Annotated in this window: 52 protein-coding genes (2 of these 52 cut by a window edge); 29 read left to right on the top strand and 23 right to left on the bottom strand. The window is 40.6% G+C overall.

Translation table 11 applies throughout. The features are described from left to right. Together LVD17_RS06280 and LVD17_RS06275 are read left to right on the top strand one after the other, a co-directional pair. Positions 1 to 901 carry the 3' portion of a calcium/sodium antiporter gene (locus LVD17_RS06280; protein ID WP_233765487.1) on the top strand. It extends 53 nt beyond the left edge of the window, so only the last 901 of its 954 coding nucleotides appear in the window; its start codon lies beyond the left edge, outside the window; the stop codon is at positions 899 to 901. A gap of 71 nt (positions 902 to 972) precedes the next feature. Continuing rightward, entirely contained in the window at positions 973 to 1,383 is a 411-nt protein-coding gene (locus LVD17_RS06275) for a hypothetical protein (protein ID WP_233765486.1), read from the top strand. Here LVD17_RS06275 and sdaAA read toward each other — a convergent pair. From sdaAA to rho, 3 genes are all read right to left on the bottom strand, one after another. Beyond that, positions 1,380 to 2,294 (bottom strand): L-serine ammonia-lyase, iron-sulfur-dependent, subunit alpha, encoded by a 915-nt coding sequence (gene sdaAA, locus LVD17_RS06270; protein ID WP_233765485.1) that lies wholly within the window; start codon positions 2,292 to 2,294, stop codon positions 1,380 to 1,382. The two genes, LVD17_RS06275 and sdaAA, sit on opposite strands and share 4 nt — an antisense overlap. A gap of 66 nt (positions 2,295 to 2,360) precedes the next feature. Then, positions 2,361 to 3,167, bottom strand: coding sequence for a sulfite exporter TauE/SafE family protein (locus LVD17_RS06265; protein WP_233765484.1), 807 nt, complete (start codon positions 3,165 to 3,167; stop codon positions 2,361 to 2,363). Positions 3,168 to 3,277: 110 nt separating this feature from the next. Next, positions 3,278 to 4,936, bottom strand: coding sequence for a transcription termination factor Rho (gene rho, locus LVD17_RS06260; RefSeq protein WP_233765483.1), 1,659 nt, complete (start codon positions 4,934 to 4,936; stop codon positions 3,278 to 3,280). 327 nt (positions 4,937 to 5,263) lie between these two features. Between rho and serS the strand changes: the two genes are divergently transcribed. Further along, on the top strand, positions 5,264 to 6,538 hold the full coding sequence (gene serS / locus LVD17_RS06255; protein WP_233765482.1) for a serine--tRNA ligase: 1,275 nt from the start codon (positions 5,264 to 5,266) through the stop codon (positions 6,536 to 6,538). Here the strand turns inward: serS and LVD17_RS06250 are convergent. Further along, complete coding sequence (locus LVD17_RS06250) at positions 6,531 to 7,265, bottom strand: TspO/MBR family protein (protein ID WP_233765479.1); 735 nt, start codon at positions 7,263 to 7,265, stop codon at positions 6,531 to 6,533. The genes serS and LVD17_RS06250 overlap by 8 nt on opposite strands. 267 nt (positions 7,266 to 7,532) lie before the next feature. On the opposite strand from LVD17_RS06250, the gene LVD17_RS06245 reads away from it, so the two are divergent. Both LVD17_RS06245 and LVD17_RS06240 read left to right on the top strand, forming a co-directional pair. After that, positions 7,533 to 9,677 carry a prolyl oligopeptidase family serine peptidase gene (locus LVD17_RS06245; RefSeq protein WP_233765478.1) on the top strand — a complete coding sequence of 715 codons (2,145 nt, stop codon included), beginning with the start codon at positions 7,533 to 7,535 and terminating at the stop codon, positions 9,675 to 9,677. A gap of 48 nt (positions 9,678 to 9,725) precedes the next feature. Further along, positions 9,726 to 10,175, top strand: coding sequence for a GNAT family N-acetyltransferase (locus tag LVD17_RS06240; RefSeq protein ID WP_233765476.1), 450 nt, complete (start codon positions 9,726 to 9,728; stop codon positions 10,173 to 10,175). A gap of 5 nt (positions 10,176 to 10,180) precedes the next feature. On the opposite strand, the gene LVD17_RS06235 is transcribed toward LVD17_RS06240, so the two are convergent. Continuing rightward, complete coding sequence (locus LVD17_RS06235) at positions 10,181 to 10,558, bottom strand: DUF1987 domain-containing protein (protein WP_233765475.1); 378 nt, start codon at positions 10,556 to 10,558, stop codon at positions 10,181 to 10,183. A 134-nt stretch (positions 10,559 to 10,692) separates the two neighbouring features. Further along, a complete protein-coding gene (locus LVD17_RS06230) occupies positions 10,693 to 11,106 on the bottom strand; it encodes a DUF4286 family protein (RefSeq protein WP_233765474.1) in 414 nt (137 codons plus the stop codon). On the opposite strand from LVD17_RS06230, the gene LVD17_RS06225 reads away from it, so the two are divergent. Further along, positions 11,105 to 12,580, top strand: a complete 1,476-nt coding sequence (locus LVD17_RS06225) for an MltF family protein (protein ID WP_233765472.1) — start codon at positions 11,105 to 11,107, stop codon at positions 12,578 to 12,580. The two genes, LVD17_RS06230 and LVD17_RS06225, sit on opposite strands and share 2 nt — an antisense overlap. Positions 12,581 to 12,633: 53 nt before the next feature. Further along, the gene (locus tag LVD17_RS06220; RefSeq protein ID WP_233765470.1) at positions 12,634 to 13,083 is read left to right on the top strand and encodes a hypothetical protein; all 450 of its coding nucleotides are present in this window, start codon (positions 12,634 to 12,636) and stop codon (positions 13,081 to 13,083) included. Here the strand turns inward: LVD17_RS06220 and LVD17_RS06215 are convergent. Genes LVD17_RS06215 through LVD17_RS06200 form a run of 4 tightly spaced genes read right to left on the bottom strand, consistent with a single transcriptional unit; the run spans position 13,072 to position 16,717 of the window. After that, positions 13,072 to 14,409, bottom strand: coding sequence for an FAD-dependent oxidoreductase (locus LVD17_RS06215; protein ID WP_233765468.1), 1,338 nt, complete (start codon positions 14,407 to 14,409; stop codon positions 13,072 to 13,074). The genes LVD17_RS06220 and LVD17_RS06215 overlap by 12 nt on opposite strands. Before the next feature lie 3 nt (positions 14,410 to 14,412). Next, the gene (gene kynU / locus LVD17_RS06210) at positions 14,413 to 15,681 is read right to left on the bottom strand and encodes a kynureninase (protein WP_233765465.1); all 1,269 of its coding nucleotides are present in this window, start codon (positions 15,679 to 15,681) and stop codon (positions 14,413 to 14,415) included. Positions 15,682 to 15,710: 29 nt separating this feature from the next. Next, positions 15,711 to 16,190 carry a methylated-DNA--[protein]-cysteine S-methyltransferase gene (locus LVD17_RS06205; RefSeq protein ID WP_233765463.1) on the bottom strand — a complete coding sequence of 160 codons (480 nt, stop codon included), beginning with the start codon at positions 16,188 to 16,190 and terminating at the stop codon, positions 15,711 to 15,713. Continuing rightward, the gene (locus LVD17_RS06200) at positions 16,190 to 16,717 is read right to left on the bottom strand and encodes a 3-hydroxyanthranilate 3,4-dioxygenase (RefSeq protein ID WP_233765462.1); all 528 of its coding nucleotides are present in this window, start codon (positions 16,715 to 16,717) and stop codon (positions 16,190 to 16,192) included. Before LVD17_RS06200 ends, LVD17_RS06205 begins: the two co-directional genes overlap by 1 nt. Before the next feature lie 164 nt (positions 16,718 to 16,881). On the opposite strand from LVD17_RS06200, the gene LVD17_RS06195 reads away from it, so the two are divergent. Together LVD17_RS06195 and LVD17_RS06190 are read left to right on the top strand one after the other, a co-directional pair. After that, positions 16,882 to 17,670, top strand: coding sequence for an SDR family oxidoreductase (locus LVD17_RS06195; RefSeq protein WP_233765461.1), 789 nt, complete (start codon positions 16,882 to 16,884; stop codon positions 17,668 to 17,670). A 213-nt stretch (positions 17,671 to 17,883) separates the two neighbouring features. After that, positions 17,884 to 19,326: an aldehyde dehydrogenase gene (locus tag LVD17_RS06190; protein ID WP_233765460.1), complete on the top strand. Its 1,443-nt coding sequence runs from the start codon at positions 17,884 to 17,886 to the stop codon at positions 19,324 to 19,326. Between the two features lie 16 nt (positions 19,327 to 19,342). On the opposite strand, the gene LVD17_RS06185 is transcribed toward LVD17_RS06190, so the two are convergent. Together LVD17_RS06185 and LVD17_RS06180 are read right to left on the bottom strand one after the other, a co-directional pair. After that, positions 19,343 to 20,092, bottom strand: a complete 750-nt coding sequence (locus tag LVD17_RS06185; protein WP_233765459.1) for a tetratricopeptide repeat protein — start codon at positions 20,090 to 20,092, stop codon at positions 19,343 to 19,345. Positions 20,093 to 20,094: 2 nt separating this feature from the next. Beyond that, positions 20,095 to 20,673, bottom strand: coding sequence for an RNA polymerase sigma factor (locus tag LVD17_RS06180; RefSeq protein ID WP_233765458.1), 579 nt, complete (start codon positions 20,671 to 20,673; stop codon positions 20,095 to 20,097). A gap of 418 nt (positions 20,674 to 21,091) precedes the next feature. Here LVD17_RS06180 and LVD17_RS06175 point away from each other — a divergent pair, with 418 nt between their 5' ends. The 3 genes from LVD17_RS06175 to LVD17_RS06165 all read left to right on the top strand — a co-directional run bounded on the left by LVD17_RS06175 (position 21,092) and on the right by LVD17_RS06165 (position 25,757). Then, positions 21,092 to 21,634 carry a hypothetical protein gene (locus LVD17_RS06175; protein WP_233765457.1) on the top strand — a complete coding sequence of 181 codons (543 nt, stop codon included), beginning with the start codon at positions 21,092 to 21,094 and terminating at the stop codon, positions 21,632 to 21,634. A 49-nt stretch (positions 21,635 to 21,683) separates the two neighbouring features. Further along, on the top strand, positions 21,684 to 24,587 hold the full coding sequence (locus LVD17_RS06170; protein ID WP_233765456.1) for a CHAT domain-containing protein: 2,904 nt from the start codon (positions 21,684 to 21,686) through the stop codon (positions 24,585 to 24,587). Positions 24,588 to 24,686: 99 nt separating this feature from the next. After that, positions 24,687 to 25,757, top strand: a complete 1,071-nt coding sequence (locus LVD17_RS06165; RefSeq protein ID WP_233765454.1) for a hypothetical protein — start codon at positions 24,687 to 24,689, stop codon at positions 25,755 to 25,757. An 81-nt stretch (positions 25,758 to 25,838) separates the two neighbouring features. On the opposite strand, the gene LVD17_RS06160 is transcribed toward LVD17_RS06165, so the two are convergent. Next, positions 25,839 to 26,258, bottom strand: a complete 420-nt coding sequence (locus LVD17_RS06160; RefSeq protein WP_233765452.1) for a nucleoside-diphosphate kinase — start codon at positions 26,256 to 26,258, stop codon at positions 25,839 to 25,841. A 190-nt stretch (positions 26,259 to 26,448) separates the two neighbouring features. Here LVD17_RS06160 and LVD17_RS06155 point away from each other — a divergent pair, with 190 nt between their 5' ends. The 8 genes from LVD17_RS06155 to LVD17_RS06120 all read left to right on the top strand — a co-directional run bounded on the left by LVD17_RS06155 (position 26,449) and on the right by LVD17_RS06120 (position 34,234). Then, positions 26,449 to 27,477: a DHH family phosphoesterase gene (locus tag LVD17_RS06155; RefSeq protein WP_233765451.1), complete on the top strand. Its 1,029-nt coding sequence runs from the start codon at positions 26,449 to 26,451 to the stop codon at positions 27,475 to 27,477. Beyond that, positions 27,478 to 28,428 (top strand): FKBP-type peptidyl-prolyl cis-trans isomerase, encoded by a 951-nt coding sequence (locus LVD17_RS06150; protein ID WP_233765450.1) that lies wholly within the window; start codon positions 27,478 to 27,480, stop codon positions 28,426 to 28,428. It abuts the gene before it with no gap. Positions 28,429 to 28,431: 3 nt separating this feature from the next. Next, entirely contained in the window at positions 28,432 to 28,911 is a 480-nt protein-coding gene (locus tag LVD17_RS06145) for an FKBP-type peptidyl-prolyl cis-trans isomerase (RefSeq protein ID WP_233765449.1), read from the top strand. Positions 28,912 to 28,916: 5 nt separating this feature from the next. Continuing rightward, positions 28,917 to 29,501 carry a non-canonical purine NTP diphosphatase gene (locus LVD17_RS06140; protein WP_233765448.1) on the top strand — a complete coding sequence of 195 codons (585 nt, stop codon included), beginning with the start codon at positions 28,917 to 28,919 and terminating at the stop codon, positions 29,499 to 29,501. Between the two features lie 4 nt (positions 29,502 to 29,505). Next, positions 29,506 to 30,123: a uridine kinase family protein gene (locus LVD17_RS06135; protein WP_233765446.1), complete on the top strand. Its 618-nt coding sequence runs from the start codon at positions 29,506 to 29,508 to the stop codon at positions 30,121 to 30,123. A 55-nt stretch (positions 30,124 to 30,178) separates the two neighbouring features. Then, the gene (locus LVD17_RS06130) at positions 30,179 to 30,544 is read left to right on the top strand and encodes a hypothetical protein (protein WP_233765444.1); all 366 of its coding nucleotides are present in this window, start codon (positions 30,179 to 30,181) and stop codon (positions 30,542 to 30,544) included. A 90-nt stretch (positions 30,545 to 30,634) separates the two neighbouring features. Beyond that, positions 30,635 to 33,655, top strand: a complete 3,021-nt coding sequence (secDF, locus tag LVD17_RS06125) for a protein translocase subunit SecDF (protein ID WP_233765443.1) — start codon at positions 30,635 to 30,637, stop codon at positions 33,653 to 33,655. A gap of 267 nt (positions 33,656 to 33,922) precedes the next feature. After that, complete coding sequence (locus LVD17_RS06120) at positions 33,923 to 34,234, top strand: hypothetical protein (RefSeq protein WP_233765442.1); 312 nt, start codon at positions 33,923 to 33,925, stop codon at positions 34,232 to 34,234. 88 nt (positions 34,235 to 34,322) lie between these two features. Here the strand turns inward: LVD17_RS06120 and LVD17_RS06115 are convergent, their stop codons facing one another. The 6 genes from LVD17_RS06115 to recQ all read right to left on the bottom strand — a co-directional run bounded on the left by LVD17_RS06115 (position 34,323) and on the right by recQ (position 42,703). Then, positions 34,323 to 35,777, bottom strand: a complete 1,455-nt coding sequence (locus LVD17_RS06115) for a TrkH family potassium uptake protein (RefSeq protein ID WP_233765441.1) — start codon at positions 35,775 to 35,777, stop codon at positions 34,323 to 34,325. 5 nt (positions 35,778 to 35,782) lie between these two features. Continuing rightward, positions 35,783 to 37,123 carry a Trk system potassium transporter TrkA gene (gene trkA / locus LVD17_RS06110; protein ID WP_233765439.1) on the bottom strand — a complete coding sequence of 447 codons (1,341 nt, stop codon included), beginning with the start codon at positions 37,121 to 37,123 and terminating at the stop codon, positions 35,783 to 35,785. A gap of 38 nt (positions 37,124 to 37,161) precedes the next feature. After that, positions 37,162 to 37,647: a gliding motility lipoprotein GldH gene (locus LVD17_RS06105; RefSeq protein WP_233765438.1), complete on the bottom strand. Its 486-nt coding sequence runs from the start codon at positions 37,645 to 37,647 to the stop codon at positions 37,162 to 37,164. Beyond that, complete coding sequence (locus tag LVD17_RS06100) at positions 37,644 to 38,810, bottom strand: PSP1 domain-containing protein (RefSeq protein ID WP_233765437.1); 1,167 nt, start codon at positions 38,808 to 38,810, stop codon at positions 37,644 to 37,646. Before LVD17_RS06100 ends, LVD17_RS06105 begins: the two co-directional genes overlap by 4 nt. Before the next feature lie 132 nt (positions 38,811 to 38,942). Next, positions 38,943 to 40,241: a phosphoribosylamine--glycine ligase gene (gene purD / locus LVD17_RS06095; RefSeq protein WP_233765436.1), complete on the bottom strand. Its 1,299-nt coding sequence runs from the start codon at positions 40,239 to 40,241 to the stop codon at positions 38,943 to 38,945. A 275-nt stretch (positions 40,242 to 40,516) separates the two neighbouring features. Beyond that, on the bottom strand, positions 40,517 to 42,703 hold the full coding sequence (gene recQ / locus LVD17_RS06090) for a DNA helicase RecQ (protein WP_233765435.1): 2,187 nt from the start codon (positions 42,701 to 42,703) through the stop codon (positions 40,517 to 40,519). Positions 42,704 to 42,863: 160 nt separating this feature from the next. On the opposite strand from recQ, the gene LVD17_RS06085 reads away from it, so the two are divergent. After that, complete coding sequence (locus LVD17_RS06085) at positions 42,864 to 43,832, top strand: KpsF/GutQ family sugar-phosphate isomerase (RefSeq protein WP_233765434.1); 969 nt, start codon at positions 42,864 to 42,866, stop codon at positions 43,830 to 43,832. A 21-nt stretch (positions 43,833 to 43,853) separates the two neighbouring features. Next, positions 43,854 to 44,924, top strand: a complete 1,071-nt coding sequence (locus LVD17_RS06080) for a mannose-1-phosphate guanylyltransferase (RefSeq protein WP_233765433.1) — start codon at positions 43,854 to 43,856, stop codon at positions 44,922 to 44,924. A gap of 21 nt (positions 44,925 to 44,945) precedes the next feature. Here LVD17_RS06080 and rlmB read toward each other — a convergent pair whose 3' ends face one another. Then, positions 44,946 to 45,686 (bottom strand): 23S rRNA (guanosine(2251)-2'-O)-methyltransferase RlmB, encoded by a 741-nt coding sequence (rlmB, locus tag LVD17_RS06075; protein WP_233765432.1) that lies wholly within the window; start codon positions 45,684 to 45,686, stop codon positions 44,946 to 44,948. 16 nt (positions 45,687 to 45,702) lie between these two features. Next, complete coding sequence (locus tag LVD17_RS06070; RefSeq protein WP_233765431.1) at positions 45,703 to 46,884, bottom strand: GWxTD domain-containing protein; 1,182 nt, start codon at positions 46,882 to 46,884, stop codon at positions 45,703 to 45,705. A 109-nt stretch (positions 46,885 to 46,993) separates the two neighbouring features. On the opposite strand from LVD17_RS06070, the gene LVD17_RS06065 reads away from it, so the two are divergent. Next, positions 46,994 to 47,767: a class I SAM-dependent methyltransferase gene (locus LVD17_RS06065; RefSeq protein ID WP_233765430.1), complete on the top strand. Its 774-nt coding sequence runs from the start codon at positions 46,994 to 46,996 to the stop codon at positions 47,765 to 47,767. Between the two features lie 237 nt (positions 47,768 to 48,004). Here the strand turns inward: LVD17_RS06065 and LVD17_RS06060 are convergent, their stop codons facing one another. Together LVD17_RS06060 and LVD17_RS06055 are read right to left on the bottom strand one after the other, a co-directional pair. Then, the gene (locus tag LVD17_RS06060; protein ID WP_233765429.1) at positions 48,005 to 50,965 is read right to left on the bottom strand and encodes a glycosyltransferase family 117 protein; all 2,961 of its coding nucleotides are present in this window, start codon (positions 50,963 to 50,965) and stop codon (positions 48,005 to 48,007) included. Between the two features lie 146 nt (positions 50,966 to 51,111). Next, complete coding sequence (locus tag LVD17_RS06055; RefSeq protein ID WP_233765428.1) at positions 51,112 to 51,786, bottom strand: sulfate ABC transporter permease; 675 nt, start codon at positions 51,784 to 51,786, stop codon at positions 51,112 to 51,114. Between the two features lie 128 nt (positions 51,787 to 51,914). Here LVD17_RS06055 and LVD17_RS06050 point away from each other — a divergent pair, with 128 nt between their 5' ends. The 6 genes in view from LVD17_RS06050 to rfbG are tightly spaced (at most 21 nt apart) and all read left to right on the top strand, a layout consistent with a single transcriptional unit that may run on beyond the window. Further along, complete coding sequence (locus tag LVD17_RS06050) at positions 51,915 to 53,096, top strand: tetratricopeptide repeat protein (protein ID WP_233765427.1); 1,182 nt, start codon at positions 51,915 to 51,917, stop codon at positions 53,094 to 53,096. Positions 53,097 to 53,117: 21 nt separating this feature from the next. Further along, the gene (locus LVD17_RS06045) at positions 53,118 to 54,422 is read left to right on the top strand and encodes a hypothetical protein (RefSeq protein ID WP_233765426.1); all 1,305 of its coding nucleotides are present in this window, start codon (positions 53,118 to 53,120) and stop codon (positions 54,420 to 54,422) included. Between the two features lie 6 nt (positions 54,423 to 54,428). Continuing rightward, entirely contained in the window at positions 54,429 to 55,847 is a 1,419-nt protein-coding gene (locus LVD17_RS06040) for a lipopolysaccharide biosynthesis protein (RefSeq protein ID WP_233765424.1), read from the top strand. After that, positions 55,844 to 56,734, top strand: coding sequence for a hypothetical protein (locus tag LVD17_RS06035; protein WP_233765422.1), 891 nt, complete (start codon positions 55,844 to 55,846; stop codon positions 56,732 to 56,734). The genes LVD17_RS06040 and LVD17_RS06035 overlap by 4 nt, the downstream gene beginning before the upstream one ends. A gap of 2 nt (positions 56,735 to 56,736) precedes the next feature. Beyond that, complete coding sequence (gene rfbF, locus LVD17_RS06030) at positions 56,737 to 57,516, top strand: glucose-1-phosphate cytidylyltransferase (RefSeq protein ID WP_233765421.1); 780 nt, start codon at positions 56,737 to 56,739, stop codon at positions 57,514 to 57,516. Next, a protein-coding gene (gene rfbG, locus LVD17_RS06025; RefSeq protein ID WP_233765420.1) for a CDP-glucose 4,6-dehydratase crosses the window boundary here: on the top strand, positions 57,507 to 57,671 show its 5' portion. The gene runs 900 nt beyond the window's last position; only the first 165 of its 1,065 coding nucleotides appear in the window; it begins with the start codon at positions 57,507 to 57,509; its stop codon lies beyond the right edge, outside the window. The genes rfbF and rfbG overlap by 10 nt, the downstream gene beginning before the upstream one ends.

The following is a 57,671-nucleotide window of genomic DNA, read 5'->3' as shown; positions in this document are numbered from 1 at the left end:
GGGTGACTTTCTTGTAAAGGGCGCATCAAGTATAGCATTAAGGGCTCATATATCACCACTTGTGGTAGGACTTACCATTGTGGCATTCGGCACCTCTGCTCCGGAACTTCTGATCAGCGTAAAAGCAGCTTTGGACGGTAGCCCGGATATGACAATGGGGAATGTTGTAGGCTCAAATATCTGCAACCTTGCGCTTGTGCTGGGGGTTACTGCTATCATTGGCGTTATTAAGGTCAACTCAGATAGTATCAAAATTGACTGGCCTGTTACAATGGGTAGTTCACTACTACTTTATTTTGTGGTTAAGGAAGATACAGCTATGATTAAGACCTTTGAGGGCATCATATTTATTATACTTCTTATTGTATATACAGTCTTTATAGTAAGGAAATCCCGAAAGGAAACCAAGGCAAGGCGGGCGCTTGAGGAAGAACTACAAGAGGTTGCACCCTCAAGGTATATGGGTAAAGATGCTTTTTTTATTGTGGTAGGGTGTGCGGGGCTTTATTTTGGAGCAGACTGGTTCGTAGGGGGTGCCAAAAATCTGGCTCTTTTTTTAGGGGTAAGCGAACGGGTAATCGGTATAACCGTACTGGCGATGGGAACAAGTTTGCCGGAGCTTGTCACCTCCATTGTAGCGTCCGTTAAAAAAGAAACCGATCTGGCCTTGGGCAATTTAATGGGGTCAAATATTTTTAATATTTTATCAATTCTTGGTATAACCAGCATTATAAAAGATATTCACGTTAGTGATGAGATAATAAGGCATGATATGGTGGCTATGATTGGGGTTACACTTCTTGTTCTGCCTATGATGCTTTATAAGCGGACTATGGGTAGAGTCTCGGGAATAATATTGCTTGCTGTTTATATTTTTTACACCTACACCGTTATAACATAAATTTACGGAAGCCGGTTGATTTGGAAATGGAAGAATTGGTATTAAAGGCCCTTACAATTATCTTATTGACCATGCTGAAGTTTATTTTCGGCCCAACGCTGGGTTATGCCGGAGGCTTTAGCCTGCTTTCAACGATACTTATAACCATCACCGGAATGATGAGCAGTGTTTTACTGTTTACTTTTTTGGGTAAAATGCTTAGGGAGAAGGTACTCATTAAGTTTTTTAGAAATAAAAAAAAATTCACAAAACGAAACAGAAGATTTGTTGTGATCTGGAAAAAATATGGTTTGCCGGGAGTTGCTTTCCTGACACCATTACTTCTTACACCTATCGGAGGAACAATATTGCTCGCCAGCTTTGGAAGCTCCAAACGTGAAATCGTGGTTTCAATGTTTTTGAGTGCAGTATTCTGGTCTACAGTATTTTCAATACTGATCTATGTCCTGGGACCTGAAGTTATTTCTGTTTTCACCAATTAATTATCTTCCTTTGGGTTTTCGTCGGGGAGCATCTCAATATCTTGTATCAGAACGCTTTTTGATATTTTTTGGCCGGTCATAGTTGCTGCCAGTCCGCCTAGTGCGGTTTCTTTATAACGGTTTTCCATACTTTGACCTACTTCTCCCATAGCATCTACACATTCATCTACAGGAATGACACCGCTGACATTGGCAAGTGCTATCTGAGCCGATGAGTTAGCAATAGCAGCGGCACTTGCATTCCTTACAACACAAGGAACCTCTACAAGTCCGGCTACCGGATCGCACACCAGGCCTAGCATACATTGTATAGTAATGGCAACAGCATTGAATACCTGATCTATATTACCACCAAGGCAGTAAACAATGGCTCCTGATGCCATGGCTCCTGCACTTCCGGTTTCAGCCTGACATCCACCTACTGCACCGGCTAACGATGCTTTTTGTTCAATGACCAGTGCTATTCCCGCTCCGACCAGTAGTCCTTCCAGTATCTTTCGATCGGAAAGGTTATGGATTTCCTGTAGTGTATATAATGTGCCGGGTAATATGCCGGATGCACCGGCAGTGGGTGCGGCTACAATTCTGCCCATACATGAGTTCACTTCTTTGGCAGCCAGTGCTCTTGATATCAGGTTTTGAAACTCTTTCGAGAGTACTGTAACTTCATGCTTATAGACCTTTTTTGCTCCGTTGTTGATCATTCCCGAGCGGGAGGTCATATCTTCTTTTAAGCCGGTTTCAACAGCATTTTTCATAACCTCGTAGGCCTTGCCCAACCCTTCCCATACTCGTTGCTCATCACGGCCTTTTTGATCCTTTTCATACTCAAGTACAGGTTCAAAAAGATTCATGTTACGTTCTTCGCAATAGGCTTTCCACCCACTAAAATCAGAAAATAAGAAACTCATAATTTTTGTGTTTTGTCAAAGTTAATCAGTAACTCTAACAAAACAGAATTTGAAAACAAAAGGTTTTCAACCCCATAGTTCGAAGATTTTACGCAAAAGAACCAATGATATAACTATAATAAATACTATGGAAATGGTGCGAGAGGAGAGTCTGTCACTAAGGCTGGTACCCAAAGGAGAGGCTATAATTACACCTATAGAAAGAGGGATAGCTATGGGAAGCAGGATATAACCCAGATGGGCAAAAGGTACACTTGAAGAGGGGGTGTTTAACAAGTTAATTATAGTAAGCATAAAGGAAATTCCAAATATTGCGCCAAATGATATGGATTTGGCTTTTTTGATATCCATTTTGAGCCATAGATTGAGCATTGGGATGATTATGGATCCACCTCCCAGGCCGGTAACGGACGAAACTACGCCGGCAGTTATACCTGTCAGTGTTAATTTGGACTTGCTCCGAACTTCGTCATAATGAAAGGGCTTGCGAAGCTTATATATAGTGCGGTAGATAATATAAGCCAGGAATATTATAATAATAAAGTTGTATGTGTCTTTGGAGTATTCTTCGCGTAATACAAAGAAATGCAGTACCAGCGATGCCGAAATAACGGCTGCAATAGTTACCCAAAGCATGCCTTTCAGGTATACCTGTTTCTTTCTCAGCATGGTTAGGTTGTTTACGAAGGCTGAGCACATAGTAGCGAAAATGGTATTGGCGATGGTGAATCTTACCATTTCAGTCTCTGGCATATCCATATACTGAAGCGCAAGAGGAATGACTACAATCATGAGAAAGCCCGTGCCAATGCCTGTAAGACCTGCTATAAAACCACCTACCAATCCTGCAAGAGATAGAAGAATGTAAATCATGAGCTTTAATATGATTACAAATAAAAAGATGCCATCACATATGTATGATGGCATCTTTTGGCAATTCAGGTTATATAAACCCTATAGTTATAATACTTATGCAATGTATCTTATCCATTCATAGAGATAAGGAACTCCTCATTGTTTCGGGTACCTTTCATTTTTGAAAGTAAGAATTCCATAGCCTCATTAGAGTTCATGTCAGACATAAACTTACGTAGTATCCATACTCTTTGGAGTTCTTCTTCAGACATAAGCAGGTCTTCTCTACGGGTGCCAGAAGCAGGAACATCAATAGCAGGGTAAACACGTTTGTTAGATAGTTTTCTATCCAGTTGAAGCTCCATATTACCTGTTCCTTTGAATTCCTCAAAGATAACTTCATCCATTTTAGAGCCTGTTTCTATTAGAGCAGTAGCAATAATAGTTAAAGAACCACCATTTTCTACGTTTCTGGCAGCACCAAAGAATCGCTTAGGTTTGTGAAGAGCATTAGCATCAACACCACCTGACAGTATTTTTCCTGATGAAGGTACAGTAGTGTTGTATGCACGGGCCAGTCTGGTGATCGAATCCAGTAAGATAACCACATCGTGACCACACTCTACCATTCTTTTTGCTTTTTCAAGTACCATGCTCGACACTTTTACATGTCTTTCTGCCTGCTCATCGAAAGTTGAAGCTACCACTTCTGCTTTTACGCTTCTTGCCATGTCAGTAACCTCTTCCGGACGCTCGTCGATCAAAAGTATGATCAGGTAGCACTCAGGATGGTTTTCTGCGATAGCGTTGGCAATAGTTTTCAAAAGCACGGTTTTACCTGTTTTAGGCTGCGCTACGATCATACCCCTTTGGCCTTTTCCTATTGGAGCAAAAAGGTCAAGGATACGTGTAGAGTAGTTATCAGGGCGTGTGCTTAGTTTTATTTTTTCTTCTGGGAAGAGTGGGGTAAGATATTCGAATGATACACGGTCACGAATTTCTTCCGTGGTTTTTCCGTTTACACTAACTACTCTGAGTAAAGCAAAATATTTCTCGCCTTCTTTTGGAGGCCTGATCTGGCCCTTTACTGTGTCGCCGGTTTTAAGGCCAAATAGCTTGATCTGAGAAGGGGAAACGTAGATATCATCGGGGCTGGCGAGGTAATTGTAATCAGAAGAACGAAGGAAGCCATAGCCATCCTGCATAATCTCAAGTACACCTTCATTTTCTATTACGCCGTCAAAATCCTTAACGTTGTTTTCTTTTCTTTTATTCCTGTCGTCTTTTCTTCTGTCGTCTTCATTCCCTCTTTCAGGTCTGTCTTTAGACTTTGGTTCACGAGGGCTTTCTTTATCCTCTTTTCTTTCCCTTCTTTTTTCTTCTTTCTCTTCTTTTTTCCCTTTGTCAGAATCAAAAGAAGTCACAGTTTCATCAACTTCTATGTTAAAAGATTCTAATAGCTCTTCTGAAGACAGATCTTCATCCTTTTTATTGTTTTTCACTTTTACATTTTCTCTTTTTGGAGGCCGGCTTGGGGCTTTTTCGGCCTTTTCGCGTTCTGCTCGTGGTCTGTTTTCTTTAGGTTTATTTTCTTTTGGCTGCTCAGGCTTAGCTTCAGGTGCTTTCTTTTTGGGAAGCTGATTTTCAGGTGTGACGGCTTGTTGGTCGAGTATTTTGTAGATTAACTCCTGTTTGGAAAGCTTTTTGTAGTTTTTTAGGCCTAGTTCCTCTGCTATCTCCTTTAATTCTGAAAGAAGCCTAACATTCAATTCTTCAATCGTGTACATAAATTGTCAATTGTGAATTCTTTAATATTATTAAAATGAATTATAAGTTTGATTAACATGATGCGCATTAAGCTGAGATATACGAATATCCCCTTTGCCTTAGAGTGGCTCGCTGTTTATTCAAGATGGTGTTTGATTATGAAATAAAAGCTTAAATGAATCGGAATGAGTCTAAAGCTTTCTTTTAAATATCATTTGATATTGCAATAATATGTGAACCTTAGGCAATAGTCAAACTTTTGCTTATAAATAAATCATTAAGCAGTATAAAAAGTTCAGTTTTACTTCAAAAATACATTATTTTGCATCGATTTTAATAAAAACGATATGCTACAACTTGCTTATATAAGAGATAACAAAGAAAAAGTGATCAAAGGCCTTAATAAAAGAAGGTTTGCCAGTGCGGCTGACATCATAGAAGAAGTGATTGCCCTGGATGATCAAAGGAAAAGTACGCAGGCTAAACATGACCAGGTACTTGCGGAATCCAATTCTCTTTCTAAGCAAATTGGTATGCTCATGCGGGAGGGTAAAAAGGAAGAGGCAGAAGGCGTTAAAGCTAAGACAGCAGACCTCAAAGCTGAGGGGAAAGAACTGGGGGAGGCTTTGAGTAGCTATGAAAATAAATTGAAAGACCTTCTTTATACCATACCCAATGTACCTAACGATAATGTGCCGGATGGTGGAGGTGCTGATGACAATGAGGTGGTATATGAGCACGGGTCAACTCCGGAGCTGCCTGAAAGTGCCGTTCCGCATTGGGAGCTGATAAAAACTTATGATATAATAGATTTTGACCTTGGAAATAAAATTACCGGGGCGGGTTTCCCGGTCTATAAAGGCAAAGGAGCCCGTTTACAGCGTGCTATGGTCAATTTCTTTCTGGATGAAGCCACCAAAGCGGGTTATGTAGAAGTGCAGCCACCGATTGTAATCAATGAAGACAGTGGCTATGGTACCGGGCAACTTCCGGACAAAGACGGTCAGATGTACCACATAGGTGAAGAAAATTTCTTTTTGATCCCTACGGCAGAGGTGCCTATTACTAATATGTACAGGGATGTTATCGTAGACGCAAAAGACCTTCCGGTAAAGCATGTCGGATTTACACCTTGCTTTAGGAGAGAGGCCGGCTCTTGGGGTGCCCATGTACGCGGCCTTAACCGTTTGCACCAGTTTGATAAGGTTGAGATCGTAGAGATCCACCATCCTGACAATTCTTATGAAGCCCTGGATAGAATGTGCAAGCATGTGCAAGGCTTGTTGGAAAAGCTGGGATTACAGTACCGGGTTTTGAATTTATGCGGAGGCGACATGGGGTTCACTTCTGCCCAGACATTTGATATGGAGGTTTACTCGGCTGCCCAGAAAAAATGGTTAGAGGTAAGCTCTGTAAGTAATTTCGAAACTTTCCAGGCCAACAGGCTCAAGTTAAGGTACCGTGGTGATGATAATAAAATGCATTTGCTACATACCTTGAATGGAAGTGCCCTTGCTTTGCCGAGGATACTGGCGGCCATATTGGAAAATAACCAGAGTGAGGAGGGTATCAGAATACCAGAAGTTCTTGTGCCATATACCGGCTTTGATATGATCAGGTAACAGTTTTTCTATAGCGATAATGCAGTGCCACCCAGGCATCAAAAATGATGGCCAATATGCACACAATGGTTACAGGCTGAAAGGTAAGCTCGACATCAGTGTTTTTTAATATGATGCCGATGAGCGCCCAGATGATAACCAGCGCAAAAGCAATGTCCCTGTATTTTTTGCTGATCAGGTACACCAGAAGTTGGGTGGCTATCACCATAGCTATAACCCAGTTTTGCGGTGAGGGTGGCGAAAAGTCATAAGCAGACAATAATGCGGCAATGTTGGCGATAGTAGCCACACTGATCCACGCCAGGTAAACGCTAAACGGTTTGTATACCAGCCACTTCTCTCTTTTCGAATGGGGCTGCCGGTTATGGATTTTTACATAGACCAAACATAAGCTTATCAGCAGGAGGAACATAATCACCAGTGACCATTCGATCAACAGATAGTGCCAGACCAGTATCCATGAGCAATTGAGCAGACAGGTAAGGAGGAACAGACTGGAAATGGATATGGCTTTTTTATTATCGGAAGAGATAAAAGAATAGATGCAGTAGCCTGCCAGAAACAGATAAATAATCGTCCATATGGAAAAGGTGATGCCTGCCGGAGTAAAGAGGTTTGGATACAAAGCAGCTACCTGGCCTGTATTCCTACCGTTGATGGGGAGAATATTTGCAAGGGCGTTGACCGTTATTACTGCCGCCAAACCCAATATATTTAGCCATTTCATAACCTGTTTTTTGCTTTAAACATAAGATACCGAAATATTTACGGATGGTGAAGCGATCTGATATAACATATGTGCCTTTCATCAATTAATTCAGGCTTTGATATTACAATTATTATAAATTAGCGATAGGTTCAATAGCGCTACTCTTTAAATTATCCCAAATGGAATAAAACTTTAAAGGCGTCTTTGAGCCTCATACAGGCCTGGATAGTAAAAAAGCTTAAGGCCGATTCCCAAACAAGCATGTTGAAATAAAACGTACATCCCATGAAACACCTGTTTAGTATTATATGTTTAATGAGCCTTATAATTTCATGTACCAAAGAGGAGAAGGCCAAGGAAGAGTCTCTCCCGTATCCGGAAACTGTAAAAGTAGATACGGTAGATGTTTATTTTGGTACGGAAGTGCCAGACCCATACCGTTGGCTGGAAGATGATAGGTCTGAGCAAACAGCCCAATGGGTTAAAGCTCAAAATGATGTGACTTTCTCCTACCTTAATGACATTCCTTTTAAAGATAGGGTGAAGCAGCGCTTGGAAGAGCTTTTTAACTATGAAAGACTATATGCGCCCAACAAGCATGGCAATTACTATTATTTTTATAAAAATGACGGGCTCCAAAACCAAAGTGTCTTATACAGAAAAAAAGGAATGGATGGAGAGCCTGAAATTTTCATCGATCCTAATACTTTTAAGGAAGATGGCACCATCTCCCTGGCGGGCACAAGCTTTTCAAAGGATGGGTCTTTATTTGGTTATTTAATTTCCGAAGGCGGTTCTGACTGGAGAAAGGGAATAGTTATCAATACCGAAACCAAAGAGCAGGTAGGAGATACCTTGAGAGACATAAAATTCAGTGGCCTGGACTGGAAAGGCAATGAAGGTTTTTACTATAGCAGTTATGACAAACCTAAATCAGGCTCTGTGCTCTCCGGTAAAACACAACACCACAAGTTGTATTACCATAAGCTTGGGACATCTCAGAGTGAAGATAAGATGATATTTGGTGGTGAAGAGCAGCCCAGAAGGTATATTGGTTCTTACCTGACGGAAGATGAGCGGTTTCTTGTGATTACAGCGGCCCAAAGTACCAGCGGAAATGAGTTGTATATCAAAGACCTTTCTGACCCAGAGTCGGAGATTGTTACCATCATTGATAATTTTGATAATGACCATTATGTTCTGGCCAATGAGGATTCGCGCCTTTTAATCCATACTAATCTTGGTGCCCCAAATAACAGGCTGGTTGAAACTGATATTTCAAACCCGGCTCCGGGGAGCTGGAAAGATGTGATACCGGAAACTGAAAATGTGCTTTCGACCTCTACTGCAGGAGGTAAAATATTTGCCGATTATATGGTGGACGCCAAAACGGAGGTGAAACAATATGATTTGTCAGGCAAGCTTGAGCGTAACGTGGAGCTTCCGGGTATAGGGACAGCCTGGGGGTTTGGAGGTGAAATGGATGAAAGCGAATTATACTACACATTTACATCGTTCACTTATCCTTCAACTATTTTCAGATACGATATTGCTACTGGGAAATCTACTCTTTATGAACAACCGAAAGTGGATTTCAATCCGGATGATTATGAAACCAAACAGGTCTTTTATGAAAGTAAAGACGGCACCAAGGTTCCGATGTTCATTGTATATAAAAAAGGCATTGAATTAAACGGTAAAAACCCTACCTATTTATATTCTTATGGAGGGTTTAATGTCAGCCTGCAGCCTAGTTTCAGTACGTCCCGTATTGTATGGCTTGAAAATGGAGGTATATATGCCCAGCCTAATATAAGAGGAGGAGGTGAGTACGGTGAAAAATGGCATAAGGCAGGAACAAAAATGCAGAAACAGAACGTGTTTGACGACTTTATTGCCTCCGGGGAATATCTCATCAAAAATAAATATACTTCCAGTGACTATCTGGCAATAGCGGGAGGCTCAAACGGAGGGCTTTTGGTTGGTGCTACTATGACCCAGCGCCCCGACCTGGCCAAGGTTGCATTTCCGGCAGTTGGGGTAATGGATATGCTCAGGTACAACAAATTTACTGCTGGTGCGGGTTGGGCTTCTGATTATGGTACTGCTGAGGACTCCAAAGAGATGTTTGAGTATCTGCATGGATATAGTCCGGTGCATAATGTGAAGCAAGGTGTTGAATACCCTGCTACTATGGTAACTACAGCAGACCATGATGACAGGGTAGTGCCTGCTCACTCTTTCAAGTTCATAGCCAATCTTCAGGAAAAACATGAGGGAGATAACCCGGTATTGATAAGGATTGAAACGGATGCCGGCCACGGTGCAGGAACACCAATTTCAAAAACTATCGAACAGCAGGCTGATATTTACTCTTTTGCGTGGTATAATATGGGGGTGATTCCGCCTTTGGCAAAGTCAGCACAATAGATATATTTGGGGACTGAATTTTTCAGTCCCCATTTTAATTTTTATAAAATGATTATCAGAGAAGGAAAGAAAGAAGACCTGCCAAGGACACTGGAGCTCATTAAAGAGCTGGCTGCCTATGAAAAAGCCCCCGATGAGGTAACTAATACTGTAGAACAGATGGAGAAGGATGGCTTTGGAGACCATCCCATTTATGGAATGTTCGTTGCTGAAAACGAAGATCAGGTTATTGTGGGTATTGCTATCTATTATTACAGGTACTCTACCTGGAAGGGTAAGAGAATATACCTGGAAGATATAGTGGTGACGGAAAGTGAGCGTGGCAAGGGTACAGGTAAATTGTTATTTGACCGGGTAATTCAACAAGGTAAGGAAAGTGAATGCTCAGGGATGGTGTGGCAGGTGTTGGATTGGAATGAGCCAGCTATTAATTTTTACAAGAAATACTATAACGCCACTCTTGATGGAGAATGGATAAATTGCAGCATCAACTTTTAGCTACCTTACACTAATACTCCGAACTCAAAAGGAATGTCAACCATTTCTTCCAGTTCGTGCCCCATATCTTCCATGTCCTCATCATGCTGATAGTATTTCCATTTTACAACGACATCATTGCCGAAAATGTAAAACTTATTCAGCTCAAAAAGGATGTCGATGAGCATTTTAGAAGAAGAAGTATTGAGATAATCTATCTCAAGCTCAAGAACGGTCTTTTTACTTGGTTCCTGAAAATAATTTCTTAGCCAACTAATTATTGCTTGATGAAACGGCATAGTATCCTCCATGAAAGACCTTCCCTCCATCAGCAATCGACCAGAATCCCCATCAAAATATATCTTTGGTGAATCTTCGGTTCGTTCAAAATATAGAGCTTCCATAACCTTAAATATATAATTCTTGCGTGAATGCCTAGCTACGACGTAAGCTAAAGTAGCATATTTAAAGATAATATGCTTGAAAACTCTTTATTTTAACTATTATTGTTGTTTGGTAATATATGAGGATGTAAGAATTACACCTCTTCAAGAAGCGTTCTGAATGCTACATGTTTGTCCTTATACCTGGCACGGTGCTCTTCAACAAGTTTTGGGGCATGATTATTGAGATACTCAACTACTTTATCAACTGTTTGAGCAAAATATTGCACGGAATAAGATACACTTTGCTCCTCGTCTTCATGACTTAATACTTTAAAAATTTTGTATTCAAGAAACATACCCGTCTCCATTACCGCAGGAATATGCTTGTTTTTCATCCAGCTAAGCCATTCTTTTTCTGCATCCTTGTCAATGCCAATTGTTACATTATATAGAACCATTGATGTATTTTTTCGTGTACTGTATCTGCTAAAGCGTATGCCGATCCTTCGAAGCAGGTCGAGCTCAACTTTTATAGTAGCAAAATTATCATTATTTTCATAAATCATGATCTTTCAAATTGATAAAACCAGATGGGTATTGGGAGCTTCAATACTTTTGACGTTATGTTTAGTCTTATTTGCCTGCCATAGATCTGGTAATGAGAGTACTGGGCCTAAGCCTGCCGAAGATCCTATGGTGCATGCCGTGGATTTTGACCTCCGGAAAATCAGAGAGCGTGGTACTTTAATAGCTATTGTTGATAATAGCTCCACTGGCTATTTCTTATATAAAGGGCAGCCTATGGGGTATGAATATGATTTATTAGCTCTTTTTGCTGAAAAAATTGGTGTAACACTTGAAATAAAATCGACGACCAACATAGATAAGGCTTTTGAGATGTTAAATGCCGGAGATGGAGATGTGATCGCTTACTCGCTGACGGTAACAAAAGGAAGAAAAAAAATTGTGGCATTTACTGAAAGTCACTATACAGCAAGGCAGGTATTAGTGCAGAAGAAACCAAAGGGTTGGCGTAAAATGACTCGTGAGCAGCTTGATAAAGCGTTGATCCGAAACCAGGTAGACCTGATCGGCAAAGAGGTGTATGTGAGGAAAAGCTCATCATATGAAGAGCGGTTGCAGAACCTTTCGCAGGAAATAGGTGGGGATATTATTATTTTGGAGGATCAGGACAGCGCAGAAACCGAAGAACTGATTCGCAGAGTAGCGCAAGGCGACATAAAATATACTGTAGCTGACGAGACGGTAGCTTTTGTTAATGCTGCGTATTATCCTCAGATAGATGTCAGAACACCGATAAGTTTTCCTCAGCAAATAGCTTGGGCAGTTCGTAAAAATGCACCAGAGTTGCTTACCGAGATGAATGATTGGATGAAGGAGTTAAAAAAGCGGGCTACCTTTAATGTAATTTATAATAAATATTTCAAAAGCCCACGAGCTTCACTGAGGAGAGCCAAAAGTGATTTTTCGTCTATTGGAGGAGAAAAGATCAGTGTCTATGACGATTTGATCAAAGAAGCCGCGGATAGTCTGGGTTGGGATTGGAGGCTGCTGGCCTCCCAGATATATCAGGAGTCTCATTTTAATCCCGAAGCACAATCATGGGCAGGAGCCGTCGGGTTGATGCAGCTGGTTCCGGAAACAGGATATAGGTTTGGCGCAGAGGATCTTCATGACCCACGACAAAGCATTAGGGCCGGGGTAAATTATCTGCGCTTTTTAGACAAGCTATGGGCAAAAACTATTGAAGATGAAGGTGAGCGAATAAAGTTTGTTCTTGCCAGCTACAATGTCGGGCTAGGGCATGTTGTAGATGCCAGAGAACTGGCCAAAAAGCATAATAAAGACCCTCAGAAATGGGATGGTAATGTAGAGTATTATTTGCTAATGAAGTCCAAACCCGATTTTTTTCGCGACCCTGTAGTGGAGTCAGGGTACTGTAGAGGAGAAGAGCCTGTTAATTATGTTCGTGAAATTTTGAGCCGGTATGACCAGTATAAACAGTTAATTTCTAGCTGAGATATCACGAAAATTTTTATATTTAGGATAAGCAATTTATTAAGTGAAGAAATATGGCTAAGTCGAAGATGGATGACCTCTATACCGAATATACCCAGATTCGCTTTCTGGATATTAATAAAGAACAGTTTATCTACATTGCTCATTTATTGCCTTCGTGCCTGATAGTAATGAGCGACGGTCTCTTGGATAGGGAGGAATGGGTCACATTAAAAAGACTGTCAAAAATATTAGGCGATGAATTTGCTACAGAAGACCTTGGTCTTGAAGAAAAAGAGGAGAATCTTATGCTTATCTATAAGGCAGAAATAAGGTATCTGTTAAAAAACAGAGAGAAGTGGGAAGCAAAGTTTATTGCTGCCTTGCGCGACTACCTGGCCAACAATAATGCTTCAAAAGAGTTTTTGAATGAAACTATGGAGCTATTTGCTTCACAGGAACAAGACAAAGATAAAGCAGAATATCGTACTTACAGAAGGCTGAAAGAAGAATTAAACCTTTAGCTTCTCGGCAATGCTTTTAAAGTCCAGCTTTTCCCATGTTTTTTCAATATTGGGAGCTTTCATTACATCATCCATAATCTCTTTTTGCTTTCTCCCTATATTCATAGCTTCGGAGTACCTGATATTTTCATTAAAAGTAACCATGGAATATAGAGGTATCCATTGCTCGGGATAGAGATCATGAAGCTTAGCCTCAATTTTTTTTCTTAGTAAAAACTCTTTGTCAGCTACCAGATCGCGCATCTCTATAAAATTTTGAAGTGCAAGATCGGAAATAGCATCAGCATCGGGCTTTCTGGAATCATTGAACCTTTGAAGCACCACATCCCAGTTATCCTGATGCTCATCCAGCAAACTATTGAGAATGCGGCAATCTTCAAAACCGCTATTCATTCCCTGACCATAGAAGGGCACTATTGCATGGGAAGCATCGCCAATAATGAGCGTCCTCTTTTTTACCCATGGACTGCACTTGACAGTGACGAGCGATGAAGTTGGGTTGCTTTGAAAATCATCTGCCAATGTTGGCATTAGCTCATAAGCATCAGGAAATACTTTTCTGAAAAATTCTTCTACATCATTTCTCGATTGTAAAGTATCAAATGAAGGCTGGCCTTTGAAAGGAAAGAATAAAGTGCAGGTAAAGCTTCCGTCAAGGTTGGGAAGTGCTATAAGCATATAATTGCCCCTTGGCCAGATATGTAAGGCATTTTTTTCAATTTTAAAACCATTGTTGGCAGCAGGAGGAATACTCAACTCCTTGTACCCATGCTCAATGTAGTACTGCGAATAGTTGAAACGGTCTGTGCGTTGCATTAATCTTCTTACCACAGAAAATGCCCCATCAGTCCCGATGATGATATCTGCATTTTTTTCAATCCGCTTTCCATCGACATCAAAGAAGAGAAGGTTTCTGTCAAAATTTATTCCTACACACGAATGATTGAAATGTATTTTAACACCAAGTTTTTCCGCTTCATTCATCAGGAGTTCATTGAGGCCACCCCTGGAAATGGAGTTAATGGCCTGCCCCAGCCGTCCGTAGGGCTGAAAAGTAAGAAAACCTTTGTTATCATGCATCATTCTGCCACGCATGGGAATAACCATTTTCTTTGCAGCCTCTATTATCCCGACTTCTTCAAGAGGTAAAAGGCCCCTGTTACTCAAGGCAAGGTTGATTGAGCGACCCCCTTCTGCTCCTCCTTTGCGCATATCTTCACGGCGCTCATACACATCTACTTTATAACCTCTTTTGGCCAGATAAATGGCCATCAATGACCCTACAAGCCCTGCTCCTACGAGAGATATCTTTTCTACATTCTGCATGGTTTAGTAAATTACTTTTTTTAAGATATCATAAAAATTAAATACATCTTTAAATGTGTTATACAAGGGAACGGGAGCCACACGGATAACATTAGGCTCCCGCCAGTCTGCCACTACACCAGACCTGGTCAGGTGCTCAAAAATGGCTTTGCCATTAGAGTTGACCAACAATGATAGCTGACAACCTCTTGCTTTGGGATCAGATGGAGTAATGATCTGAAGCAGATTTTCATTTTCCAGTTCCTTAAGCAATGATTCGAGATATCCTGTTAACCTGAGGCTTTTTTCGCGAAGCGCATCCATGCCCGCTTCATCATATATTTCAAGAGCAGCGAGATGGGCAGCGCTGCTAAGCACGTTTACATTGCTCACCTGCCAGCCGTCGGCTCCTTCCATGGGCTTAAAGCCCTTTTCCATTCTAAACCTTTCCTCTTCATCATGGCCCCACCAGCCTGCAAATCGAGGTATGTCCGGGTTGTTGCCATGTTTTTCATGCACAAAAATACCACTGACTCCACCTGGTCCGGAATTGAGGTATTTATAGCTGCACCAAGCAGCAAAATCCACCTGGTGTTCATGCAATGCGAGAGGTACATTACCTACAGCATGGGCCAGGTCAAAACCCACAAGGGCACCGGCCCTATGACCAGCTTCAGTAATTGTTTTGATATCGAAAAATTGACCGGTGTAATACTGCACACCGCTAAGCATAACCAGTGCCAGACTCTCTTTATGTTCTTCAATTGTCTTTACTATGTCTTCCGTTCTCAGCGTGTGTTCACCTTCTCTTGGCGCTATCTCAACAAGCGCTTCTTGATAAGGCAAATTGTGGAATTTTATCTGGCTTTCCACTGCATATTGGTCAGAGGGGAAGGCTCCTGCTTCTATCAAAATTTTATACCTGCTACTGGTAGGCCGATAGAACGAAACCATCATCATGTGGAGGTTCGTAGTCAGGCTGTTCATGGAAACCACCTCTGACGGTAGAGCTCCTACTATTTTAGCCAATGCCTCTTTGCTAAACTTATGATAATAAAACCATGGCCGCTTTTGAGAGTGAAAATGTCCGTCAACACCTAATGTGGCCCAGCCATCGAGCTCTTCTTCAATATATGTTTTGGTGTTTTTGGGTTGTAGCCCCAGGGAGTTGCCCGTAAAGTAGATGACTTCTTTCCCGTTGAGTGTTGGGATGTGAAACCTGTTACGGAATGCTTTAAGTGGATCTTCGTTGTCTGATTGTTGAGCGTATGCCAACGTATTTTTATTGCCCATTTGGAAAATTTGAATCTTTTGCGTCAATATTAGGCAAAAATTTTCATCTGTTCACTGCGTATAATGCCCTCATGTTTTAGCAGCCATTCCTTTTTGTCCAATCCCCCGCCAAACCCTACCAGGCCTCCGTCCTTGCCGATCACCCGGTGGCAGGGCACTATGATTGGGATCTTGTTTTTGCCATTTGCCGTGCCTGCGGCCCTGATGCATTTGAGGTCTCCGAGGCGTATAGCCAGCTCACTGTAGGAGATGGTTTTGCCATAAGGGATTTTCAACAATTCAGACCATACCCTGTTTTGGAAATCGGTTCCGGTCAGCTTTATGGGGATTGTAAACTGCTTTAAGTCACCCTGGAAATAAGATTCCAATTCCCTGATACATTTTTGGATCAGCATATTTTCAGTGGTTCTGCTCGTTGTTTCCCCGGTAAAGCAAGCCTCTATGATGGCATCGTCATCTGCTGAAATCTTAATTCCTCCGACTGGAGATTGATAAATCACAGACTCCATTAAACAAAGCGTTCGTCCACCTCCATCACATGCCCGCAGTTGTCGCAGGTGCGCATTTCTTTGGAACTGTAAAACTCCTTAAAGCGAGAGAGAAAATCTTTCTCAATGTTTTTTAGAGGGAAGTATGTTTCGTGCAGTTTATGGTTACAGTTATCACAAAACCACATTAGCCCGTCTGTATGCTGCTCTTCCCTTACCCGCTCTATCACCAGTCCTACTGAGTTGGCAGGTCTTATAGGGGAGTGGGGGACTTTTGCCGGGTGCAAATAGATATCTCCTGCTTTTATGGGTACTTCTACTGCTTTACCATCTTCCTGTATCTTAACCGTAATATCTCCTTCGAGTTGGTAGAAGAGTTCTTCCGTTTCATTGTAGTGGTAATCTTTCCTGGCGTTTGGGCCGCCTACTATCATCACTATAAAATCACCAGCTTCCACATAAAGGTTTTTGTTCCCGATGGGAGGCTTCAAAATGTCGCGATTATCATCGATCCACTTTTGAAGGTTGAAGGGTCTTTTTATAGCCATAAATCAAATTTTAAAGTTATATATCCCTGGTTATGAGCCAGAATGATTTGCCGAGATAGCCATTTTACTTTTCATCTCAGCCGGTATAACTGGCATTATGGACATTTCTCTTTAAATTTAGCGAAAATTAAAACGATACAGGTATACGATTCTAACAAAATCAAATGGATATAAAGTTAAAAGACAAAAGAGCATTAGTATGTGGCAGCACCCAGGGTATTGGCAAGGCAATAGCCCTTGAACTGGCCTTGCTGGGCGCAAGTGTTACATTAGTAGCCCGAAATGAGGAAAAATTACAAAAGGTACTTGATCAGCTTCCTTTAACGAAAGGCCAGGAACATCACTACATATGTGCTGATTTTGATGATACGGCCAGGCTTAAAACGGCTATTGACCAATACCTGATCAAGGAAAACAATATTCAGATATTGATCAACAATACCGGCGGCCCGGCCGGTGGCAAAGCTATTGATGCGAAATTAGATGAGTTTGAAGCGGCTTTTAGAAGACATTTGATCTGTAATCAGATACTTACCCAGGCAGTAACACCCTTTATGAAACAAGTGGGATATGGCAGGGTAATTAATATTATCTCTACCTCCGTAAAGTCGCCATTGCCAGGCCTTGGTGTGTCAAATACCATCCGTGGAGCAGTGGCTAACTGGGCAAAGACACTGGCTTCTGAGTTAGCTCCTTATGGCATAACTGTCAATAATGTATTGCCCGGAGCAACCAGTACTGTCAGATTAGAAAGTATCATTCGCAGTAAAGCAGAAAAAACAGATATTTCGGAGGAGGATGTGATGAAAGCCATGAAAAAGGAAATCCCTGCAGGCCGGTTCGCGACCCCGGAAGAGGTGGCCGCCGCCGCTGCTTTCCTTGCCACCCCTGCCGCAGCCTACATCAATGGTATAAACCTGCCTGTAGATGGTGGGAGGTTAAGTTGTTTGTAGTATTGATACTAGAGAGAATTTTAGTGATCAGGTGACTATGAGTCATCCGATCACTATATGGGTAAATGCATTACCGAGATACAGAATGTGACATAGATGAGGTCTGAAAGCGGTATATTACCAAATCACTTCAGATCCCTTATTTATGCGCCTGAAATTGAGGTTCAGTTATCAAGTTGGACCGATATTATTAAAAAATTGTAGATCAATAACATGAAAAAAATACAGAACTACATCAACGGCGAGTTAGTAGCTCCTAAATCCGGGCAATATCTGGATAACTATAACCCGGCGGAGGGTAAAGTGTACAGTCTGATCCCGGATTCGGATAAGGAGGATGTGGAGGTAGCCGTTAAAGCTGCCAGAGCGGCTTTTGAAGGTTGGTCAACCATGCCTGCCCAAAAGCGTTCGGATATCCTCAATAGAATTGCCGGCCTCATTGACAAGAATCATGACCGGCTGGCAGAAGTTGAGTCTGTTGATAATGGAAAGCCTTTGAAACTGGCGCAGCGCGTGGATATTCCAAGAGCTTCAAGTAATATGCGCTTTTATGCAACGGCCATTTTACATTTTGCTTCCGAATCGCACAATATGGACGGAGAAGCTATAAACTACACCACCAGAACGCCGATAGGTGTGGCAGGCTGTATCTCACCCTGGAATTTGCCCCTGTACCTGTTCACCTGGAAGATAGCCCCGGCACTAGCGGCTGGAAATACTGTGGTGGCCAAGCCTTCGGAGATCACACCTATGACGGCTTATTTGTTTTCCGAACTCTGTATTGAAGCGGGACTCCCAAAAGGTGTGCTGAATATTGTACACGGACTTGGCGCGAAGGCTGGTCAGGCTATAATTGAGCATCCGGATGTACCGGTCATTTCCTTTACAGGTGGAACGGCCACTGGTAAAAATATAGCAGCTTCTGCAGCACCAATGTTTAAGAAGCTTTCCCTGGAACTCGGAGGCAAGAATCCTAACATCATCTTTGAGGATTGTGATTTTGATCAGGCACTGAACACTTCCATACATTCTTCATTTGCCAACCAGGGGCAGATTTGCCTTTGTGGTTCCAGAATCTTCGTTCAGGAGTCCATTTATGAGAAATTCTTAAATGCTTTTGTTGAGAAAGTTAAGGCACTGATCGTGGGTGACCCTTTGGAGGATGGAACAAAAGTAGGAGCAGTAGTGTCTGAACCGCACATGGAAAAGGTAATGTCATACATTAAGCTGGCGCAGGAAGAGGGTGGAAAGGTTGTGTCCGGTGGTAACAGAAAAAAGCTTGAAGGGCGATGTACTGACGGATATTTCCTCGAACCCACGGTTATCACAGGCTTAAGCCACCAATGCCGCACTAACCAGGAGGAAATATTTGGGCCGGTGGTGACCATTATGCCATTTAAAGAGGAGCAGGAAGTGCTGGATTATGCCAATAGTACTGCCTATGGCCTGTCCGCAACCCTATGGACTGAAAACCTAAAGCGGGCGCATAGGGTGGCACATCAATTAAAGAGCGGCATTATTTGGGTAAACTGCTGGCTTGTTCGTGACCTAAGGACTCCTTTCGGGGGTATGAAGCAGTCCGGAGTAGGACGTGAAGGAGGATGGGAGGCTCTCAGGTTCTTTACCGAAGCCAAAAACATTTGTATCAAATTATAAACTAAGGAGAACCCGTTCAATTGCCGAGTTCCCTCAGCAACTCTTTAGCCTGTGCCTGAAACATATGATCCGATTGTTTTGCAATGGCAGTAAGTTGCGCTGTAGCGTTTTCTTTTTTGTTTAGTTTAAGGTAAGTCAACGCAAGATACCATTCGGAAACTTCCTTGTACAATCCGTTAGCATTTTGAGCGGTTCCTGTAAGCCATTGCTCGGCTTTGTCGGCTTCACTGACGGCGAGATATGAGACTCCCAGATAAGTTTTAATGGCATTATCCTGAAGATTTTCATCAATATGGCCTTCAAAATAGGCGATGGCAGCCCGGTAGTTTTGCCGGTTATACGCACTGAGACCCTTTTCCTGAAGGCTCTGGTCACCCGACCTTTGGGAAATCACATCTTCATAAGGCTGAAAGTATGAGGCGAACAGTGCCTGGCTGTTTGGCTGCGTAGCATTTTGTATGATCAAATAGCCTATAGGCACCATTAGGATTATAATTACTGCTGCTATGGAAAGTATACGTCGTAAGGGAACAACTCTTGCTGTTTTTCCTCCGGAAATCTCTTCTTCCCAGGATGCCAGCTTTTTCATGAATTCCTGCTCACCAAAAGTATTGATCTCAGCCATCACGTGGAGGTAGTCCCCTGCCTTTTGATCAAACTCAGTGTCCTCTGCCCTTCTTTTTTCAAACTCATCTATTTCATTGGCGCTGAGCTTTCCCTTATGGTAAGCATCTATTAATTCTATATCTTTTTCTTCCTGCTCCATATTCATTGACTGGTTTTGGCCTCCAATAGTTCTTCACGAATTTTTTTCAGACAAAGGCATTTTTTCTTCTTAACAACCCCCTCATTTTTATAACCAAGGTTGGAAGCAATACTTTCCATGGAAAAATTTTTGAAATAATACATAAGCAGAATCGATTTGCATGGCTCCCCCAGTTTCTCCAGTATCTTCTTTACCAGGCCCCGCTGATGGGCCTCTTCCTCAAACCTCAAAAGGTCATTGCCCGAAGTCTCTATTTCAGGGATTTCATCCAACTGAACTTTGTGCTTCTGCTCTCGAAACAGTTCCCTGACCAGGTTTTTGCCTATGCCGAACAGGTAAGTGCTGATGTTGCTTTTTAATGTCGTGATCTTCTCATCCTTCACATTGAAGTAGAATATGGTAAAACTCTTTTGGTACAAATCGATGGCTTCATCTTCAGTAATGCGGTGGTGGGCCCTGAACCATTTCAGAAAGCCAGGCCTGTTGATCTCATATAACTGGCGAAGAAAATGATCGTCACCCTGCTTTACCTGTTGGATTGCGTCATCTACTGTAGTGCCATTTGTTTGTACTTCTTCCATTCGTTAGTGCTTACTCGCACGTAAAGGTTACCATACTTTAAAAGGCCAAGATAGACAAACTTTAGTTTCTTGAAAAGAGGATAAACCCCCGAAAACAAGATACCTGTTTTTGGACACTTTCCTATAAGCTGTTTTCAGCTTTACAATGTTGCTTCTTTGAGGAAACCAGATAAATATAAAAAATAGTAACCTATTTCAATTTGTTCACACAAAAGGTAAAAAATCAAATATTATGAGGAAAATAAATAAATTATGTATGTTGGAACTACCAACAAAGATCCTGATATTCTCGGAATATAATCAGTATAAGTTACCTGCTTTAGGTGTGGCTTTATGTTTACCAGCTTTGATAAGTGGGTTTAATAATTGTTTTAGACAAATCGATAAATTATTTTTATATAACCAAACCAACTAACCAATGCGACTATATTTTCTTTTCTTTCTTCTTTTTGCTCTGGCAGGATGTGAACCAGAGCCAAAGAAGGAAACTAATCAGCTTTTTTTACATAATTGTACCGCTGAAGATGAATGTAATACTGATGAAGATCCCTATTGCGATTGTGGGGGCTCAGCGCAATGTCAGAAATACTGTCCACGACTTGATCCTGCACTATTTTCAATAGTTAGAGGCGGAAGAATTTGTGGGAAAATATTTGGATGTATCCCTCCAATAGATGCACGTGAACTTAGAATAATATTTTTCACTACTAACCCAGCCGAGTCTATCAGTTATATAAGAACTATTGCCGGTAACAATAATGAGGTTTTTGCTAAAGGAGAGTTAGAATCATATGATAAAGAAAGGAGTGAGGCTACTTTTAAATACAATATTGTAGCGGAAGAATTGGCAGAACAGGAACTCGTGGTCAGTATTACCACTTTTACGAAAGAAAAGGAGGGTCAGCTAAGCCTGACTATGGAGTCTGATCCATTTCCAAAGGGGCACTTTACGTTTAAATAATTAGATTTTGAATTTGTGGGAAATTATATTTTTCAATAAAAAGTCCGTCATGTACGGACTTTTTATGTTAATAATATTTACATCTGCACGAGCTCAGATGGACAGGTCGGACTTTATGAGCCGGGTTGATCTAATGATGGATCAGTTTTATTTTGAAGATGCTGATAGTGCTTTTTATCATCTTAATAATCTATATAGTATAGCCACCGATAAAGGCTGGAATAGAGAAGCTTTGTATACGCTGATAAACAAGGCTTACGTAGCTGAGCATCATTTTATGATAGACTCTCTAAATAGATTTTTGCACAAAGCGGACAGCCTGTGTTTGCATTACGGCAATAACCCGGGAGATTTAGACCCTGATAATAATTTAATATCTGAAGTATTTTATATGAAGGGCATGTATTATTACTACCAGGGGGATTTCCTTAATGCCCAGGTTAATTTTAAGAAAACCATTTTCGACAAAAATATTCTTCAGGTTGCAGATTCGTTACAAACCTTCAACGGACTATTGAATATTAGCCAGCTGGCAATATTTAATTCAGATTATGAAAAGGCAATGCAGTTTGCAAATATGGCGGAGAGAGTGTTGCCATTAAGCTATCCTTCCTATAGCTCAGTTAGGGATTATAATTATCAACGATCTTTTATTGAGGCAGTTAAATCCAAAATATGGTTTTTACAAAATCAGTCATATAAAGACAGTGAAATTTATGAAGGGATAAAAGTTAGTCTAAATCGATCACTTGAAAGAATTAAAAGCAAAGAGAATGAGGCTGGCACGCATAATTTGTTTTTAAAGCTATACACCCAGTTGGCGGATCTGTATGTTGTGCTCAAAGATTACGATAGTTCATTGCTATTCATAAATAAGGGGATGGCCTTAAGCCGGGGAGCTGATGCAGAGCAGCAGATAAAATTTCTTTACGAGGCAGCTCATGTTCATGTACAAAAAAATGAATATTCAACTGCTCTTGGACTAATTAAAGAGGGGCAAGATATAGCTCTGAAGAATTTTGAACCAAAAAACCGGCTTGTTGCAAGAGGGCACTATGAAGCGGGAAAAGCTTTTTCTGCGAAAGGTGATTGGAATGAGGCATTATACTCTTATCAAAAATCATTATTTCACTTGACGGAGACGTTTCCAGATTATGCCGATATCTATGCATTGCCACCTTTACATAACCATACGCTTGAAAGTGAAGTACTCAAGGTACTCTTACTTAAAGCCCAGGCACTCTATGCATGGTATATCCACGAACCTCACAATCAAAAAAATCTCTTTGCTGCCATAGATACTTATGTACTGGCAGTTGAACTAATTGATAAAATTGGTAAAAGCTTTCAGGATGGCGACTCCAGGCAATTCCTTTCTTCAGTTACGCTGACTTCCTATGAGAAAGCCATACAGGCGGCTACTCAGGCCTACCAGCTGACCTCTGACATGCAACATTTTGAAAAAGCCTTTTATTTTGCCGAAAAAAGCAAGGCTAATCAGTTGGTCCAAGCTGTAAAGGACATATCATCTAAAGATTTTGCCGGCATTCCCAGAGACATACTGGAATATGAAAATCAACTTAAAGGGCGTATATACTATTGGAAGCATGCTTTGTTGGACTCAGAAGAAGCAGATTTTAAGATAAGAGCACAGAAAAATTTACTTGAAAGCCAGGAAAGATACACAAAGTTCATACAGGATCTTGAAAAGGAATATCCCGAATATTATCAGATAAAGTATAAATCAAATACAATCAGTATCCGGGATGTCAGGAATGAGTTAGCTGAGGATGAAGTTTTGATAGAGTATTTTTATGGAGACGAGAAGCTTTATGCTTATGCTATTTCTCATAATCGAGTTGCTCTTAAAGTTATTTCCATTGATCAGCAGCTGCATAGCAAGCTTATCACTTTTCTGAATTTGTTAAAAGCACCGGCAACCACTAACTCCGATATGGAGCTTTATAAAAATAAAAGCGAAGAACTTTATTCAATTTTAATAGAACCTATAGAGGAAGTTTTGCCCCCCGAAGAAGGCCGCTTGTTTGTAGTGACAGATGGCCTGTTGGGATATTTACCTTTTGAGGTTTTAATTGAACCCAACATCGCTGAAGGTTCAATGAATTTCATCATTAATAAATTTAGTGTTTCCTATGATTATTCGGCTACCTTGCGAAATGAAAAGAAAAATATAGTTAACAAAAAGAATACAAGACATTATGTAGGTTTTAGTCCGAGCTATGATGCAGACACTTCTTTGCTAAGTAACCTAAAGTTTAATCAACTGGAAGTAAAGCAGGCCAATGAATATATGGGAGGAGAGATTTTTTCAGGCAGATTAGCAACAGAAGAAAACTTCTATAAGAACTCTCCCCAAGCCTCAGTATTGCACCTTTCATTGCACGCCAATGTTGACGACAAGAACCCATCGGCATCAGCACTATATTTTTATAATGCCACGCAATCAGGGCAGCCAGAGGAGATTGAGACTGAAGATAATATACTGTACCTGTATGAGCTTTATAATACATCCCTGAATGCCCGATTGACGGTGTTAAGTGCATGTGAAACGGGTACCGGTTTATATGCCCGGGGAGAGGGCATTATGAGTCTGGGGAGGGCGTTTCAGTATTCGGGGTGTCCAAGCGTCGCTATGAGCTTATGGAAGGTCAATGATAAATCCACAGCCCGTATTATGGATGAATTTTTCCATAACCTGAAAAAAGGAATGAATAAAAGCGAAGCATTAAGGAGGGCCAAGCTTACATTTCTTAATGATCCTAAAAACAAATACTTTTCTCATCCATACTATTGGTCGGCCTTTGTTTTGATGGGCGATGCTCAGCCAATTGTTTCCCGTTCGTGGTTCACAGAAATAGTTATAGGACTTAGTTTACTTGTGGGTTTGATAGCGCTTGCCTTTGTTAAAAAACGCAGAAGGAAAACCTCCTGATTATCTTTATTTTAGCAATTTTTTGTGAAAATACTCTGTAGGTTGGTAACCTGTGGTTTGATGGTTTCACTAAGTAGAAACCATTAAAAACCTATTGTTATGAAAAAACCTAAGATGAATTTTAATTTGCCGATTGCTATCCTAACCATCGGAATGGCAGTTTGCTTTATGACATCGTGTCAGGAGGAAGTATTAAGTGAACAGGGTAAGAATGATATCCCAACAGTACCAAAACAGGTCGATACAAAAACAAAGCAAAATGGCCGTTTTGGTAGAGGAATTTGTTTTCCTGTAGTTGAGCCGGGTAGAATCGTAAGAGGGCCATTACATATTTTTTGTGATAATAATTGGGGTGCATGTAACCGCTATTACGTTGAATGCCTGCCCTGGATCGACCCCTGTGCATTGATCCCCTGCGGGATTGAATGGCGAAATCCCTGGATTATTTATGAAAAGTTCAGGGAGACACCAGAGATTTTTGAGTCATTTCGGGATGCCGGGCAAATTCAAATTGATGCGTCTACTACTCTTGCGTATTTTCCTGTCAATGGTGATGTTCTGGGGATGCAGTTTTATGAGGAATGGAAGCATTCATTGACAAAAGGGACATTACATTTGCGTACGTCAGAGGTATTGGATGATGAAACAGTAAGTGATTATAGTCTGGCTGGGAATGTTTTGCCAGCAGGTATTTATCCTGTCATTTACAATGAAAAAAACGGTACTTTTAATGCTTTTGCTTCCGTAGCTAAGTTTCCGGTTAAGTATGACAGGCCTATCATCCAGGTAATCCCTGGTAATTTTGATGGCTCCTTAAATTCACTTCTTAAAGATTTTGATCTCAAGGAGCATCCTGAATCGGTTCTCATTGAAGAAGACATTGAGCTGTATGTAGTTGAGCCTAATCTTTCAGAAAACATTGAGGGTGTCTATGCTTTCTCACCGAATCTATATGATTTAACACTGGTTTTCAAAGGTGACCCAAACCCTCAACCCAATAGGTTCGATCCTACACCTACACCGGTAAAAATATGGATCAACGGAGAAATTTGGTTGGATCAGGAGGTTGCAAAACTTCTAAATATTGAGCCGTTTTTAATTAAACCTGAAAATGTTCATCAGGCATACGATAAGGAGGCAGATGTTTTGCGAGTAACTATTTTGAGATGAAATAAATAAAAAAGAAAAGATGTCATTTTGCCCGGATCTGACCGGCGAGATGACATCTTTATTTATTTCTAATTAGAAAGCTTAGAACTTCTCTGTCTCTGCAAAGAAGAAGTTGCCTTCGATAGTTGCGTTTTCGTCAGAGTCAGAGCCATGTATAGCATTTGCCTCGATTGATTCCGCAAATAATTTTCTGATAGTACCTTCAGCGGCTTCCTTGGGGTTAGTAGCTCCTATTAATTTTCTGAAATCTTCAACAGCGTTATCCTTTTCAAGGATCATAGGCACTATAGGGCCAGAAGACATATAGTTAGTAAGGTCTTCATAAAAAGGACGCTCTTTGTGAACGGCATAAAATTGTCCCGCTCTTTCTTTTGACATGTAGGTTTTTTTCATTGCTACAATTTTAAAACCTGCCTCTTCTATCATTTTAGTGATAGCACCAGTGTTGCCGGCACCTACGGCATCAGGTTTTATCATTGTAAAAGTTCTTTTTCCAGCCATAATTTTCTTCTGATTTTGAATTTGCCGCAAAAGTAGTAGAATATTTCTTATTAAATGATCTTAAATGTGGTAAATGTTATGCATTCCGATAATCCGGGATAGGTATTTTGTATTTGACCGATTTTATTATCAATTTTGCCGTTTATTAAAAATATAGTCCTCTTGTCAGAAGGGGGCGGATTTAGAAGGAATGCAGAATCTGGAAGCTTTTAAAACGGTCATCAGTAGCCCAAAGAAAGTGGTGATAACCACCCATCATAAGCCTGATGCTGATGCACTAGGGTCCTCATTGGGATTAGCAGGGTATTTGAGAAAGAAGGGACATGAAGTATCGGTTATTACACCTACTGATTATGCTAACTTTCTGGCCTGGATGAAAGGTAATGATGAGGTCATTATATTTAATGAAGGCAACGAAGAAAAATCAGGAAGGCTGATCACTGAGGCTGATATGATTTTTTGTCTGGACTTTTCGAGTCTGAACAGAATTAACGAATTAGGTGAAATGGTACGGCAGTCGGCTTCTGTCAAAGTGCTGATAGATCACCATCTTGAACCTGAAGACTTTGCCAATTTTGTATGCTGGAGTACTGAGGCTGCAGCTACAGCCGAACTTGTGTACGACCTGATTTGTGACCTGGGTGATAAGCAACTTATTGATAAAGACATAGCAGAAAGTCTTTATGCCGGAATAATGACTGATACCGGTAGCTTTAAGCATCCAAATACTACAAAGAATGTATTCAATGTATGTGCGGAGCTGGCAGATATTGGTGCTGATACCGCCAAAGTATCGAAACTCGTCTATGACACTAATTCATTGGACAAAGTGAAGTTTTTAGGCTTTGCATTAAATGAAAAGCTAAAAGTACTTGACGAATTCAATACAGCTTACTTTGCAATTACTGCGGATGAACTGAAAAGGTTCAACTCCAAAACCGGGGATACTGAAGGACTTGTTAATTATGCGTTGTCCATCGAAGGGATAAAATTTGCAGCAGTAATTATTGACAGAACTGAGGCCATAAAAATGTCTTTCCGTTCTATTGGTGATTTCTCCGTCAATGAATTCGCCAGAAAGCACTTTGAGGGTGGAGGTCATAAGAATGCTTCAGGTGGTAAGTCGGATCTTAGCCTTGAAGAAACTGTAAAAAAATTTGAGAATGTTCTCAATGAATATAAAAACGAACTAAGTACAAAAATTAAAACCTACGCTTAAATGATTAATACATTCAAAACCTTAGTGGCATTATTGGTAGTAGTGGCTTTACAATCATGCAATGACTCAGAAAAGAAAACTGCTTCCGGGATGACCTATACCTTGGTAAAAGAAGGTGATAGTCAGCCGATCGAAGATGGCCAGTACCTGCTGATGAATATGGAATACAAGGATGACAAAGATTCTGTATGGATGACAACTGCTGAGCAGGGTATTCCGATAGTGGTGCCTAAAAATGACTCTGTGTGGAGCAGCAGCGAGGGGAGTATTGAGCAAATTTTCAACGAACTCTCAAAAGGAGATAGCGTTACATTCACTATCAGTATTAAAGACTTTTTTGCAAATACGGTAAAGTCTGAAGCACCACCTCAGATAAATCAAGAGGGAACACTAACATTTAGTGTAGGCGTAGAAAATGTGCTTAACCAGGAGGAGTTTATGGCGTGGCAACAGGAAATGATGGCCAAACAACAGAAAAAGCGTGAAGAGGAAGCTGAGCAACAACTAACCACTGATGTGGCTGCCATTGAGAAATTCCTTACAGAGAATAATATAGAGGCTAAAAGAACTGAGTCAGGAATTTTCTATGTAATGAAAGAAGAAGGTTCGGGAGAGCAGGCTTCTGCCGGTGATACTGTAAAGGTGAACTATACGGGACATGTGTTAAACGGACCCTTGTTTGATACTAACGATGAGACGTTAGCTAAGGAAAAAGAATTGTACAGTGAGCAGCGTGCAGCTCAAGGAGGATATGATCCTTTAGAGTTTGTACTTGGTCAGGGTAGAGTAATCAAAGGTTGGGATGAGGGCATTGCTTTACTTAAAGAAGGTGGTAAGGCAACATTATACATCCCTTCTCCATTGGCATATGGTCCACGTCAGAGAAGTGAGGAAATCGTGGCTAATTCAATCCTTGTGTTTGATGTGGAGCTGGTTGAAGTAGCAGACTAAATTATGGCAATGAATAAATATTCATTATACCTGGTTTCCCTGCTGATAATTGCTGGCATATTCAGTTGTTCGAACGATGACGAGTCAGGACTTTCAGTTCAGGAGCAGTTTGAGAAGGAAATAGAGCTGATAGATCAATACCTGGATGATAATAACATAGAGGCTCTTGTGGATTCAGCATCAGGGCTTCGTTATGTAATTAAAAATGACACGATAAGTGAACACCCTCAGGTTACGGATGTAATTATATTCAACTATGAGGGCAGGTTTTTATCTGATGAAGTTTTTGAGCAGGGGGATTCTGTAGAGACTACTTTAGGTAGCCTTGTTCCTGGTTTCCAAAGAGGGTTGCAATTTTTCTCCGAAGGAACCTCAGGTACATTGTTTATTCCTTCATATTATGCTTATGGTAAAACAGGGCAAGGCCCGGTGCCGCCGAATACGCCTCTGATATTTGAAGTAGACCTTATTGAGGTAAAATAGCATATATGGAAATCTGTTTTGCCACAAACAACACAAACAAAATAAATGAAATTAAACGCTTGCTCCCCAGCCATATAAGGCTGGTGAGTTTAGCGGATATAGGCTGTGATGAAGAGCTGCGGGAGGATCAAAAGACCCTTGAGGGTAATTCTCACCAGAAGGCTGACTATGTTTATAAAAACTACAAAGTATCATGCTTTGCAGATGATACAGGGCTGGAAGTGTTTGCCCTTGATGGTGAACCAGGAGTCAGGTCGGCCCGATATGCCGGTGAGATACGGAGTAACGAAGACAATATCAATTTGCTCCTTAAGAATCTCGAAGGCAGCGAAAACAGAAAGGCTCAATTTAGAACGGTGGTTACACTTATCCTTAATGGCAAAGTCAGGCAGTTTGAAGGTATCGTGAGAGGTGAAATAATAAAAGAAAGAATCGGGACTGATGGTTTTGGCTATGACCCCGTTTTTATACCAAAAGGCTATGATAAAACCTTTGCCCAAATGAATATTGAGGAAAAGAACCTGATCAGCCATAGAGGCATAGCTATCAGAAAACTTATTGAATACTTATCAACCCATATAAAAAACTAATTTTGTGGATCCGTTTATTATAGGCATTACGGGAGGGAGTGCTTCAGGTAAAACTTTATTTTTAAACAGCCTGTTACGCGAGTTTGATAAAAAAGATGTGTGTCTTATCTCTCAGGATAACTACTATTTACCCCGCGATCAGCAACCTCTTGATGAAAACGGTGTAAAGAATTTTGACACCCCACAATCTATTGATGACAAAGCTTTTGCTGCTGATATAAGGAAAATAAAGGCTGGGGAAGGGTTTTCACGGTTGGAATATACTTTTAACAACCCCAACGTAGTAGCGCAAATGCTTAAGTTTGATGCTGCTCCGATCGTAGTGATTGAAGGTCTCTTTGTAATGCACTTTAAAGAGATCAATGAACTTCTTGATCTCAGGCTGTTTATTTCTGCTAAAGATCATGTGAAGCTTAAGCGAAGGATAGTAAGAGATAAAGTCGAAAGAGGATATGATCTTGATGATGTACTCTATCGCTTTGAAAAACATGTGATGCCAACCTATGAAAGGTACCTGGAACCTCTAAAGGAAGAGGCTGACTTGATAATCCCAAACAACAAAAGTTTTGACAGTGCGCTGAAGGTCCTTTCGGGCTTTTTAAGATCAAGGCTGAATAAATAATACTCCTTCTTGTTTTATAAGGTATAATCATTACTTTTGTGGGTCCTGAAAAAGAATGAACAAGCAATATTACATATCAAAGTACAAGCAAACCATTGGGATTGTTATTGGTATTGTAGCCGCCGTTGTGATACTCGTATCACAGTCATTCTACTATGATTACATGGCAAACGCTGAAGTTGGCGTTAAAACGGAGATCGGCAATGAAACTACGGATGATCAGCAACCAGACATCCTGACCATTAGCAAGGATGCCGTAACTACCGTGGTGCAGTTTACCATTACACAAGTGCTCCATTTTATCGCCGAACTGCAACTGGCGAATAGCGACGAAATACAAGTTGAGTTTGATCAAAAGGTCGAGCTGGATACTTTCTTTAAAACACTCTTTCGTTTAATTATATCCCCAAACGCCCCATAAACTAGAGGCGCACTTTCTGTTTATCTCTTACATTCACCGGTAATGTGAGACCCCTAATTTTTAAAACCCTAACTATAAATATTTATTACAATGCGAAATAAAGGTGCAGTAGTATTTTTAACAATCATTATTACGTTGCTGTGCGTCTATTATCTGTCGTTCACATTTGTGGCGAGAAATATTCAGCAAGATGCCATAGACTATGCAACGGGCGAGTCAGGAGTCGTTGATCTTAGCAAGAAACAGGCATACCTTGATTCTATTTACAATTTACCTGTTTACAACCTGTTTGGTGCGGAGTTTACATACAAAGAGGTAAAAGATACCGAGCTCAGCCTTGGTCTGGATCTTCAGGGCGGGATGCACGTTACTTTAGAAGTCTCTCCTGTTGATATCATCAAAGGCCTGAGTGGAAACAGCCAGGATCCGGCTTTCCTTACTGCCATAGAAAAGGCGAGAGAAAAGCAGAGAAACAGCCAGGAAAGATTTGCTGATCTTTTCTACGAATCATATCAGGAAACAACGGAGAAGCCTTTAGCAGATATTTTTGCCACTGCCGCCAATCGTGGCAGAATCAGCAGAAGCGACAGTGATGATGCTGTAATGGAAATTATCTCCAAGGAAATTGAGGATGCCATCGACAGGTCATTCATTATTTTAAGAACAAGGATTGACCAGTTTGGTACTTCGCAGCCGAATATTCAAAGGCTGCAGGGCACGGGAAGAATACAAATAGAAATACCCGGAGCTGATAACCCCGAAAGGATAAGAAAACTTCTGCAAGGAGTGGCTAAACTTGAATTCTGGGAAGTAGCTGAACTCAGTGAGATTAACAATTCTCTTGTAGCTATAAATGATATGCTTGTAAAAGAGCAGCAGGCTAAAACAGAACTTAATGCATCTGACTTAAAAACAGAAGTACAGGAAGAGGCAGCGGCAGGCGAAGAAGAGCTGGGTGATGCACTTTCTTCCGCTGATACCGACACAACAGATGAAACAGGCAGCGATCTTGACGCTGCACTTAGTGGTGACACCACTGCAGGTGATCAACTCGATTCTTTGGTTAACAATGAAGTGTCCCCATTATTTGCCCTGATCAAAGCCCGTGACGGATTGGTTTATGATGTTAGCGATACGGCGATTATTGGAAAGATATTGAGAAGGGAAGATGTGCAGTCTATACTCCCAAGAACAGTTAAACCTCTATGGGAAGTAAAGCCTACTGTAAACGAACAAACAGGTGAGGAATACCTGCAGTTATATTTTGTAAGAAAAGGCCGTGGTGGCAATGCCAAACTTACCGGTGAGGTAATTACTGATGCACGTCAGGACCTTGACCAGTACAGCCGGCCTGCGGTAAGCATGCAAATGAATGCTCTAGGAACCAGAGTATGGGCTAAAATGACTGCCGACGCAGCTAACCAGACGCCAAAAGGAAGAATCGCCATTGTACTGGATAACCTTGTATATTCGGCACCTTATGTTAATGGAGAGATCCCGAATGGTAGCTCTCAGATTTCAGGTAACTTTAGCATCGAGGAAGCTAAAGATTTAGCTAACATTTTGAAAGCAGGTTCTCTGCCTGCCCCTACACGAATAGTTGAGGAAGCTATTGTAGGACCTACACTGGGGAAAATAGCTCGTGACCAGGGTATAATCTCTATAGTGTCAGGTTTGGTAATAGTGGTGCTGTTCATGATAGCATACTATTCCAAAGGAGGCTTTGTGGCCAATATTGCTTTGGTTTTCAACGTATTCTTTATTTTGGGTATCCTGGCGCAGTTTAACGCTTCACTTACCTTACCAGGTATGGCCGGTATACTCTTAACTATTGGTATGTCGATAGATGCTAACGTTCTTATTTTTGAACGTATCAGGGAGGAGCTCAACAATGGCGTGAAACTCCGGGCTGCCATCACAGATGGATACAAAAAAGCATTTAGCTCTATTGTGGATGCTAACGTAACCACATTACTTACAGCTGTTATTCTATATGTGTTGGGGCAAGGTCCTGTTAAAGGATTTGCGATTACGCTGATGATAGGTATAGTCTGTTCATTCTTCTCTGCGGTATACATTACCAGAGTTATCATCGAGTGGATGGTGAGAAAAGGTGATGAAAGTAAAGTGTCATTCAAAACGCCATTGTCTAAAAGCATGCTAGCTGACTTTGGAATCGACTTTATGGGTAAAAGGAGGCTGGCCTACCTTATCTCAGGAGCTATTATAGTTATTGGTTTGGCCATAGTTGCAGTACAGGGACTGAATTTGGGCGTTGACTTTAAAGGAGGTCGTTCGTATATCGTTAACTTCCAGAGCCCGGTAGCAGCCACGGATATGAAACTGGCACTATCAGAATCACTTGAAGGAGCCGGTACAGAGGTTAAAAACTTTGGTAGCAACAATATCATGAAGGTGACTACCTCGTATATGGTAGATGATGAATCTGATACTGCTGATGAGGAGGTGAAAAATGCAGTGATCAGCGGTATTGAATCGTTTACAGGTCAGAAATACGTGGCCAACAGCTCTCAGGTTGATGCAGAACACTTTACCATTTCAGGATCATCAAAAGTAGGAGCTACCATAGCTGATGATATTAAGAGCTCGTCCTACGAGGCGGGTATATTCTCTATTGTAATTATCTTCCTTTACATTTTGATCAGGTTTAGAAAGTGGCAGTTCAGTACAGGAGCTATTGTGGCTGTTGTTCACGATACATTGTTTGTATTTGCCATGTTTGGCATTGCAGGCGTGTTTGGTATCCGTTTCGAAATAGATCAGGTATTTGTAGCAGCACTGCTTACCGTTATTGGTTACTCCATTAACGATACCGTGGTAGTATTTGACAGGATTCGTGAATACCTGAATTTAGGAACCAGCTCTGACAGAATTAAAGTATTTAACTCAGCGATAAATACTACCCTGAACAGAACCCTGATGACATCTTTCACTACCCTCATTGTGGTATTGATCCTGTTCATCTTTGGTGGTGAGGTATTGAGAGGCTTCTCTTTTGCCTTGTTGGTAGGTATAATCGTGGGTACTTATTCTTCGATCTTTATTGCATCTCCGGTGGTAATTGACCTGGATAAGAAGAAGATAGAGTAAATAATATATAGGATTAAAGAAGAAAGCGGGTGTCGAGAGACATCCGCTTTTTTGCTTTGTGTTAGTCTAACTCTCTGGAATATTGCTGTGAAATAACATCGTATGAGTTCCTATTTTTACAATTAAAGAAAATTATAACCTGGGAGTGCTACTAGTTTATTAGTAATAAGTTACATTCAACATATGAAATTTTCTTTACTGGTTTTACTCGCGATTACATTGACTACACTAAACGCTCAAACCAAAAGTGAGTTGAAGCCCTGCGAAATGGATTCAATTGATGGCATGTTGATTCATTCAGTGGTTGAAAGTCCCCCTGAATATAAAGAAGGCTTGGAGGGATTCCTTAGGGATATCTCTGAGAAAGTTAAACCGAAACACAGACTTGTTGGCTGTATAAGAGTGGTATTTTCATTTGTTATTGATATAGAAGGAAATGTACGGAATATGTGTTATTCAGACAATGTTGAAATTACAAAGGAAGCAATTGAGGAGATAAGTAATTGGGCTGCAGGAAGAAGTGGAGGTGTCAATGTACCGGTAAGAATGTATATATCAATGTATGTTAAATTTGGTTAATATAGAAAGGGAGTATTATAAAACTAACCATTTGTCAATTACATTCAGAAGCTATCAACTCAAAAAAAGTAGAAAACTGGTGCCCTATTCAATACTTCTGCCAAAAATTCATATTGAAGAGCATCAATACAGTAAATAGTTCAAGCCTGCCTAGCAGCATCAGAAAAGAAAGTATCCATTTACCAAAAGGAGTGATACTGTTGAAATTGTCTACAGGGCCTACCTCTCCTAATCCGGGGCCGATGTTACCCAGAGAGGTGGCAACTGCACCCAGGGCAGTATCAAACTCTACGCCGGTGAAGGACAGCAGGAATACGCCTATGGCATAAACCAACATGTAGATCATGACGAAGGCAAGCACATTGTAAGTAATACTACGGCTAACAGCGGCTCCGTTTAACCTTACAGGGATCACTGCAGAAGGATGGAGCTGTCTCCGCATTTCCAGGAAACTATTTTTAAAAAGTAGTGTATGCCTTACCACTTTGATACCTCCGGCAGTAGAGCCCGTTGAGGCACCCACAAACATGAGCAAAAAGAAAACTATGGTCAGGAATGGTGCCCATTTTGTATAGTCGGCAGTAACATAACCAGTGGTAGTTATAATGGAAACCACCTGAAAAAGGGAGTCTCGAAATGACTTTTCAAAGCCTTCCCATTTGGATGAAAATACAAAAAAGGATATGCAAATGGATAACAACAGAACCACAAGCAGGTAATTTCTAAACTCTTCATTGGCCCATACTTTCCTGAATTTTCCTTTCAAACCAAAATAAGTAATGGTGAAGTTTGTACCCGCGAGGAACATAAAAATGATGATCACATAGTGAATATAGGCAGAGTCATAGTATGCTACGCTGGCATTTTTTGTTGAAAAGCCCCCGGTTGCCATAGTGGTAAGGGAGTGGTTGAGGGCATCATAGAAGGTCATGCCTCCAAACATAAGGAGTACGGTTTCTATCAGGGTCAGGCCAAGGTAAATGAACCACAATCTCTTAGCAACTTCTTTAATCCGGGGTTTCATTTTGTCTGGCGATATACCCGGCGCTTCCGCCACAAATAGCTGCATACCTCCAATACCTAATATGGGGAGAATGGCAACGGCTAATACTATGATACCCATACCACCTATCCACTGTGTAAGGCTCCTCCAAAATAGAATGCCTTTTGGGGCGCTTTCAATGTCGGTCATCACCGAAGCTCCGGTGGTAGTATAACCGGATATGGTTTCAAAGAATGCATTAGTAAAGTCAGGAATAGTGCCGGATAAAATGTATGGCAGAGCGCCAAAACACGACATGCACAACCACCCCAGTGTAACGATAAGGTAACCATCCTTTTTCTTTAGCTCTTTCTTTTGTTCATTTCTGGTTCCAAGCCATGTAATTGCGCCAACTACAATAGAAACAGCTCCTGAGGTGGCCAAATGCCAGATATCTTCTCTGTAGTATATGGAGAAAGGAAGGCATAACAACATGAAAATGCCATTGATAACAAGTAGCAGCCCCAGTATATTGGTTATTAACCAGAAGTTAAACCTCATAGCAATTATTTGAAGAATTTCTCAACAGCGTGGATACACTCCGGACGGCAAAGTACTACTGCCCGGTCTTTTGGCCTGAACTGGAAATCTCCCATAGTGGTATAGCCCACCCCGTTTCGTACTACTCCCCCGATAATAGCTCCTTTCGGGAACTCCAGGTTCCTTATTTCTTTTTCGGTGATTTTGGATCCGGCTTTTACAATAAACTCGAGTATCTCTGCATCCACACCGTGTATGCTGGTCAGGGAGATAACATCTCCCTGACGAATGTATCGGAATATAAAGTTAGCAGCAATCAGCTTTTTGTTGATCATGGTATCGACGCCGATGTTTTGAGACAGGTGTATGTAGTCGATATTTTCTACCAAAGCCACAGTTTTCTTTACATTATTATTCTTCGCTACCAGGCACGAAATTATATTTGTTTCAGAGTTACCCGTTACTGCGATAAATGCATCCATCTCCTCAATGCCCTCCTCCTGAAGCAGCTCCACATCGCGGCCATCCCCGTTAATGACCATTACATTCCGAAGCTGGTCTGCCAGCTCAAAGCATTTATCCTTGTCGCTTTCGATAAGCTTTACATTGAATTTCCTGCTCAACCTTCTTGCTGCATGGAATCCAACTTTACTGCCTCCCAGGATCATTATATTCTTAATTTCCTGTTTTTGTTTGCCTGAAAGCTCTAAAACACTGTCAACGCCATCTGGTTGGGCAATAAAATAAGCATGATCACCTTCAATAAACCTGTTTTCGCCATGAGGTATTATAGTATTATTTTGCCGTAGAATGGCAACGGTTACGAAGTTTTGATTAGGGTTGAGATGCGCCACCTCAACCATCGTTTTATTGCAAAGCTTGCTGTTTTCATCAATAGTAACACCTACAAGCGACAATTTACCCTGGTCAAAGTCAAAAGTGTCGGTCAAAGCAACTTCTTTCAAAAGCCTTTTGATTTCTTTTGCAGCAAGTGATTCCGGCGAAATAATTTCGTCTATTCCCAGATCTTTCAGGTCCAGCTTTTCCTTATCCAGCAGGTATTCCAGGTTTTGTATTCTGGCTATGGTCTTTTTTGCTCCAAGATGTTTGCCAATCATGGCGGTGGTCAGATTGGTTTCCTCTGAGGAGGTTACAGCTATGAGGAGGTCGGCATTTTGTACATCTGCCTCTTCAAGTATCTTATACGAAGTTGAGCTGCCTTTCAGTATTCCTACGTCCAAACTGCTGGACGCTTGCCTGAGTGTATCGCCATCCTTGTCTATCAGTATTATATCCTGTCTTTCGTAAGCTAACAGCTTGGCTAAGTGAAAGCCAACATCTCCTGCTCCTGCGATAATGATCCTCATACTTATTTTAGTCTTTTAACCATTTGTTTTTGGAATAATCATTCAGACTGGCCTGTAGCGTCTTCAACACGTACCCCAACAGAAAGTATCTCGGGGAGGGAATCCCTTCTCATAAACTGTTCGAGTTTAAGCCTGTATATCCCGGCTTGTTCAAACTGGTAGTCTTTCAGAATCGGGAAACGGTGATCAAAAATATCACCCAGCCCATCGCCGTAGGGTTTTCCTGTTTTAGGGTGAAAAAGATCTTTATTTACCAATTCTGTGGCTATTTTATTCCCAAGAGTATCTTCCAGCGTATAGTTAACATATATATTTTGGAAAGGGTAGGAAACTGAATTTCTGAGATTGTAATACAAATTATATTTTTTCTCCAGGTTTTTAATCTGAAACTGAAACGTTAAACCTGAGTCAGCGATCCATGTCTTGTTTTCCAGATCTATATTTTCTTCATATATTCTATTGCTGTCGCATGCCATGAGTCCTGAGATCAGGAAAAGAAGAATTATTGACGCCTGCTTTATCATTTACTCTGATTACTTTGATTGTTTTTTTTACGATTTCTAAAGTTTTTACGCTTCTTGTTCCTGCTTTTCTTTTTCTTATTTCCAGGTTGGCTTTTGAACTTGCGATCCATTTTTTCCAGGTCGCTGTTAAGTGCAACGTGGTCATCTTTGCCAGGAACGTCATCTTCCAGCAGGGAGGCTGGTTTTTTACCTGCTTTATTAAGTTTAATGATTTCATTAACACGTCTAACACCAATAGGGTGCCAGGTGTTTTCATCATCATAGCCAAACCACATCACCTTCCTGAAAATGTCTGTTTTCTGAAGTTTTGCAACACCTTTTTCGGTGATTAGCGGTTTTTCGAGTTCGGGGATGTCTTTCAGTGCCTCCATATAAGTTTCGAGCTCATAATTAAGGCAACATTTTAGTCTTCCGCACTGTCCTGAGAGCTTACTGGGGTTTAATGAAAGGTTTTGATACCTGGCAGCGCTTGTAGAAACACTTTTGAAATCGGAAAGCCAGGTAGAACAGCATAATTCACGCCCGCAGGAGCCAATGCCTCCGAGTCGTCCGGCTTCCTGCCGCAGGCTGATCTGGCGCATTTCTACTCTGATCTTAAACTCAGCAGCTAATAGCTTGATCAGCTCTCGGAAATCGACACGATCGTCTGCAGAGTAATAGAAAGTAGCTTTGCTATTATCGGCCTGATATTCTACATCTGACAACTTCATGTCCAGCTTAAGGTCATTGATAATCTGCCTGGTTTTATAGAGTGTAGGCATTTCTCTTTTGCTTACCTCTTCATATTTTTCCAGGTCTTTTTGGTGAGCTATTCTGTAGATTTTCTTAATCTCATCATCATCATTGATCTTCTTCTTTTGCATCTGGAGCCTGACCAGCTCACCCTGCAAAGAGACATGACCAATATGATGTCCGTTAGGTACATCAACCACAATAGCATCACCTGTAGTAAGCTGAAGGTTTTCCGAGTTTCTGAAGAAATCTTTTCTGCCACCTTTAAATCTTACTTCTACTATATTAAATTTATCTACAACCGGCAGGTCCATATTGGAAAGCCAGTCAAAAACATTCATTTTATTGCATCCTCCGGTAAGGCATCCTCCATTATTCTTACATCCTGCCACCTTTCCATCTCCGGAGCCGCAAGCACTACATCCCGCCATAACTTACTTTTGTTTCATCCACACTAAAGATAAATAAATATCTACAAACACAACTATGCCCATCGCAAATAAGGCACTGCCCCTAAGGCCGTTCAGGCCAATATCAGTTTTGCGAATGAGGGGCAACAGGTTTTACTTTAGCTGATTGACCTGCAGAGCCAAAATGTCTTTACCAATGTCTTTTCGGTAATACATGTCATCCCATGAAATGCATTTTGCTCCGTAGTATGATTTTTCGAGGGCTTCTTCAAGAGTTTCTCCCTGGCCGGTTATCGCCAGTACCCTGCCTCCATTGGTTACAAACTTGTAATCCTTCTGTTTTGTTCCGGCATGGATGACCAACGCATCTGTAACATCCGCCAAGCCGTGTATTACGTTGCCTTTTTCATATGCTTCAGGATAGCCACCTGCTACAAGCACCACGGTGGTGGCTACAAGGTCACTTATTTGCAACGAAATATTTTTTAAGTTCCCGATGGCAGCTGCATAAAGCAATTCTGCCACATCACTTTCTATCCGCGGGAAGACTACCTGTGTTTCAGGGTCTCCCATTCTAACGTTATACTCGATCACATAAGGTTCACCACCTACGTTCATCAACCCGATAAAGATAAAACCTTTGTAATCTATACTTTCTTTTTTAAGACCTTCAATAGTGGGCTCTATTACTTTACTTTTCACCTTATTGATAAAATCTGTATTGGCGAAGCTTACGGGAGAAACAGCTCCCATACCACCAGTATTCAGCCCGGTGTCACCTTCACCGATACGTTTATAGTCTTTAGCTTCAGGTAAAAGTACATAGTCTGTACCATCACTAAGCACAAAAACTGATAACTCTATCCCTTTCAGGAACTCTTCTATCAGTACTTTTGAGCTGGCCTCTCCAAATTGTTTATCCACCAGCATGGACTTTAATGCTGTTTTTGCTTCGTCACGGCTCTCACTTATGATGACTCCCTTACCCGCAGCCAGACCATCGGCTTTGAGTACTATGGGTGTGTTGCAGGTATCCAGATAAGACAGTCCTTCGTTTATATTGTCAGCAGTAAAGGTTTTTGATTTAGCTGTAGGTATGCCGTGCTTTTCCATAAATGACTTGGAAAAATCTTTGCTACCTTCCAGCTGAGCTCCAGCTTGGCCGGGGCCTACCATGGCAATATCCTTTAGTTCAGGGTCAGCTTCAAAGTAATCCCTGATCCCGTTTACCAAAGGATCTTCCGGGCCTACGACCACCAGGTCAATATTTTCATCCAATACAAACTTACCGATAGCAGCAAAATCGCCCGGGTTTAATGCTACATTATGAGCAATCTGCGCGGTGCCGGCATTTCCGGGAGCTACAAACAGCTTATTACACTTTTCACTTTCACCAATTTTCCAGGCTAGTGTATACTCCCTTCCTCCGCTTCCCAGTATTAATATATTCATGTGTTAGTCTTTAGATGTTAGTCTTTGATATTGAGTTAAAGGATCAAATTTTGCAGCCTTATTTTCTCTAATACCTGTAATTAAAACCACTATGGCTATTGCGTTATCGGAACAGCTATGCTAAGAAGCAAAGTTAGAAATTTAGTTATAATACACCAGCACTAAAAGAGGGTATTGAGCCATAGGATAGGCGGGAGATCAGGCTCCGATAAAAATCCCGGCTATTCAAAGTAGAATGGCCGGGAGGTCTGATCATCTATGATATTGATGGAATGTTAATTTGCATATTCAGACAAGAACTTGATCCTCATCAGTCTCAGTTCTTCCTCCGAATACTCCTCGTTATCCTCGTCTTCCAATGCCACCTGGATGTCATCTGTTTCAGCATTGAGGAAGTATTCATAGATGTCTTCTTGCTTGTCGTGATCCAGAACGTCATTGATATAGTAGTCCAGATTAAGCTTAGTGCCAGAATAGCAGATGTTTTCTATTTCTGTGAGCAGTTCATCAAAAGATATGCCCTTGGTTTCCGCAATTTCATCCAAGTCGATCTTTCTGTCAATCTGTTGAATGATGAAAATCTTCATTTTTGATTTGTTGACGGAGGACTTAATTACAACCTCGGAAGCCGTAACTATATCATTTTCATCAACATATTCTGAGATTTTCTTGATAAACTCTGACCCAAACTTCTTCACTTTTCCCATACCTACTCCGTTGATCTGGGCCATTTCTTCTTCCGAAGTAGGGTAAGTGGTAGCCATCTCCTCCAGTGAAGGATCTTGAAAGATTACATAAGGGGGCAGATCTTTCTCGTGTGCTATTTTCTTGCGCAGAGCTTTTAGCAGACCAAAGAGGGTTTCATCGTAAGCTTTGGTAGATACCGGGGTTCTTTCACTATTCTCCTCTTCATCACCGGAGTCTACATATTCATGGTCTATGGCGAATTGTATGGAGTATGGCTTCTTCAGGAAGTCATGGCCTTTCTGGCTCACTTTCAACACACCGATATTATCTATATCCTTCTCCAGCAGTTCGTATATCAGAGATTGTCTTACCACGGACTTCCAGTACTCAGCGGAGTCGTTATCGCCTTTGCCGTATACATCAAGGGTATGATGGTCGTATGATTTAACGTACTGGTTTTCCACTCCCCGTATAACGTCTACAAGGTGGTTTAGCCCAAATCTTTCACCGGTTTTTAAAGCAGCTTCAACGGCAATTGTTGCAACATCTTTTGCTTCGTACCTATCTTTTGGTTTTACGCAGTTGTCGCACATTTCACAGTTTTCTGTTGCGTACTCTTCTCCAAAGTAATGCAGCAGCTGCTTTCTTCGGCATACTGGGGACTCGGCGTAGTAAGACATTTCCTGTAACAGTACCCGGGCATTTTCCCTTTCCTGAACAGGCTTGTCTTTATTGAATTTTTCTAACTTATTAATGTCATTATGGCTGTAAAACATCAGGCATTTGCCTTCAAGTCCGTCTCTACCTGCGCGGCCGGTTTCCTGATAGTATCCTTCGAGAGACTTGGGAACATCGTAGTGTACCACAAAACGTACATCAGGTTTGTCTATCCCCATGCCAAAAGCAATAGTTGCCACTATGATATCAACATCCTCATTGAGAAAGTCATCCTGATTTTTCTCTCTAATGGAAGGTTCAAGCCCTGCATGGTACGGGGCGGCTTTAAATCCGTTAACATTGAGCAGCTCAGCTATTTCTGCTACCTTTTTTCTGCTGAGGCAGTATACTATTCCACTCTTGTTCTTATGATCACGCAGAAAATGAACCAGATTTTTCTTTGCGTGCTTTTTCTGTTTTACCTCATAATACAGGTTAGTACGGTTAAATGATGACTTGAATACATCCGCACCTTCCATCTGGAGGTTTTTCTGGATATCCATCTGTACCTTGGGTGTGGCGGTAGCAGTTAGTGCTATGATCGGCAAATTACCGAGCTGTCCTATAATCTCTTTGATCCTTCTGTATTCCGGGCGAAAATCATGGCCCCATTCCGAGATACAGTGTGCCTCATCAACGGCCACAAAGGAAATATTTGCCTTTTTTAGAAAATCGACATTTTCAACTTTAGTGAGAGATTCAGGCGCAACATATAGCAGTTTTATTGTGCCGTCAAGGCTTTCCCGCTTCACTCTGTTCATCTCAGCTTTTGTAAGTGTTGAATTTAAAAACTGGGCGTTTACTCCAAAAGCATTCATCTGGTCCACCTGATTTTTCATCAGCGCAATAAGGGGAGAGATGACAATTGCAACTCCATCCGTCATCAGGGCAGGCAACTGATAGCATAAGGATTTCCCTGCTCCTGTGGGCATGATAACGAAAGTATTCCTGCCATTGAGGATATTCTTGATAATAGCCTCCTGATTTCCTCTAAACTGGTTGTAACCAAAAACCTCCTTTAGTTTACCTCTCAATTTTTCCTTCTCTTCTACCAGCATCTTTTTTGTCGATAAAGTTAAAATTCACCATTAATGTAAAATATTTAAAACCGCCTGATGCATGCCCATTCATCTTACCGGGTGGAGCGGTGGCCGTGGGCATTTCACCATGATTTGATTATCTTTGTGGCGTTTCATATACCACTAATGCAAAAGGACGTTGAAGATAGCAAAAAATATTAACAATATCGCCAAAAAAGTGCTTCAAAATGAGGCAGATGCGCTAAAAAACCTAATAAATTTTATTGATCAGGATTTTGAAGCCTGTGTACAGGAAATATACAATTCCCAAGGTCGTGTAGTGATCACCGGAATTGGTAAAAGTGCCATAATTGCCAACAAAATTGTGGCCACCCTAAACTCAACGGGTACCCCTTCTCTATTTATGCATGCGGCTGATGCAATACATGGTGATTTAGGTATGATCCAGAAGGATGATATTGTAATTTGTATCTCGAAAAGTGGTAATACTCCGGAGATCAAAGTTTTAGTACCACTGCTCAAGCGTACAGGGTCAAAGTTAGTAGCACTTGTCAGCAATGTAGATTCTTACCTGGCGCAACAGTCAGACTTTGTGCTTAATGCCACCATAGCAGAAGAGGCATGCCCCAATAACCTGGCACCAACCACAAGCACTACCGCACACATGGCCCTGGGAGATGCTCTTGCTGTATGTTTGCTGGAGCTTAGGGATTTTTCAAGTGAGGATTTTGCTAAATTTCATCCAGGGGGCTCGTTGGGTAAACAGCTCTATTTAAAAGTAGATGATATTTATCCAAATAATGAATTACCAATTGTTTATGAAAACACTTCGTTAAGGGAAGTTATTATTGTAATTTCATCAAAACGGTTAGGCGCAGCGGCTGTTGTAGACAGGGAGCATCGCTTGCTGGGGATAGTAACGGATGGAGATTTAAGAAGGTGTATGCAGAAAAATATGGACCTGGAGGCGTTTAGAGCCGGAGAGATTATGTCGAAAGGTCCGAAAACGGTTAATAAGGGAGACTTTGCTGTTAAAGCACTAAACATAATGCAGCAAAATAGTATTAGTCAGGTAATTGTACTTCATAACGACAAGGTTGTTGGGTTCGTGCATATTCACGATCTGTTGAAGGAAGGTATAATATAAATTGTCACTTAAGCTTTAATAATGAAAAACAACTATGTAGTGATCATGGCTGGAGGCATAGGGAGTAGATTCTGGCCCTATAGCAGAAACAACCAGCCAAAGCAGTTTCTGGATATACTTGGAACAGGACGCTCACTATTACAGATGACTTACGACAGGTTTTTACCTATTGTTGATAAAGAAAATATTTATGTAGTAACCAATAATGATTACGCTGCTCTGGTTAAAGAGCAGCTGCCGGAGTTGACAGAGCATCAGATACTTAAAGAGCCTCTGAGGAGAAATACAGCGCCTTGTATTGCTTATGCCTCATATAAAATAGCGAAAAAGAACCCTGAGGCAATTATAACTGTAGCGCCATCTGACCATATTATTTTTCATGAGGATAAATTTTATAACGTCTTAAAGACAGCCATAGCGGCTGCCAGCGGACAAAATAAGTTGCTGACTATAGGATTAAAGCCCAACAGACCTGAGACTGGCTATGGCTACATTCAGTTTTTGGAGTCTAAAGAAAAAGTTAACCGGGTCAAGACTTTCACAGAGAAACCGGAGAGAGATCTTGCTCAGAAATTCTTGGAGAGTGGTGATTTTGTATGGAATTCCGGCATTTTTGTGTGGGGAGTCCAGGCAATCATCCGTGCTTTTGAAGAGTGCCTGCCTGAGATAGCTGAGACCTTTGCTGATATTCAGAAAGCGCTGTATAGTGAGAGGGAGCCGCGTGCCGTGGATGATGCGTACTCTCAGTGTGGGAATATCTCAATTGACTATGGAGTAATGGAGAAGGCAGATAATGTATATGTCGTGCTTGGCGATTTTGGCTGGTCAGACCTTGGCTCATGGAACTCACTTCATGAACTCTCGGAGAAAAATGGAGATTGTAATGTGATCCAGGGGAATGCCATAACTTACGATACCAAAAACAGTATGATCCATGGGCCAAAAGATAAACTCATCATTGTTCAGGGACTGGAGGGTTACCTGGTTGCTGAGTGCGGAAATGTTACCCTGATCTGCAAAAAAGATGAAGAAGCAAAGTTCAGAGACTTTGTAGCTGATGTGAGAGATAAAAAGGGCAAAGAATTTTTGTAAGCGGAGAAGTAGCAGAGGGCTTTAAAACCTCTGCCTTATGGCTTCATAAATGGTTATGGCAGCAGATACCGAAACATTAAGGCTGTCAATTTTACCTTTCATAGGGATACGTCCGCGCAAGTCGGTCAGTTTGAGATACTCCGGAGAGATACCATCTTCTTCGGAGCCAAGTAGTATGGCCACCGGCTGTTTAAAGTTGATGTCATAGACTGATGTATCTGTTTTCTCAGTACAGGCTATGATCTGAATTCCACTTTCTTTGAGAAAGGTTATGGTGTTTTTGAGGTTGTCTACCCGGCATACCGGAATATAATTTAGAGCTCCTGCAGAAGTTTTCATCGCATCACTGTTAATGGCCGCACTGCCCCTGCTGGGAATAATAATGCCGTCCAGTCCTGCACACTCTGCCGTACGGGCTATGGCTCCAAAGTTCCGGACATCGGTTACCCTGTCCAATATGATAAAGAAAGGCTCACGGCCCTCCTGATAAGCCTGATCAATGATATTGTCCAGGGATGCATACCTAACAGCAGAAATGAATGCGATTGCACCCTGGTGGTTTTTTCTGGTCAGGCGATTGAGCTTTTCAATAGGCACCTGCGAAATGGGTACATTATGATCCCTGGCTACTTTAAGCAACTCCTTTATGAGGTCATTGTTTAACTCTTTTTGAATGAGTAGCTTATCGATTTCTTTGCCTGAATTGATGCTTTCAATGATGGCCCTTATTCCAAATATTAAATCCTTCTGATTCTCTTTCAATGTAATTTTTTTAGACTTAAAACCTCCCTTTTCTCCACAAGTCTATCGCCCTGTACCATGAACTCGTATAGCTCTTATCTCTTACCAATACAAAGTGCGATGAAGAAAAAACACTTGCTGTCCTGATGAAGTTGAATTTTAATTTGGGTAAATCCGGAGAAGCCAGATAGAGCCAGGTTTCCTCGCCATTACTTTTTGTAACTTCGTCAGGCGGCCCAAAGATAATATAAATCAAGCCCATATCTGTTTTCCAACCTTCTTTATATGAGGTGAACAGGCGATTTGCGCTTTCAACCCTGTCAAAATAGTTCTTTATTATTGACTTTGCTCTGTCTGGTGATTTGGTTAGGTCCAGCCAAAACTTATCAAAGGCTTTTTTGTCACCATTGATATTTTGCAGTTGCATATTTTCCTCTTTGGTAGTAATGTAGATTAATGGTTCGACCAGATCCTCAAGCTTCGCCAGCTTGGGGTAATACTTGTTTTCGACCCTTATACCTTTACCCTGCTGACTAGACGAGTCTTTTTGAAACAGGAAAAGCCCATGTTTAATAAACGTTAACTTTTGACCACTGGCTACCACAAAGGAGGAATCAATAGGCATGGCTTTGGCAGGAGTTTCTTCTCTGATCGGCATAGGAGGGAGTGCGGGAGGGAAGATATGGTTATAGTAGTAACCATATACCTGGGTACTGTTGTTGAAATGATAAGTACCGGGTGCAACCCATGAAGTAAACTGGATTCTGTCATTACTGTTCCATATAGCTAGTGTGTGGTCAGTGACAGTAAAATCATAGAAATAAGTAAAGCCACTGAATTTACTTTGTACCCTGATAGCACCCAAATTAAGCAGTGCTGAATTAGATATGGAAAACCTGATAGTATGTTGATTTTTTATCTGACCTATATAAGTGCTGTCTATTTTGTCTGTGGCTATTTGCTGTAAATCTGCGGTATAGGCAGTGGTGGTGAAGAAATCAAAGGTATAATCTTTTAACAAGGGCTTACTCTGATTAATTATAAGTCCTATGAAGATGAAAGTAGAGTCACTGTCGGTTATAACTTCGTGCTTTAAATCTATTTCAGAATCAGGATTATATTGGTGGGCGAGGTTGCTGCTGTTTAAGGTAGTTTGTGCGTTTATAAAGGTCCCGTAAGGAGTGAAAGCCAAAATAAAGAAATATCGTAAGAGCTTCATGATTTGTTGGTTTTATTGGAGGAAGTTACTGGATTTGTGTCATAAAATAAAAAACGAATAACAGGTAATTTCTTTATATTTCAAGTAATTTTGCTCAAAAAACTGCGAAATGAGTGTTTATACTACTGAAATTGCTTCTGACAAAATTGCTTCTGACAACCCGATCCATCAGCGACTGCTCAAGGCTTATTACCTGGCTGAAGACTTCGTAAAAGGTGATCTGTTGGAGATCGGTTGTGGTGAAGGCCGTGGTATATCACTTTTAAAAGACAAGAGTACGTCTTATACAGCTATCGACAAGATTGCGAGTGTGCTGGAGGCCTTGAAGGAAAAGTATAATGATGTTACTTTCATTCAGGACAATATACCTCCGTTCGGCAAAGTGGAAAGCAATAGCTATGATGTTATCATCAGCTTTCAGGTAATTGAGCATATCAAAAAAGACAGGCAGTTTTTAGAAGAGATTTATCGTGTGCTTAAGCCGGGTGGTAAGGCTCTCCTCACTACACCCAATATTAAAATGACACTCACCCGAAACCCCTGGCATATCAGGGAATATACAGCTGATCAACTAGAGAGTCTTGCCAAAGAAATATTCCCTAAAGTAGAGATGAAGGGAGTGAGTGGTAATGAAAAGGTGATGGAGTACTATGAAATGAACAAAAAGAGTGTCCGGAAAATAACGCGTTTTGACATTTTTAACTTGCAGTACAGGCTACCGGCTTCATTGCTAAGGATACCTTATGACCTGCTCAATCGCATGAATAGAAATAAACTGAAAGACAGTAACGATAGCCTCGTTAATGACATCCATCACTCTGACTACCTTCTGTCTGACGATGCCGATAAAGCTTTGGACTTGTTTCTTATCGTTGAAAAATAAGAGGGCAATAGAAAAGTTAGACCAATCACTCCCAGCTTATAGCATTCACCTCTCCTCCTGAGAGAATTTTCCGTGAGAGCTTGATGTAGCATGATATTCTTCGAGCAACCTTGCTATTCTTGTGGTTAAATCCAGATAGCCGGGAGTTATTAGGTTAATAATTTTATTTAGGTCTAATAGAAAAAAAGCCCCTGCAATGAGATGATTGCAGGGGCCTTTTGTTTGGTGCCTGTCTGTTTACATACGGCCTCTGAATAACTGCATATCAGCAACTATCCTTTGGTAGGCTTCTTCATATTTTTTAGCGAGGTCCTCCTGTCCATTCTCATAGAGCGTTCTTTGCAGCTCCGCCAGCACGATCAGGTTTCTTTGCAGCTCAAAACCAAGGTCCTTATTCTCTCTGGCCAGATACTCAACCATTTCAACCGCACGATCGCCAAGTACCTGGGCAATTTCAACCGCTTTTTCATTTTCACCTAAAGCAAATAGCAAGGCAATAGTTCGGGCAGCAGTATAATCATAAGGCACAGCCTCATCAGGCATTTTTTCCAGACTGAACATGAGCGCTTTTCGAGCTCTTTCTTTATCTCCCTTATCCATTAAAGCAGTTGCCAGGGTGTTGAAGCTTGTGCGGTGGTTAAGCACAAAGTTTCTGTAATCCTGGTTGTAGTAAACATTTGGATTGTCCAGCTCCCTGTAATGGAAGTTATTCATAAGGTTGTCGTACATAACCTCGGTATTTACAAAATCCTTTTTAGGGTCAGGATTTAGGATAGGTAGTATCCTGTAAGCATTACCTTCCTGTATTGCATATCTGCTAAGGTCAAAATTGATCTGTTGCATGGAGGTATTGTTGAGGTAAATTGGTCTTTCCCAATTAGCAGAAGCCAGTACATCAAGGATGGCCAGGTCTTTCTTTTCAAGGGCATTCTTCCCGCGTTTAAGGCTAAATACCATTTGATCTACCAACAGACTATCCATGCCTTCAGGGATAATACCCAGGTTTCTCACTTTGTTCTTATCAATATTGATCGTAAAGGTCCTACTGGGTACCACATTAGTTGACCCATATTTCTGTCTAAGTCTCTTGTCTTCTTTTTTCACAAGTTGCAGGAATTGTTTCACGTCTATGCTATTCAACTTATAATCTTCATAAGGCAGATAATCATTTAGACCGTTTTGCTTATAATTTTCATAAGTAAGCGTATAAGGAAATGTTTCCGATTCATAAACGGGTCTCATGCTTTGTTTTATGTACCAATCCGTATTGTAGTAGCTTAGTACAACCACCCGGGCATCCGTTCTGAAACCTTCAACTTCCTGTACATACCATAGGGGGAAGGTGTCATTATCGCCTCCCGTATATAAAATTGCATTTTCAGCGGTTGATGCAAGGAAGTTTTTTGCCGAATCAACAGAGAAATACCTGTTGTCGCGATCATGATCATTCCAGCCTTCAGCAGCCATCAGTGCTGGCCCAGTAAGACAAAGCACGGTTGAGAAAATTGCAGCGGACTTACGTGCAGAATATTTTGCCAGTAAATCTCCTAAGGCTAAAACAGAAAAACCTATCCAAATGGCAAATGCGTAATAAGACCCCACATAGATATAATCTCTTTCCCTGGGCTCTATCGGAGGAGAGTTCAGGTATAATATCAGTGCAATTCCTGTTAAAAAGAACAGCATGGCAACAAATGCAAAGTCCTTTTTATTCTTTTGATACTGATAAAGCAGTCCGACAATACCAAGGAGCAGAGGGATCATAAAAAAGTTGTTTCTCCCTTTATTCTCAGCTATTTCTTCAGGAACATCTTCAAAGGCATCCAACGGACTGAGCCAGCCGGCATCCTGAATGTCACTTTCTCTACCGGCAAAGTTCCACATAAAGTAACGCATATACATCCAGCCCATCTGGTGTTTAAGCATAAATGTAACATTGTCGACAATGTTTGGCTTTTCACCCTCGCTCAAACCTGTAACTTCCATATAGCGCTCAATATGGCGAGGGTCATTACTATACATTCTTGGGAAGAGTGTTAAATGGTTAGGATCATACTTGTACGCTACATTTCTGTCAGCTATTTCGTACTCATCTTCACCTTTGACATATACAGGTTCTCCTTCCTCTGAGTCTACTACTCTCGCGGTATAGTACTGGCCATAAAGAAGTGGTCTGCTTCCATATTGCTCCCTTTTGAGGTATTTTACGAATGACATTACGTCTTCAGGGTTGTTTTCATCAATAGGAGGATTGAAGTTGGACCTGATCACTACGATAGCATAGGAAGAGTATCCGATAAGAATGAAGGTAAGTGCCAACAAAGAGGTGTTAAGCAGTACTTTTTGCTGTTTGATTGAATATTGAATACCTATAATTAAACCTGTGATGATGAGTGCTCCAAAGAAGATTGCTCCAGAACCAAATGGCAGGCCGAGGTTATTGACAAAGAATATTTCGAATGTTCCTGCAATAGAGGGCAGGCCGGGAATGATGATATTGTTGATTAATATGATCAGGAAGCCACTAATACCCAAGGCAGCTACAATTCCCCAAGGAGTTGGCTTATATTTTTTGAAATAATAAATAAGCGCAAGTGCCGGAATAGTAACCAGATTAAGCAAGTGGACACCTATGGACAATCCCATCATATAGGCAATAAGAATCAACCATCGGTTAGCGCGGTTTTCATCTTCCATAAGCTCCCATTTCAGAATAGCCCAAACCACAAAAGCAGTAAAGAAGGAAGACATGGCATATACTTCAGCTTCTACCGCAGAAAACCAGAACGAATCTGAAAAAGTATAGGCTAAAGCACCCACGGCACTGGCTCCAATGACCATTAAAATGTTGCCATCACTCATTTCAGAAGTATCTTTTATCTTAAGTATCTTTCTTGAAAGCATGGATATGGTCCAGAACAAGAATAAAATAGTAAAACCACTACTGATTACACTCACCACGTTGATCCAGAAAGCTACCTGGGTAACATCCCCAAATGAGAAAAAGGAAAATATCCTGCCTATGAGAAGAAATAGTGGTGCGCCAGGAGGGTGTGGCACCATCAGTTTGTAAGATACAGCAATAAATTCACCGGCATCCCAATAACTGGCCGTGCGTTCTACAGTAATAAGATAAACAAGTGTAGAGATAGCAAAAACTACCCATCCACCTATATTATTAACTCTTTTAAAATCCATTGGAGCTTATGTTATTATATTTAGAATGGCGAAAATAACGAACTATGTACAATTAACAATGCATATTGTACATTAACCCAAGGTTGGAACTTGCTGAAGGTGGTGTTTATTGTGTAAATATTAATGTTGTTACGTGTGCAGCCCGATTATTTATAAACGAGCAGGTAAAATCCCAGCCACAACAGGAAGAACAGAACGTATGAGCAAAATACTATAGCGCCGGCAATGTTTTTCTCTTTTTTTGCCTTATGGTGTACGCCCTCAACTAAGACGAACCAATAGATTATTTCAAAAATATTCAAGGCCTTTAAAGGATAAAACCAGCGACTATCAATTTCATATGGATCGGCCAGATGCATTAAAGAAAAGGGATAGAAGGCACGTATTTCAAACAGGTTGGGATCCATGTCGATAAATAGAAACCAAATGATCTTCAACATTTCCGGGATCAGGAATACCGCCTCTGCAATTACTGCAACTTGCCATATCTGGCCATAGGTAATTTTGTAACCAAACATGAAGCTACCTACCCAGATAATGAAGCTGATAATGGTAAACTTAAACAAGTAAATAAGCGGAATACTTAAATATTGCAAAGCGTTGATAGCATGAAATACACCCATTTCACCTCTCGATTCAAGTACCTCAAAAGCCGCAGTCTGGTCTTCAATAAAAGTCTTTTTTACGACCAGTAAAAACAATGTGGCAAGACAAAGCACAAGGAAAAACACCCATTTATTGATATCAAATATGGAGGAGTCATCTGTATTTTCTATGGCATGCATATAGGTGAATGTGGTGTTTTTATTTGATAGGGCCAAATTAGCTAAACAAACTGATTTTTTCGTGTCCGTCCAGAACGAAAGAAGACCATTTATCTGTTCATAGGAATGATTGTTGGAGAGGACAAGGCTAGAAATAAATAATAATTTATCTTTAACCGATAATTATGAAGAGGATTGTAATCATACTGATTTGTTCATTGGGCTTTACTATAGCATTTGCTCAAAGCAACGATGCTGCCGATGATAATAAGCCAATTATTCTTATATCGGATATGCAATTGCAGATTGATGTCAATCAGGCAATGAACGATCTGTATAACTTTAAGTTTAACAAAGCAGAGAAGCAGTTCAGGTGGCTAAAACAAAAATACGGCTGGCATCCCCTGCCATACTTTCTACTGGGTTTGAGTGAATGGTGGAAGATCATGCCAAATGTAAGCAACACGGAGCATGACGAAAAATTTTTGGCCTATATGGATACAGTGATTTATATATCAGAAAGACTCCATGAGATGCCGCGTCATGAAGTTGAAGCCTCATTCTTTTTGGCTGCGGCATATGGATTTAAGGGGAGGCTTTATTCCAGTGAAGAGCGGAAGAATTGGACCAAATCTGCTTTTGCAGGGAAAAATGCACTCAAATATATGCAGGAAAGCCAGGGGATGCACGATCTAAGTCCTGAGTTGTTATTCGGGGATGCATTATACAACTACTTTTCTGTTTGGGTGCCGGAGAATTATCCTTTGCTTAAGCCAGTTCTGGCATTTTTTCCCAAAGGAGATAAGGAGCTTGGTATAAAGCAACTGCAGGAAGTTTCCTATAATGCCTTTTATACCAGAACCGAAGCTATGGTATTCCTGATGCGAATAATGGGTAGCTATGAAAATAATAAAAGCAGGGCACTACAAATAGGAGAGTATCTCCATCAAACCTATCCGGATAATCCCTATTTTCATAGGTATTATGCGCGTTTGCTATATACCTCAGGCAAGTTTAGTGCCACCAAGCCTGTTGCAGAGGCTATACTCACCAGAATTGATAATGGTATGATTGGCTATGAAGCGACGAGTGGCCGATATGCTGCCTTCTTCTTGGGGCAGATTCATGAAAGTAGAAAAGAGTACCAGGAAGCCAAGAAGTACTATTTAAAAGCCAAGGAGTTTTCAGAGCTGATTAACGCCACTGACACCGGCTATTATCTCTACTCACTGCTATCCTTGGGAGAAATCTACCAGCAGGAAGGAAATGAAAAAGAAGCCAAAAAATACCTGAAACTGGTTAAAAAACATGCCAAGCGCAGCGATGATGTACATGAAAAAGCCAGGGATCGGCTGCGGGAGTTTTAAAATTCGTACCTTGCCATTTAGATGGAACTAAAAGATTTTGTAGTCACCCCAATTGTACTCTTCATTGTATATATCCTCGCCTACATCGTCAGGCCTAAAGTTACGGATCATAATACAAGAAGGTATTTTATTCCTGCATTGACTGTGAAGATCATAGGGGCTATTGCATTAGGACTAATCTATCAGTTTTATTATGGTTTTGGGGATACTTTTTGGTATCACACCTATGGTAGCCAAATTATATGGAAGGTATTTTGGGAGAATCCGATAGATGCTTTAAGGATTATTTTTGGGGATAATGTTTTTGTTCCTGACCTGTATGTGTATACAAGCAGAATTCGGTACTTTGAAGATGCTGATACATTTTTTATTGTAAGACTTGCTGCTATTTTTGATATTTTCACCTTTGGGAGCTATGCTGCTACCTCGGTGTTATTTGCTGTAGCAGGTTTCACGGGTTTATGGGCGATGTATCAGGTCTTTTATTATCGATTTGCCAATCTTTATAATTACCTAGCTCTTTCAATATTATTTGTTCCTTCTGTAGTTTTTTGGGGCTCGGGTATATTAAAGGATACTATTACAATTTCTGCGCTGGGATGGCTTTTATACGCTTTTGATAAGCTTATAATATTAAAACGAGGAAAGCCCCTCCTTTTAATAATAGTAAGCATTATCGCCATCTATCTGTTGTTCGTAGTTAAAAAATACATTCTTTTTACTTTTGTGCCCTCTGCAATGGCATGGCTCTATGTTTCCAGAATAAAAAAGTTGTCGAATGTGTTTATTAAAATTCTAATAGCACCGGTTTTACTAGCATTGGTAATTCTAATAGCGGTTTTCTCAATAAATAAAATAGGAGAGCATGATGAAAAATATGCTATTGACAATTTAGCTAAAACGGCACAAATTACAGCTTATGATATCGCGTATCAAACGGGTAAGGATGCAGGTTCTACTTATACCCTTGGAGAGCTTGACGGAACCTATATAAGTTTATTTAAATTGTTTCCCCAGGCCATAAACGTTACTCTTTTTAGGCCCTATATTTGGGAAGTACGCAATCCATTTATGCTTCTTGCCAGTGTTGAATCCACAATTATCTTGTTTTTGACTATAACGGTTATTTTTAAGAGATATTGGATTGGGATAATAAATCAAAAGATTGATACAATTGTATTATTTAGTATAATTTTCTCTGTTTCATTTGCTTTCGCTGTAGGTGTTTCCACTTTTAATTTTGGTACTTTAATGAGATACAAAATCCCTCTTATGCCTTTTTACCTATCAAGTTTGGTAGTTTTGATCAAAAGTCATAATAAGTAAACTTTAATGTGGAATAGTGTTTTTTGGTACTTGAGCGGCAAATTATTCACGCAGGGCTTTGGCTTGGTGGTCTCTGTTATACTTGCTCGATTAATACTCCCCGACGAATTTGGCATTATAGCCATGGTGCTGGTCATCATAGCTATGTCTCAAGTTTTTTTAGATTTTGGCTTTGGTGCAGGTCTGATACAGAAGGAGAATGTCGATGAAGATACGTACAGTTCTGTGTTTTGGTTCAATATATTCATGGCATCTGTATTGACCGTTATATTGTTTATCCTATCGCCATTTGTTAGCGAGTTTTATGGGCAGTCCAGATTGACATTAATAACAAAAGCCTTGTCCTCACTTTTTTTTGTTGGAAGCCTTGGATTGATGCAGTCGGTGATACTGACCAAAGCTATGAATTTTAAGGTTCAGTCAATTGCCACAACAATTGCAACAGTGTTATCAGGGATAATTGCTATAGTTCTTGCCCTGAGAGGTTTAGAAGTATGGGCTTTGGTATTTCAGCAAATACTTCTTAAAGTATTTAATGTGATCATCCTCTGGTTGCTTGTGCCATGGAAACCAAAATGGTGCTTTAAGATCTCTCATTTGAATGAGATATGGTCTTTTAGCTCTTATAAGTTTACAACTCAAATATTACAAAGTATACTTAGTAAACTTGATTCTATTATCATTGGAAAATTATTTGTTCCATCCGTATTGGGGTTTTATAGTAGATCAAGAAACCTTGCGGATCTTATTAAATCATACACTTCCGAATCGTTCAGTAAGGTGTATTTCCCATATGTAAGTAATAATCAGGGAGACATTGCCAAATTAAAAGAAACATACTACCTAGGGTTTAAAATAGTAGCAATTGTATCAATTGGTCTGAGTGCATTGTTTTACTCAATTGCTGATGAGTTGATCGTTATTTTATTCTCTGATATTTGGCTGAAAAGTGCGTATTATTTTTCGTTTATGATTATTGCCGACAGTTTTACTAAGCCATTAGGTCAGATGAATTTGACTATGCTGGTCGGTCTTGGACATGCAAATGTTGAACTCAAGTTGCTTCTTATGAAAAGAACCATATGGGTATTAGCATTAATAACTCTTTGGTATTTAGGGATTGAGGTGTTTTTGTATGCCATAATCATACATTCTTTTATTGCTTATTTAATAGATTCATACTTTGTGTCGAAGTATTTGCCAATTAGTCTTACCTTTGTTTACTTTTTTCTTATAAAGTGTTTGGCAATAGCTGTAGTCAGCATTCTGCTTTCGCAATGGATTGATTTTGAGGCATCTATTATATTGAATGCTGTACTGAAATCCGCAATTGTTTTGACTTGTTTTTTAATTGGGATGTATTTTGTCTCTCGTGAATCCATATACCTTATATATAACAAAATCATTAAATATAAAGCGTCTTGAGTCATCAGATAATTCATATCGGTATTGACAAAACAGGGTCTACCTTTTTGCAAGATCAAGTATTCCCTTTGGTGGAAAAGTATAAGTATTATTCTCCAGGCTTTACTAAGGATCATGTTGCCTTTAGGAAAATAACAGGTCAGGATGGGTCACTTTATTCTCATAAGGATATAAGAGAAGATCTGAATGAATTGGTTAATTCGAATGCACTAATAAGCGATGCAAGTCTTAGTGGAAGAGCTATATATAGACATGTTAACAGGTCTTTAGTAGCTCAAAGGCTTAGTGATTTATTTCCCAATGCTACCATATTGCTTTTTATACGGGGACAGGAGAAGGCATTGCACTCAATATACAATCAATATGTGAAGGGAAGTAGAAGGGGAACACTGTCAATGAATGAGTATTTTATCACCAACTATAATGGTGATTATGATAATTACTATGTTGATGAGAAGTTTCATGTCGAATTACTCAAATTCTCCCACTTAATAGCTCTATATAAAACTTTGTTTAAGAGGGTTGAAGTATTTCTTTATGAGGATGTGAAAAATAATAAGGGGGAGGTACTTAATCGGTTAGAAAACATTCTTGATCAGCGGTTTACTGATGAACAAAGAGAAAGAATACTAGGTTCCTCCAAAGTTAACCCTAGCATTGATACTTCAATGATTTATAAAAGAAGAGTGGTTAATAGCCTTGAGCGAATACCTATGAATGGGGTATTGTGGTCTATTGCCAGAGCATTTTTAAGAAGGCTCGCTTTTAATAGTTCATCGGAGGAGCTTCCTGTTAAAAACGACTATTTTAAAGAAGACAATAAAAAAATTATCGAATTATATCCCGAAATTGGTTTAATGAGATATCCCGAAGATTATAAAATTTGAGTATGAAAACAGTCATTTTCGCAGGTGGGTTGGGGTCAAGAATTTCAGAGGAATCACATTTGAAGCCCAAGCCAATGATAGAGATAGGGGGAAGACCAATGCTATGGCATATTATGAAAATCTATCAAAAGTATGGTTTCAATGAGTTTATCGTTTGCTTAGGATATAAAGGGTATATAATAAAGGAATACTTTATGAATTATTTCCTTCATAACTCAGATGTTACTATAAACCTGGCAAACCAGGAGATGGAAATTCATAAGAGTCCTAAAGAAGATATAAAAGTAACATTGGTTGAGACGGGCTTAGATACACAAACTGCAGGACGCCTAAAATTGGTTCAGCAATATATAGGGCAGAATGAAGATTTTATGCTTACCTATGGAGATGGAGTTACAGATCTGAATATAAATGAACTGGTTGAGTACCATAAAAATCATGGGAAACTAGCAACCGTAACTGCAGTTCAACCCCCAGGAAGGTTTGGGGCTATTGCCACTCAGGAGGATGGCAGTGTTAGTAAATTCATAGAAAAGCCGACGGAAGGTGCCGAATGGATAAATGGAGGTTTCTTTGTTTTAAGTTCCAAAATATTTAATTACCTAGAGGGCGATATGAAAAATGTTCCTTGGGAGCAGGAACCTATGAAAGGATTACAAAAGGATAATCAATTGGTAGCCTTTAAACACAGAGGGTTTTGGAAGTGCATGGATACATTGAGGGATAAGAACGAACTGGAAAAATTATGGATAAGCCAAAAGCCTTGGAAAGTATGGAGTTAATAAAACCTTATAAAGGTAAGCGAGTATTAATAACAGGGCATACAGGGTTTAAAGGAAGTTGGTTAACAGTAGTTTTTAATCACCTGGGATCTGAGGTACTGGGCTATGCTTTACCAGCCTCCCAAGATAGCTTGTTCGATGAAATTAATGGGGAT

The organism is Fulvivirga ulvae, assembly GCF_021389975.1.
GTDB classification, from domain to species: Bacteria; Bacteroidota; Bacteroidia; order Cytophagales; family Cyclobacteriaceae; genus Fulvivirga; species Fulvivirga ulvae.
Note: the sequence above shows the minus strand (reverse complement) of the source record. Positions and strands in the feature narration are given on the sequence as shown.

Bases quoted from the DNA above. Each gene is read 5' to 3' on its own strand.
- rfbF (WP_233765421.1), top strand. From the start codon at position 56,737: ATGAAAACAGTCATTTTCGCAGGTGGGTTGGGGTCAAGAATTTCAGAG.
- LVD17_RS06115 (WP_233765441.1), bottom strand. From the start codon at position 35,777: ATGAGGTTTAACTTCTGGTTAATAACCAATATACTGGGGCTGCTACTT.
- trkA (WP_233765439.1), bottom strand. From the start codon at position 37,123: ATGAGGATCATTATCGCAGGAGCAGGAGATGTTGGCTTTCACTTAGCC.
- LVD17_RS06250 (WP_233765479.1), bottom strand. From the start codon at position 7,265: ATGAAATGGCTAAATATATTGGGTTTGGCGGCAGTAATAACGGTCAAC.
- LVD17_RS06180 (WP_233765458.1), bottom strand. From the start codon at position 20,673: ATGGAAGAAGTACAAACAAATGGCACTACAGTAGATGACGCAATCCAA.
- serS (WP_233765482.1), top strand. From the start codon at position 5,264: ATGCTACAACTTGCTTATATAAGAGATAACAAAGAAAAAGTGATCAAA.
- rho (WP_233765483.1), bottom strand. From the start codon at position 4,936: ATGTACACGATTGAAGAATTGAATGTTAGGCTTCTTTCAGAATTAAAG.
- LVD17_RS06195 (WP_233765461.1), top strand. From the start codon at position 16,882: ATGGATATAAAGTTAAAAGACAAAAGAGCATTAGTATGTGGCAGCACC.
- LVD17_RS06150 (WP_233765450.1), top strand. From the start codon at position 27,478: ATGATTAATACATTCAAAACCTTAGTGGCATTATTGGTAGTAGTGGCT.
- secDF (WP_233765443.1), top strand. From the start codon at position 30,635: ATGCGAAATAAAGGTGCAGTAGTATTTTTAACAATCATTATTACGTTG.
- LVD17_RS06225 (WP_233765472.1), top strand. From the start codon at position 11,105: ATGATCTTTCAAATTGATAAAACCAGATGGGTATTGGGAGCTTCAATA.
- LVD17_RS06100 (WP_233765437.1), bottom strand. From the start codon at position 38,810: ATGGCGGGATGTAGTGCTTGCGGCTCCGGAGATGGAAAGGTGGCAGGA.
- LVD17_RS06120 (WP_233765442.1), top strand. From the start codon at position 33,923: ATGGATTCAATTGATGGCATGTTGATTCATTCAGTGGTTGAAAGTCCC.
- LVD17_RS06165 (WP_233765454.1), top strand. From the start codon at position 24,687: ATGAAAAAACCTAAGATGAATTTTAATTTGCCGATTGCTATCCTAACC.
- purD (WP_233765436.1), bottom strand. From the start codon at position 40,241: ATGAATATATTAATACTGGGAAGCGGAGGAAGGGAGTATACACTAGCC.
- LVD17_RS06080 (WP_233765433.1), top strand. From the start codon at position 43,854: ATGAAAAACAACTATGTAGTGATCATGGCTGGAGGCATAGGGAGTAGA.
- LVD17_RS06105 (WP_233765438.1), bottom strand. From the start codon at position 37,647: ATGATAAAGCAGGCGTCAATAATTCTTCTTTTCCTGATCTCAGGACTC.
- LVD17_RS06070 (WP_233765431.1), bottom strand. From the start codon at position 46,884: ATGAAGCTCTTACGATATTTCTTTATTTTGGCTTTCACTCCTTACGGG.
- LVD17_RS06050 (WP_233765427.1), top strand. From the start codon at position 51,915: ATGAAGAGGATTGTAATCATACTGATTTGTTCATTGGGCTTTACTATA.
- LVD17_RS06235 (WP_233765475.1), bottom strand. From the start codon at position 10,558: ATGGAAGCTCTATATTTTGAACGAACCGAAGATTCACCAAAGATATAT.
- LVD17_RS06245 (WP_233765478.1), top strand. From the start codon at position 7,533: ATGAAACACCTGTTTAGTATTATATGTTTAATGAGCCTTATAATTTCA.
- LVD17_RS06230 (WP_233765474.1), bottom strand. From the start codon at position 11,106: ATGATTTATGAAAATAATGATAATTTTGCTACTATAAAAGTTGAGCTC.
- LVD17_RS06140 (WP_233765448.1), top strand. From the start codon at position 28,917: ATGGAAATCTGTTTTGCCACAAACAACACAAACAAAATAAATGAAATT.
- sdaAA (WP_233765485.1), bottom strand. From the start codon at position 2,294: ATGAGTTTCTTATTTTCTGATTTTAGTGGGTGGAAAGCCTATTGCGAA.
- LVD17_RS06200 (WP_233765462.1), bottom strand. From the start codon at position 16,717: ATGGCTATAAAAAGACCCTTCAACCTTCAAAAGTGGATCGATGATAAT.
- LVD17_RS06275 (WP_233765486.1), top strand. From the start codon at position 973: ATGCTGAAGTTTATTTTCGGCCCAACGCTGGGTTATGCCGGAGGCTTT.
- LVD17_RS06065 (WP_233765430.1), top strand. From the start codon at position 46,994: ATGAGTGTTTATACTACTGAAATTGCTTCTGACAAAATTGCTTCTGAC.
- LVD17_RS06190 (WP_233765460.1), top strand. From the start codon at position 17,884: ATGAAAAAAATACAGAACTACATCAACGGCGAGTTAGTAGCTCCTAAA.
- LVD17_RS06160 (WP_233765452.1), bottom strand. From the start codon at position 26,258: ATGGCTGGAAAAAGAACTTTTACAATGATAAAACCTGATGCCGTAGGT.
- LVD17_RS06215 (WP_233765468.1), bottom strand. From the start codon at position 14,409: ATGCAGAATGTAGAAAAGATATCTCTCGTAGGAGCAGGGCTTGTAGGG.
- LVD17_RS06045 (WP_233765426.1), top strand. From the start codon at position 53,118: ATGGAACTAAAAGATTTTGTAGTCACCCCAATTGTACTCTTCATTGTA.
- recQ (WP_233765435.1), bottom strand. From the start codon at position 42,703: ATGCTGGTAGAAGAGAAGGAAAAATTGAGAGGTAAACTAAAGGAGGTT.
- LVD17_RS06240 (WP_233765476.1), top strand. From the start codon at position 9,726: ATGATTATCAGAGAAGGAAAGAAAGAAGACCTGCCAAGGACACTGGAG.
- LVD17_RS06130 (WP_233765444.1), top strand. From the start codon at position 30,179: ATGAACAAGCAATATTACATATCAAAGTACAAGCAAACCATTGGGATT.
- LVD17_RS06040 (WP_233765424.1), top strand. From the start codon at position 54,429: ATGTGGAATAGTGTTTTTTGGTACTTGAGCGGCAAATTATTCACGCAG.
- LVD17_RS06205 (WP_233765463.1), bottom strand. From the start codon at position 16,190: ATGGAGTCTGTGATTTATCAATCTCCAGTCGGAGGAATTAAGATTTCA.
- LVD17_RS06175 (WP_233765457.1), top strand. From the start codon at position 21,092: ATGCGACTATATTTTCTTTTCTTTCTTCTTTTTGCTCTGGCAGGATGT.
- LVD17_RS06155 (WP_233765451.1), top strand. From the start codon at position 26,449: ATGCAGAATCTGGAAGCTTTTAAAACGGTCATCAGTAGCCCAAAGAAA.
- LVD17_RS06060 (WP_233765429.1), bottom strand. From the start codon at position 50,965: ATGGATTTTAAAAGAGTTAATAATATAGGTGGATGGGTAGTTTTTGCT.
- LVD17_RS06220 (WP_233765470.1), top strand. From the start codon at position 12,634: ATGGCTAAGTCGAAGATGGATGACCTCTATACCGAATATACCCAGATT.
- kynU (WP_233765465.1), bottom strand. From the start codon at position 15,681: ATGGGCAATAAAAATACGTTGGCATACGCTCAACAATCAGACAACGAA.
- LVD17_RS06170 (WP_233765456.1), top strand. From the start codon at position 21,684: ATGTACGGACTTTTTATGTTAATAATATTTACATCTGCACGAGCTCAG.
- LVD17_RS06265 (WP_233765484.1), bottom strand. From the start codon at position 3,167: ATGATTTACATTCTTCTATCTCTTGCAGGATTGGTAGGTGGTTTTATA.
- LVD17_RS06145 (WP_233765449.1), top strand. From the start codon at position 28,432: ATGGCAATGAATAAATATTCATTATACCTGGTTTCCCTGCTGATAATT.
- LVD17_RS06185 (WP_233765459.1), bottom strand. From the start codon at position 20,092: ATGGAGCAGGAAGAAAAAGATATAGAATTAATAGATGCTTACCATAAG.